General features: G+C 58.1%; 50 protein-coding genes and 9 pseudogenes. 32 read left to right on the plus strand and 27 right to left on the minus strand.

Annotation, left to right across the window (positions count from 1 at the left end):
- The first annotated feature begins 39 nt into the window (after window positions 1-39).
- Window positions 40-255, plus strand: coding sequence for a hypothetical protein (locus tag DJ73_RS19515; protein WP_141212880.1), 216 nt, complete (start codon window positions 40-42; stop codon window positions 253-255).
- Between the two features lie 680 nt (window positions 256-935).
- Here DJ73_RS19515 and DJ73_RS00460 read toward each other — a convergent pair.
- Window positions 936-1,244, minus strand: a complete 309-nt coding sequence (locus DJ73_RS00460; protein ID WP_254921545.1) for an AbrB/MazE/SpoVT family DNA-binding domain-containing protein — start codon at window positions 1,242-1,244, stop codon at window positions 936-938.
- A 357-nt stretch (window positions 1,245-1,601) separates the two neighbouring features.
- Here DJ73_RS00460 and DJ73_RS00465 point away from each other — a divergent pair, with 357 nt between their 5' ends.
- From DJ73_RS00465 to DJ73_RS00495, 7 genes are all read left to right on the plus strand, one after another.
- On the plus strand, window positions 1,602-2,687 hold the full coding sequence (locus DJ73_RS00465; protein WP_254921546.1) for a glycerophosphodiester phosphodiesterase: 1,086 nt from the start codon (window positions 1,602-1,604) through the stop codon (window positions 2,685-2,687).
- A 198-nt stretch (window positions 2,688-2,885) separates the two neighbouring features.
- Window positions 2,886-4,382, plus strand: coding sequence for an ABC transporter substrate-binding protein (locus DJ73_RS00470; protein ID WP_254921547.1), 1,497 nt, complete (start codon window positions 2,886-2,888; stop codon window positions 4,380-4,382).
- Window position 4,383: 1 nt separating this feature from the next.
- Entirely contained in the window at window positions 4,384-5,271 is an 888-nt protein-coding gene (locus DJ73_RS00475; RefSeq protein WP_094524346.1) for a carbohydrate ABC transporter permease, read from the plus strand.
- Between the two features lie 128 nt (window positions 5,272-5,399).
- Window positions 5,400-6,158 carry a carbohydrate ABC transporter permease gene (locus DJ73_RS00480; RefSeq protein ID WP_394338276.1) on the plus strand — a complete coding sequence of 253 codons (759 nt, stop codon included), beginning with the start codon at window positions 5,400-5,402 and terminating at the stop codon, window positions 6,156-6,158.
- Window positions 6,155-7,306: an ABC transporter ATP-binding protein gene (locus DJ73_RS00485; RefSeq protein WP_094524348.1), complete on the plus strand. Its 1,152-nt coding sequence runs from the start codon at window positions 6,155-6,157 to the stop codon at window positions 7,304-7,306. The genes DJ73_RS00480 and DJ73_RS00485 overlap by 4 nt, the downstream gene beginning before the upstream one ends.
- Window positions 7,303-7,974: an HAD family hydrolase gene (locus DJ73_RS00490; protein WP_094524349.1), complete on the plus strand. Its 672-nt coding sequence runs from the start codon at window positions 7,303-7,305 to the stop codon at window positions 7,972-7,974. Before DJ73_RS00485 ends, DJ73_RS00490 begins: the two co-directional genes overlap by 4 nt.
- 19 nt (window positions 7,975-7,993) lie before the next feature.
- Entirely contained in the window at window positions 7,994-8,770 is a 777-nt protein-coding gene (locus tag DJ73_RS00495; RefSeq protein ID WP_094557041.1) for a sugar phosphate isomerase/epimerase, read from the plus strand.
- A 148-nt stretch (window positions 8,771-8,918) separates the two neighbouring features.
- Here the strand turns inward: DJ73_RS00495 and DJ73_RS21275 are convergent.
- From DJ73_RS21275 to DJ73_RS20700, 4 genes and pseudogenes are all read right to left on the minus strand, one after another.
- Window positions 8,919-9,234 (minus strand): annotated as a pseudogene (locus DJ73_RS21275) (hypothetical protein); the annotation flags it as partial.
- 184 nt (window positions 9,235-9,418) lie between these two features.
- Window positions 9,419-9,655, minus strand: a complete 237-nt coding sequence (locus DJ73_RS20555) for a hypothetical protein (RefSeq protein ID WP_094524351.1) — start codon at window positions 9,653-9,655, stop codon at window positions 9,419-9,421.
- 376 nt (window positions 9,656-10,031) lie between these two features.
- Window positions 10,032-10,652, minus strand: coding sequence for a bifunctional 2-polyprenyl-6-hydroxyphenol methylase/3-demethylubiquinol 3-O-methyltransferase UbiG (locus DJ73_RS00505; RefSeq protein ID WP_094557042.1), 621 nt, complete (start codon window positions 10,650-10,652; stop codon window positions 10,032-10,034).
- 48 nt (window positions 10,653-10,700) lie between these two features.
- Window positions 10,701-11,051, minus strand: a pseudogene (locus DJ73_RS20700) (BlaI/MecI/CopY family transcriptional regulator); the annotation flags it as partial.
- A 5-nt stretch (window positions 11,052-11,056) separates the two neighbouring features.
- Between DJ73_RS20700 and DJ73_RS00515 the strand changes: the two are divergent.
- On the plus strand, window positions 11,057-11,338 hold the full coding sequence (locus tag DJ73_RS00515; protein WP_094557043.1) for a helix-turn-helix transcriptional regulator: 282 nt from the start codon (window positions 11,057-11,059) through the stop codon (window positions 11,336-11,338).
- Between the two features lie 518 nt (window positions 11,339-11,856).
- On the opposite strand, the gene DJ73_RS00525 is transcribed toward DJ73_RS00515, so the two are convergent.
- From DJ73_RS00525 to DJ73_RS19520, 7 genes are all read right to left on the minus strand, one after another.
- Complete coding sequence (locus DJ73_RS00525; RefSeq protein WP_094524355.1) at window positions 11,857-12,741, minus strand: ParA family protein; 885 nt, start codon at window positions 12,739-12,741, stop codon at window positions 11,857-11,859.
- 253 nt (window positions 12,742-12,994) lie between these two features.
- Window positions 12,995-14,296 carry a site-specific recombinase gene (locus DJ73_RS00530; protein WP_094557044.1) on the minus strand — a complete coding sequence of 434 codons (1,302 nt, stop codon included), beginning with the start codon at window positions 14,294-14,296 and terminating at the stop codon, window positions 12,995-12,997.
- A 602-nt stretch (window positions 14,297-14,898) separates the two neighbouring features.
- Entirely contained in the window at window positions 14,899-15,600 is a 702-nt protein-coding gene (locus DJ73_RS00535) for an alpha/beta fold hydrolase (protein WP_176451046.1), read from the minus strand.
- 435 nt (window positions 15,601-16,035) lie between these two features.
- Complete coding sequence (locus DJ73_RS00540; RefSeq protein WP_254921548.1) at window positions 16,036-16,530, minus strand: hypothetical protein; 495 nt, start codon at window positions 16,528-16,530, stop codon at window positions 16,036-16,038.
- Window positions 16,523-17,110, minus strand: a complete 588-nt coding sequence (locus DJ73_RS00545) for a nucleotidyltransferase domain-containing protein (protein ID WP_094557059.1) — start codon at window positions 17,108-17,110, stop codon at window positions 16,523-16,525. Before DJ73_RS00545 ends, DJ73_RS00540 begins: the two co-directional genes overlap by 8 nt.
- A 129-nt stretch (window positions 17,111-17,239) precedes the next feature.
- Window positions 17,240-18,268, minus strand: a complete 1,029-nt coding sequence (locus tag DJ73_RS00550; RefSeq protein WP_094524358.1) for a Cdc6/Cdc18 family protein — start codon at window positions 18,266-18,268, stop codon at window positions 17,240-17,242.
- A 278-nt stretch (window positions 18,269-18,546) separates the two neighbouring features.
- Entirely contained in the window at window positions 18,547-18,840 is a 294-nt protein-coding gene (locus DJ73_RS19520; protein ID WP_141212009.1) for a hypothetical protein, read from the minus strand.
- A gap of 706 nt (window positions 18,841-19,546) precedes the next feature.
- Here DJ73_RS19520 and DJ73_RS00555 point away from each other — a divergent pair.
- Complete coding sequence (locus DJ73_RS00555; RefSeq protein WP_094557060.1) at window positions 19,547-20,821, plus strand: Cdc6/Cdc18 family protein; 1,275 nt, start codon at window positions 19,547-19,549, stop codon at window positions 20,819-20,821.
- Window positions 20,822-21,231: 410 nt separating this feature from the next.
- Here DJ73_RS00555 and DJ73_RS00560 read toward each other — a convergent pair whose 3' ends face one another.
- A complete protein-coding gene (locus DJ73_RS00560; RefSeq protein ID WP_254921550.1) occupies window positions 21,232-21,861 on the minus strand; it encodes a nitrous oxide reductase accessory protein NosL in 630 nt (209 codons plus the stop codon).
- Window positions 21,862-22,049: 188 nt separating this feature from the next.
- The gene (locus DJ73_RS00565; protein ID WP_212589833.1) at window positions 22,050-22,409 is read right to left on the minus strand and encodes a hypothetical protein; all 360 of its coding nucleotides are present in this window, start codon (window positions 22,407-22,409) and stop codon (window positions 22,050-22,052) included.
- A gap of 115 nt (window positions 22,410-22,524) precedes the next feature.
- Between DJ73_RS00565 and DJ73_RS00570 the strand changes: the two genes are divergently transcribed.
- Together DJ73_RS00570 and DJ73_RS00575 are read left to right on the plus strand one after the other, a co-directional pair.
- On the plus strand, window positions 22,525-23,028 hold the full coding sequence (locus tag DJ73_RS00570) for a helix-turn-helix domain-containing protein (protein ID WP_094557046.1): 504 nt from the start codon (window positions 22,525-22,527) through the stop codon (window positions 23,026-23,028).
- A 96-nt stretch (window positions 23,029-23,124) separates the two neighbouring features.
- Window positions 23,125-23,811: an SCO family protein gene (locus tag DJ73_RS00575; RefSeq protein WP_094557047.1), complete on the plus strand. Its 687-nt coding sequence runs from the start codon at window positions 23,125-23,127 to the stop codon at window positions 23,809-23,811.
- Between the two features lie 105 nt (window positions 23,812-23,916).
- On the opposite strand, the gene DJ73_RS00580 is transcribed toward DJ73_RS00575, so the two are convergent.
- Window positions 23,917-24,717 (minus strand): sulfite exporter TauE/SafE family protein, encoded by an 801-nt coding sequence (locus tag DJ73_RS00580; RefSeq protein WP_094524363.1) that lies wholly within the window; start codon window positions 24,715-24,717, stop codon window positions 23,917-23,919.
- Between the two features lie 390 nt (window positions 24,718-25,107).
- Between DJ73_RS00580 and DJ73_RS00585 the strand changes: the two genes are divergently transcribed.
- The 3 genes and pseudogenes from DJ73_RS00585 to DJ73_RS19525 form a co-directional block, all read left to right on the plus strand.
- Window positions 25,108-25,404 carry a hypothetical protein gene (locus DJ73_RS00585; RefSeq protein WP_094524364.1) on the plus strand — a complete coding sequence of 99 codons (297 nt, stop codon included), beginning with the start codon at window positions 25,108-25,110 and terminating at the stop codon, window positions 25,402-25,404.
- Window positions 25,405-25,578: 174 nt separating this feature from the next.
- Entirely contained in the window at window positions 25,579-27,009 is a 1,431-nt protein-coding gene (gene sufB / locus DJ73_RS00590) for a Fe-S cluster assembly protein SufB (protein WP_094557048.1), read from the plus strand.
- A gap of 735 nt (window positions 27,010-27,744) precedes the next feature.
- Window positions 27,745-27,843 (plus strand): annotated as a pseudogene (locus DJ73_RS19525) (IS200/IS605 family transposase); the annotation flags it as partial.
- On the opposite strand, the gene DJ73_RS00600 reads toward DJ73_RS19525, so the two are convergent.
- Window positions 27,824-28,378 carry a response regulator gene (locus tag DJ73_RS00600; RefSeq protein WP_094524366.1) on the minus strand — a complete coding sequence of 185 codons (555 nt, stop codon included), beginning with the start codon at window positions 28,376-28,378 and terminating at the stop codon, window positions 27,824-27,826. The pseudogene DJ73_RS19525 and the gene DJ73_RS00600 overlap by 20 nt on opposite strands.
- The gene (locus tag DJ73_RS00605) at window positions 28,375-29,118 is read right to left on the minus strand and encodes an ATP-binding protein (protein WP_217900413.1); all 744 of its coding nucleotides are present in this window, start codon (window positions 29,116-29,118) and stop codon (window positions 28,375-28,377) included. Before DJ73_RS00605 ends, DJ73_RS00600 begins: the two co-directional genes overlap by 4 nt.
- Before the next feature lie 182 nt (window positions 29,119-29,300).
- Between DJ73_RS00605 and DJ73_RS00610 the strand changes: the two genes are divergently transcribed.
- The 3 genes and pseudogenes from DJ73_RS00610 to DJ73_RS00620 all read left to right on the plus strand — a co-directional run.
- Window positions 29,301-29,882: a hypothetical protein gene (locus tag DJ73_RS00610; RefSeq protein WP_094524367.1), complete on the plus strand. Its 582-nt coding sequence runs from the start codon at window positions 29,301-29,303 to the stop codon at window positions 29,880-29,882.
- 3 nt (window positions 29,883-29,885) lie between these two features.
- Window positions 29,886-30,344 (plus strand): hypothetical protein, encoded by a 459-nt coding sequence (locus DJ73_RS00615; RefSeq protein WP_094524368.1) that lies wholly within the window; start codon window positions 29,886-29,888, stop codon window positions 30,342-30,344.
- A pseudogene (locus DJ73_RS00620) lies at window positions 30,341-30,664 on the plus strand (site-specific integrase); the annotation flags it as partial. The gene DJ73_RS00615 and the pseudogene DJ73_RS00620, both read left to right, overlap by 4 nt.
- On the opposite strand, the pseudogene DJ73_RS20710 reads toward DJ73_RS00620, so the two are convergent.
- From DJ73_RS20710 to DJ73_RS00630, 3 genes and pseudogenes are all read right to left on the minus strand, one after another.
- Window positions 30,663-31,150, minus strand: a pseudogene (locus DJ73_RS20710) (RNA-guided endonuclease TnpB family protein); the annotation flags it as partial. The pseudogenes DJ73_RS00620 and DJ73_RS20710 overlap by 2 nt on opposite strands.
- Window positions 31,151-31,280: 130 nt before the next feature.
- Window positions 31,281-31,343: pseudogene (locus tag DJ73_RS21280) on the minus strand (type II toxin-antitoxin system PemK/MazF family toxin); the annotation flags it as partial.
- The gene (locus tag DJ73_RS00630; protein WP_094524369.1) at window positions 31,340-31,711 is read right to left on the minus strand and encodes a helix-turn-helix domain-containing protein; all 372 of its coding nucleotides are present in this window, start codon (window positions 31,709-31,711) and stop codon (window positions 31,340-31,342) included. The pseudogene DJ73_RS21280 and the gene DJ73_RS00630, both read right to left, overlap by 4 nt.
- A gap of 183 nt (window positions 31,712-31,894) precedes the next feature.
- Here DJ73_RS00630 and DJ73_RS00635 point away from each other — a divergent pair, with 183 nt between their 5' ends.
- A complete protein-coding gene (locus DJ73_RS00635) occupies window positions 31,895-32,905 on the plus strand; it encodes a hypothetical protein (RefSeq protein WP_094557049.1) in 1,011 nt (336 codons plus the stop codon).
- Between the two features lie 21 nt (window positions 32,906-32,926).
- On the opposite strand, the gene DJ73_RS00640 is transcribed toward DJ73_RS00635, so the two are convergent.
- The 3 genes from DJ73_RS00640 to DJ73_RS00650 form a co-directional block, all read right to left on the minus strand.
- A complete protein-coding gene (locus tag DJ73_RS00640) occupies window positions 32,927-34,504 on the minus strand; it encodes an ABC transporter permease (protein WP_094557050.1) in 1,578 nt (525 codons plus the stop codon).
- Window positions 34,501-35,370, minus strand: coding sequence for an ABC transporter ATP-binding protein (locus tag DJ73_RS00645; RefSeq protein ID WP_094557051.1), 870 nt, complete (start codon window positions 35,368-35,370; stop codon window positions 34,501-34,503). The genes DJ73_RS00640 and DJ73_RS00645 overlap by 4 nt, the downstream gene beginning before the upstream one ends.
- Window positions 35,371-35,621: 251 nt before the next feature.
- The gene (locus DJ73_RS00650; protein ID WP_254921551.1) at window positions 35,622-36,512 is read right to left on the minus strand and encodes a CPBP family intramembrane glutamic endopeptidase; all 891 of its coding nucleotides are present in this window, start codon (window positions 36,510-36,512) and stop codon (window positions 35,622-35,624) included.
- Window positions 36,513-36,740: 228 nt separating this feature from the next.
- Between DJ73_RS00650 and DJ73_RS00655 the strand changes: the two genes are divergently transcribed.
- On the plus strand, window positions 36,741-37,088 hold the full coding sequence (locus DJ73_RS00655) for a helix-turn-helix domain-containing protein (protein ID WP_394338190.1): 348 nt from the start codon (window positions 36,741-36,743) through the stop codon (window positions 37,086-37,088).
- Between the two features lies 1 nt (window position 37,089).
- Window positions 37,090-37,413: a hypothetical protein gene (locus tag DJ73_RS00660; RefSeq protein ID WP_094524375.1), complete on the plus strand. Its 324-nt coding sequence runs from the start codon at window positions 37,090-37,092 to the stop codon at window positions 37,411-37,413.
- A gap of 604 nt (window positions 37,414-38,017) precedes the next feature.
- Here DJ73_RS00660 and DJ73_RS00670 read toward each other — a convergent pair.
- A pseudogene (locus DJ73_RS00670) lies at window positions 38,018-38,655 on the minus strand (IS6 family transposase).
- A gap of 285 nt (window positions 38,656-38,940) precedes the next feature.
- A complete protein-coding gene (locus DJ73_RS20560; RefSeq protein WP_198948033.1) occupies window positions 38,941-39,453 on the minus strand; it encodes a hypothetical protein in 513 nt (170 codons plus the stop codon).
- A gap of 267 nt (window positions 39,454-39,720) precedes the next feature.
- On the opposite strand from DJ73_RS20560, the gene DJ73_RS00680 reads away from it, so the two are divergent.
- The 10 genes and pseudogenes from DJ73_RS00680 to DJ73_RS21285 all read left to right on the plus strand — a co-directional run bounded on the left by DJ73_RS00680 (window position 39,721) and on the right by DJ73_RS21285 (window position 49,605).
- Entirely contained in the window at window positions 39,721-40,731 is a 1,011-nt protein-coding gene (locus tag DJ73_RS00680; RefSeq protein ID WP_094557053.1) for a HEAT repeat domain-containing protein, read from the plus strand.
- 60 nt (window positions 40,732-40,791) lie between these two features.
- Window positions 40,792-41,979, plus strand: a complete 1,188-nt coding sequence (locus DJ73_RS00685; RefSeq protein ID WP_094557054.1) for an ABC transporter substrate-binding protein — start codon at window positions 40,792-40,794, stop codon at window positions 41,977-41,979.
- A gap of 3 nt (window positions 41,980-41,982) precedes the next feature.
- Window positions 41,983-42,741 carry an FAD-binding protein gene (locus DJ73_RS00690; protein WP_094557055.1) on the plus strand — a complete coding sequence of 253 codons (759 nt, stop codon included), beginning with the start codon at window positions 41,983-41,985 and terminating at the stop codon, window positions 42,739-42,741.
- A 71-nt stretch (window positions 42,742-42,812) separates the two neighbouring features.
- Window positions 42,813-44,057 carry an ABC transporter substrate-binding protein gene (locus tag DJ73_RS00695; RefSeq protein ID WP_094524380.1) on the plus strand — a complete coding sequence of 415 codons (1,245 nt, stop codon included), beginning with the start codon at window positions 42,813-42,815 and terminating at the stop codon, window positions 44,055-44,057.
- A gap of 3 nt (window positions 44,058-44,060) precedes the next feature.
- Complete coding sequence (locus DJ73_RS00700) at window positions 44,061-45,002, plus strand: FAD-dependent oxidoreductase (protein ID WP_141212010.1); 942 nt, start codon at window positions 44,061-44,063, stop codon at window positions 45,000-45,002.
- Between the two features lie 93 nt (window positions 45,003-45,095).
- Entirely contained in the window at window positions 45,096-46,013 is a 918-nt protein-coding gene (locus tag DJ73_RS00705; protein ID WP_094557056.1) for a hypothetical protein, read from the plus strand.
- A gap of 1 nt (window position 46,014) precedes the next feature.
- Complete coding sequence (locus tag DJ73_RS00710) at window positions 46,015-46,806, plus strand: hypothetical protein (protein ID WP_094557057.1); 792 nt, start codon at window positions 46,015-46,017, stop codon at window positions 46,804-46,806.
- A 155-nt stretch (window positions 46,807-46,961) separates the two neighbouring features.
- Window positions 46,962-47,381 carry a metal-dependent transcriptional regulator gene (locus DJ73_RS00715; RefSeq protein WP_094524383.1) on the plus strand — a complete coding sequence of 140 codons (420 nt, stop codon included), beginning with the start codon at window positions 46,962-46,964 and terminating at the stop codon, window positions 47,379-47,381.
- A 498-nt stretch (window positions 47,382-47,879) separates the two neighbouring features.
- Window positions 47,880-48,806, plus strand: a complete 927-nt coding sequence (locus tag DJ73_RS00720; protein WP_094557058.1) for a MarR family transcriptional regulator — start codon at window positions 47,880-47,882, stop codon at window positions 48,804-48,806.
- A pseudogene (locus DJ73_RS21285) lies at window positions 48,803-49,605 on the plus strand (DUF6036 family nucleotidyltransferase). The gene DJ73_RS00720 and the pseudogene DJ73_RS21285 overlap by 4 nt, the downstream one beginning before the upstream one ends.
- Window positions 49,606-49,616: 11 nt before the next feature.
- On the opposite strand, the pseudogene DJ73_RS00730 reads toward DJ73_RS21285, so the two are convergent.
- Window positions 49,617-50,309: pseudogene (locus tag DJ73_RS00730) on the minus strand (IS6 family transposase).
- Window positions 50,310-50,714: 405 nt separating this feature from the next.
- On the opposite strand from DJ73_RS00730, the gene rdfA reads away from it, so the two are divergent.
- Entirely contained in the window at window positions 50,715-51,344 is a 630-nt protein-coding gene (rdfA, locus tag DJ73_RS00735; protein WP_094524385.1) for a rod-determining factor RdfA, read from the plus strand.
- 17 nt (window positions 51,345-51,361) lie between these two features.
- Here rdfA and DJ73_RS00740 read toward each other — a convergent pair whose 3' ends face one another.
- On the minus strand, window positions 51,362-53,305 hold the full coding sequence (locus DJ73_RS00740; protein ID WP_094524386.1) for an archaea-specific SMC-related protein: 1,944 nt from the start codon (window positions 53,303-53,305) through the stop codon (window positions 51,362-51,364).
- Window positions 53,306-53,531 lie beyond the last annotated feature (226 nt).

A 53,531-nucleotide genomic window follows, 5' to 3' on the forward strand; every position in this document is an offset into this window, starting at 1 on the left:
CCCCCCCATCGACCGCACTAATAGAGGCGACACCCCCCCATGACCGATGAGGAAAGAAGATCAAGGGGGTCCCTCGCCAAACGCGAGAATGAGATCCACAACGTCGCGACGACCGTGGACCGTAGAGGAAACGACGCGAAGCCCGAGAGGAGATCGAGCGTCGACCGCGCTCGCAGCAGCAACACGATCGTCGCCGTCGACGAGAAAAGACGAGCTCGCACCGAGTATCAGAAACCGGAGAGAAACGAGACGTAGACCGTCGCGAGAGATGACGCGAAGTGACCGATCGACTGACGTCGATCGTGGAGAAGACCGCAACGCAACGCGTGTGCTCGAACCCCAGATGATGACGTGGATCGTCGCCGTCGACGACGCAGATGATGACCGCGAAGTGAACGCGAGCTCGGACTTCCGAGGATGAGGAACGCGTCGTAGTCCGCGAGACAGATCGACGCGTCGCGACCGTGGAGCCAACAACGCGCGTCGCCGTCGAACACGCCTCGACGCCGACCTTGCTTACACATAGACAGCTACAGTAACAAGCCTTACGTGGGGGTGCGCCGCTCACAGCGACTTCCCACGACGAACGACGCCCGAGATGAGACGCGAACAACAGCGCACCAGAGCGCGACCGAGTGTACCGCGTTGACCGCGAGAGACGACCGTCGATCGCGGAGTGACCGCACCGCACGCTCGCCGCGTGGACCGCAACCAGCGATCGCGGAGTGCCGCCTCAGCTACCGCGACCGAGTCGCGCTCGAACCGCACCGTCCGTCGTCGTCGCCAGCGTGGATCGTCGCCAGCGATGTGAGCGTGACCCCCGAGTGTGTGAGTCGCGAGAGTGGAGTGTGGAGTCATTTCTACGCAACTCCCGAGCAATAATCCCCACGTCGGAGAGGGGTTCCAACAGGAGAACGAGACAGCGATAAACGGATCTATTCCGGACCGCACTGATCCGAATCGCGCTTCTCACGGAGTAATTCAGTCGCAGGGGCGTCCGTCGTTGCCTCCGCGTTTCGCGCAGCAAAGCCCGCCATCTCCGACGCAGATGGAACTCGTTTGATGAATACCTCTCCAGTGTCCGACTCGTAGAATGCGACGAGTCCTGGAGGGTTAGCTCCGAGTTTATTACGGACCCGGTCTGGGATCGTCATTTCCCCCGACTCAGAGACGGAGGCTGTCTCGACCAGATCCATTTTGATACTGTCGAAACCGGTAGCCTCGGTCGATTCATCTCTGTCCATATCGCACCTGTGTGAGCAACGTACTTCAGTATACTCTCGTTCAAAACGGTCAGAAGGCATCAAGACCCTCGCATCCGGATTCCGGCGCTTTACGAGAGGGTTATCCGATGTTTATTGAGATTGCTGATAAAGGCTTCACATGAACGTAAGTGGGGCCGAAACCGTGCTATGACTCACCAACAGGCTGGTGTAGTCGGATCCCACCCATCTGCCCACATTCTGTAGTTCAGAGAACGGATGCGACATTGAGCTAAATAAGGGGGAACCACTATGGACGGACCGATGGGTATCCATAGATATAGACACCTCCGGATACCACATACCAGCCGATTTATTTGATCCCCGAGACATAATTACATGGCCCGAAATACCTGTGGGCGCTCCGCGAAGGCGGGGGAGCGGACGATGCGGCGCCGGCGACTGCTGAGAAGCACCGTCGGTGTCACCACGACGGGCACGCTGGGCGCCGTGTATACTGACGGCGGGATCGACTCTGGAGGCGGCGACGCGGCGGGCGATGATACCGCCGTACAGAGACGCGACGACGGATCTGGGCCGGTTGACGCTCGGTCACCGAGCGAGCTCACGCTCATCGCCCACCGCGGATTTGCGGGCGAAAATCCGGAGAACACCGTCACCGCGGCGCGGGTAGCCGCGAGCGAGAGCGTCCCGGCTGACGGCGGTGGGACGACGAGCCGGCGAGCCGACATCATCGAAATCGATGTCGTTCCGACGGCCGACAACGATGTAGTTGTGTTTCACGACGCCAATCTGTCCGGACGAGACGGCGGTAGCCGTGGGCTCACGGACGCGACAGGTGTCGTCTGGGAGACCGAGACTGCGACCGTCACCAGTGCGGAGGTACTCGGTAGCGGGGACACGGTCCCGCGACTATCGACGCTCCTCGATGTCGTCCCCCCGGACGTAGGCGTGAATGTCGAGTTGAAGAATCCGGGAAAATATGACCTGCGGTTCGCCGAGAAACTCTCCGACTCGGCGCTCGCGGACCGAGCGGCCGCCTGGCAGCCGTTCGTCGATCGCGTCGTTGAGGTGCTCGACGAGCACGACAACGAGTTCCTCTGCTCGTCGTTCTACGAAGGAGCGTTGGCGGCGATGCGTAACGCGTCGTCGTACGCGGTGGCACCCATTCTATGGGAGTCGGTCGGCGACGGGCTCGCCATCGCTCGGGAACACGACGCCGCGGCGGTTCACGCGCCGATGAAGCTCATCGCTGGGACGCCGTTCCACGACACCGCACTCACCGCCGGTGTCGACCTCGTCGCGGAGGCTCACGCGGACGGGCGCGACGTGAACGTGTGGACGGTCGACACGTGGTATCAGGCCGATTGGCTCGCCGCCGCCGGCGTTGACGGTATCGCCGCCGACTACTCGGGTCTGCTTCCGCGGGCAACTGACGCATCGGGCTCGGGCGGACGGCCCTGACGGTTGCACGGCAGCTACCCCTGTCAGCGGTCGTCCGCCGTCAGTCTCCGTACTGGATAGCGCTACGCGTTACGCGCGACCGAGAACCCGAATTCCTCTGAGATTGAACTGCGCGACTCACCAAAGTATATACCACACAATACGTTTCAGTGCAGTCGTATCGCTCCGTACTGGTGCGGATTTTCGCGGACCGAATGGATGTCTACTGGGCGATTCCTACCGTTCATGTCATCTATTATAAGAGCTTATTATTGCTATCACGGAGTTGCTCGTGTGGCCAACGCCAACAATGCAAGCGAGAGGCGGCGTCGATTTCTACGAACGACCGGAGCAGCCGCGGTCGGCTTCGTGTCGGCTGGGTGCCTCGGGGCGACATCCGACGGCTCCGAAGACGCTGGAGGGTCGAGCGACTCGTCGAGTTCGACCAACAGCGCAGACTCGGGAGGCAGCGGGGAGACGACGATCAACTGGTGGCACGCGATGGGGGGAAACCTCGGTGAAACGGTTGACGCGCTCGCGGCCGACTTCAACGAACAGTCCGACGGCGTGACCGTTGAAACCAGCTACAAGGGGAGTTACGACGAGACGCTCAACGCAGTTACGTCCGCGATCGGGGCGGGCGAAGCGCCGGAGCTGGCACAGATCGTGGACCTCGGAAGCCGACTCGCGATCGACAGCGGGGCGTTCGAACCGATGGAGGAGGCGCTTCCGAGCGACCGGATCGACTGGTCAGACTTCCAAGATCCGGTTATCGATTACTACTCGTTCGACGACACGGTGTACTCGATGCCGTTCAACTCGTCGAACCCGATCTTCTACTACAACAAGGATATGTTCGAAGCGGCCGGGCTCGACCCGGAGTCGCCGCCCGAGACGTTAGCGGAGGTCAGGGAGGCGAGCGAGACGATCGTCGATCAGGGGATCGCGGAGCAAGGGATTACATTCGCTAACGTCTCGTGGTTCCCCGAACAGTGGTTCGCAGAGGCGAACGTCCCGCTCGTGAACAAGGACAACGGCCGCACGACAGACCCCACGGAGGCCAACTTGGACACCGACACGGCCGACCGGATCTTCACGTGGTGGGCCGACATGCACGCAGACGGCCTGTACAACCACGCCGGCGTCGGCAACTGGGGCGCCGCACAGCAGGCGTTCCTCAACGGACAGACGGCCATGTGGATATCGTCGACGGCCGGCGTCGCCTCGGCGACCGCGGGAGCCGAAGAGAACGACTTCGAACTCGGAACGGGGTACTACCCGACGGCCGGTGAAACACGGACCGGCGTCGTCATCGGCGGCGCGTCCCTTTGGATGACCCGCGGCCTGTCCGACGAGAAGAAGCAGGGGCTCACCGACTTCCTGCTGTGGTTGGCTGAAGCGGAACAGCAGGCTTTCTGGCACCAGAACACTGGGTATTTCCCGATCAGTGACAGTGCGGTCGAATACCTCGATGAGGACGGCTGGTTCGATGAGAACCCCAACTTCCAGACCGCGTTCGACCAGCTTCAGGAAACGGAACAGACAGTAGCGACGCAGGGGTGGCAGGCCGGGCCGGCGTCGGAGGTTCGAACTATCATCCAAGACGGATACGTCAGTATGATTAACTCCGACGTGACCGTCGATGAAAAGCTCGCTAGCATGAAATCGGAGGCCGACGACGCCCTAGAAAGCTACATCCAGAGCAAAGGGAACTGACATGGGCGTTCACGAGAACACCTTCGACAGCACGTTAGGGGCGTACCTCCTCCTGCTACCGACGCTCGTCGCGATCGTCGCGTTCCTGTATTACCCGTCGTTACAGACGCTCAGGTTCAGCTTCTTCCAGACCTTCCTGTTCGGGCAGAACACACGGTTCGTCGGCCTGGCGAACTTCACCGAACTCCTGAGTTCCCAAGTGTACCTCACGAGCGTCGGGTTGACAATCGCGTTCGCAGCGATAGTCGTCGTCGGATCGCTCGCCGTCGGACTCGCTGTCGCGTTCCTGTTGTACGAGGTCAGCGACGGCAAAGCGGCATACCTGATCGCGGCGATTTGGCCGTACGCGCTGCCGACGGCGGTTGCCGGGACAGTCCTGTTGTTCCTCGCTCATCCGAGCGTCGGCATTTACACGCACTACATCGAGGCGTGGTTCGGCGTCGAGGTCGACTGGTTCACCGTCGGCTGGCAAGGGTTCGCTGTCGTGGCCATCGCGGCGATCTGGAAACAGATCGGGTACAACGTGATCTTCATGCTCGCCGCCCTGAACAACGTGCCCGAATCGCTCAACGAAGCGTGCGAACTCGACGGGATCGAGACGTGGCGACGGCTCGTCCGCGTGTACATTCCGCTCATGTCTCCCACATTAGTGTTCCTCGTCGTGATCAACACGATCTACGCGTTCTTCGGGAGCTTCGCGCTCATCGACCTGATGACGCAGGGCGGACCGACGAATGCCACCAACCTGATGATCTATCAGCTGTACCGTGACGCGTTCCAATTTAACAACCTCGGACTCGCCTCCGCTCAGTCCGTGATCCTGTTCGTGCTCGTCGCCGGGCTCACGTTCGTCCAACTGCGCGTGTCCGACCGCTACGCACACTACTGATGTCACTAGACACCGAAGACACCGCAGTCGGCACCCGAGAGGACGAACCGCTGTCAATAATCTCCGACACCCGGTTGGTCCCGGCGCAGTGGCGCGTCCACCTCGGACTCATCGGGTCGATCCTACTGATGGCCTCGCCGCTCCTGTTGGCGTTCGTCATGAGCACACAGACCGTTCCGGAGGTGTACGATATTACCAACGTCGGGATCGGAAGCGACGGACTCGCCAACTACGTCGAGGTGTTCACGACCTACGGCATGGCCTCGTACATGTTCAATTCGCTGGTGATGTCGATCGTGGTCACCGTCGCGAAAATCGCAGTGAGTCTCCTCGCCGCGGTCGCGCTCGTCTTCTACGACTTCCGATTCAAGAACGCAATCTTCTTTCTGATTCTATTTACGCTGATGTTCCCGGTTCCGGTGCGCATCGTCCCGCTGTACGAGATGATGGCCGCACTGGGATGGACGAACACGCTGTTAGCTCTCACCGGACCGTACGTCGCGAGCGCGACAGCCGTGTTCCTCCTCCGGCAGCATTTCATGTCGATCCCCGACTCACTGGTCGAGTCGGCCAAGGTCGACGGGGTCGGTCCCCTGCGCTTCCTCTGGGACGTGTTGATCCCGATGTCGCGGGGCATGATAAGCGGACTCAGCGTGATCACGTTCATCTACGCGTGGAACCAGTACCTGTGGCCGCTGATCGTCATTTCCGACCAAAACAAACAGGTCGTACAGGTCGGCATGAAATACCTTCAGTCAGTCGGGAACGCTGGCCAGACCGACTGGGGGCTCATCATGGCGGGCGCCGTGTTGACGTTGCTGCCGCCGCTGCTGGCGCTCATCGTCTTCCGCGGCCCGCTGCTGGAAACCTTCGGACTCTCAGAATGACCGGAATCACGACGACAGACTTGGTGAAACGCTTCGACGACCTCACCGCGGTCGACGGCGTCGACCTCAACGTTCGCGAGGGCGAGTTCCTCGTTTTGGTCGGCCCGTCGGGCTGTGGGAAGTCGACAACCCTGCGGTTACTCGCCGGGCTCGAATCTCCCACGGAGGGCGCCGTCGCAATCGCCGACGAGGACGTGACAACGACGTCACCGGGAGAGCGCGACGTCGCGATGGTGTTCCAAAGCTACGCGCTGTACCCGCACATGACCGCGAGGGAGAACATGACGTTCGGCCTCACGACTGCCACTCAGTTCACCGACGACGAGGTCAACGACAGGGTCGCAGAGGCGGCCGAGATACTCGATATCGAGGACCTCCTCGACCGGACGCCCTCTGCGCTCTCCGGGGGCGAGCAGCAGCGCGTCGCCATCGGCCGCGCGCTGGTTCGCGACCCGGAGGTGTTCCTGATGGACGAGCCGCTCAGTAACCTCGACGCGAAGCTCCGCGTGCAGATGCGCGCCGAGCTCGCCGAGTTACACGCCCAGCTTCAGACGACAACGTTGTACGTCACACATGACCAGGTCGAAGCGATGACGCTCGGCGACCGGGTCGCGGTCATGAACGACGGCGAGATACAGCAAGTCGCGCCACCGCAGCTGTTGTACGACGCGCCCGCGACCCGGTTCGTGGCCGAGTTCATCGGTAGCCCGGGGATGAACACGGTCGAGGGCACGATCAAGCGACGCGGCGACGCCGTCCACGTGACGTGGGAGCAAAACACCGTTCCGCTCCCGCGTCCGGTTCCCGAAGCCGTCACGTCGCGCGCAGGCGAGAGCGTCGTCCTCGGGGTTCGCCCTGAAGACCTCTCACAAGAGAAGCGCGGGCCGCTGAATATGGAGGTCACCGTCACCGAACCGCTGGGCGACTCGCTGCTTACGCGGGGCGTTGTCGGTGCCACCGAAATGGAAGTGAGCCTCCCGCCACGGTCGGCGGTCAATGTGGGTGACGTGCTGTCGCTGACCGCCGATCCCCAGCGGCTGCACCTGTTCGATGTCGAGACCGGAGCCGCGTTCTACCACTCCGCCGACGACGTCGCCTCAGAGGCGACCGACCAGACCGCCCGCGACGCGCCACGGAGCAGAACATGAATGGCGTCGAAACGCAGTACGACGCCGTCGTCTTCGACAACGACGGTGTGCTCACCTACCCGACAGACGAGTCGGTCCTGACGGAAGCGTCTCGGAGGGCGTTCGCGGGGTTCGATATCGACCCCGCTCCGAGCGATCTCCGCTCGCTCGTCGATGAGCTCTCAGTGGAGACGGTGCGAACGCTCACCGACCGGTACGAACTCGATGCGGACGAGTTCTGGCGTCGTCACGAGGCGGAACGCACTGCTCTGCAGTTGGAGGCGATCCGAGACGGTGAGAAACCGCTCTACGACGATGTCGGGACGCTTGCCGATCTCGCGGTACCGACAGCGATCGTGAGCAACAACCAGCACGCGACGGTGGAGTACATCGTCGCGGAGTACGGCCTCGAGACGATGTTCGAGGCGTACTACGGACGAAAACCGACGCTTCGAGGGCTCGAGCGTCGAAAACCGGACCCGTCGTATCTTGAGACCGCGCTCGACGCGCTGGATGTCGACTCGGCGCTTTATGTCGGTGACAGCCGCGTCGATATCGCGGCGGCACGCGCCGCCGGCGTCGACTCGGCGTTTATAAACCGTCCGCACCGGCGCGACTACCGTCTCGACATCCAACCGACCTACCAGCTCGAAACCCTCGCAGCCATCCCCGACCTCCAGCCACGGTAATCACACCCATACCTCACTTATGGATCCACGAATTGGTTTCGTCACGTCAGTAGCATCGGATCTCGAAACGCAGTTGCGATTCGCCGGCGAGCGCGAGTTCGACTACGTCGAAGTGCTCATGGACGGAAAGCATAACCACGAGCGTCTCACGCCACAGGCGACGGCTATCAGACAGATACTCGACGATCACGGACTTGACCTGCTCGTTCACCTCCCGTTCCCGACTGACATCGGGTCACCGTACGAGCCAGTCCGTACCGGAGCTATCGAGACGCAACAGACCTGTATAGATATCGCGGCCGAACTAGGGGCGGAAAAGGCCGTCCTTCATCCGGAGTCCTCCGCGTGGACAGTCGCGTGGGACCAGGAGGAACTCCGAGAGTACATCGACGGATCGGTCGCCGAACTGACCGCGTACGGCGCCTCGCGGGACGTCGAAATTTGTGCTGAGAACATCTTCGGTAGCCCGTATACCATCGAACACATAGACGAACTGCTCGCTGCCACGAACGCGTCGATGACGCTCGACACCGGTCACGCCCGGGTGACCGGATACGACGCGACGGAGACGGCCGCGTTCGTCGCTGATCATGCAGACCGAATCTCGCACGTCCATGTGAATGACACGCGCCGTCCAGCAGACGAACATCTCCCGTTCGGCGCCGGAAACCTCGACTTCGAACCCATCTTCGACGCGTTCCCGTCTGACTGGCAGGGGACACTCTCGCTCGAAGTCGGGACACAGTCACTCGACTACCTCGGTGAGTCGCGCTCGCAGTTGGACCGATACCTCTGATCCCCGGCGTCGCGGAGCCGGGGACCGTCAACCGCTGCCATTTGTTGTGAGTCGGAGTCCCTCGCCGCGAGGTGCGTAACTCGACAGTCGCCGGCCACACAGGACGGGTATCCCACACACGATACCGGACGTACTCAGGTGACGTGGGTCGGTTGAGCAATCGTCGACCGGCTGCGATCTGTGCGGGTGTCGCCGTCGCGTGTCCGTTCGTGTCGACCCAGAAGGGAGCCCCGCCGTGATGAAGGAGGTGGTCGAACACGAACGACTGCGGAATCGGGACGACGCGATCCCGTCCATGTCGAGCAGCGTGATGCCGTTGTCGAGTGATGGTCGCAGTATCTCCTCTATGGGTGGATCAGCGTGGCCAGCGAGGAACCGATTGCGAGCAGCCCCCGTGGCGGCTGATCCACTGCCAATCGGTCCGAGGTTGGGTGCTTTTCGGTCCTCGACTCGACGTCATCAATCTAGATATGCCGCGGCGTGGCGCTTCCGTGTTTTCAGAATCTAAGGGCTCTGTTGAAATCCTCAATTGGTGATATGTTCTTGGAGGCGTGCTGCATACAGGGCGCGAATGTGGCACGTCGCAGTGACGAAATCAGCATAGTTCGATTCGGTCAGTACAGGGAAATCACAAATTACTTGATAAACTTAGTTCGCTGAGTCTGGGTTCCCGTTCGGTCGAAGTACCGTATTAAAGAGAAGCACAAGTCCTGTAAGTACGACTACGCCCCCAATTGAGCGAGCAGCAGTCGATATCCCTGTCGTGTAACCACGTACCGCAACAGCGATATCACCGAGTGCCGCAACTCCAAGCCCGAGCAAAAATACAATTATGAAGAGTAGATAGCGAATCGATTCAAGTAGTTCATCTGTTTTGGAGGGCATCAAAACCAGTTCGAGTGGTGTTTGTGATAACTTTTTTGAAATCGTAAACGACTGATCAGTTCGCAGGCAAGTTCTATCGGTTGGTTCAGGATTCATTTTGAGAAAATAACGCAGTCCCCGTGCTGACTACATCCTCTGTATCTCTCACGCCGATCTTATCAGTTCTTCAGGATTTCAACAGAGCGAAATAATCCAACAAACGCCAACCCGAACTCTGCCACCGGATTTTCGTCACTGGTCGGCTGATTCCAAGACGGTTTCCGCGGTCGCCGTCACCCCGTCTTCTAGTTAACCAACAATTTGGGATAGTCCGGCAAGTTGTTGGTTAAGTTCGGCCATCATCACGGTACATACTCTCTTCTACGGAAATCAGCAGTCAGTTCGACACGCGGAAGGTCCGAGTAGTGTCTCGATTGCCGTGGACGACGTCGACCTCCACGAGATCTAACGAGGTGAAGATGTGATTCCAGTCTCGGTAGTACAGGGGAGTGCCCTCGTCGACGTAGTTCACATCTGGGTCAGACGACGATGAATCACGTATTGGAGCCTCGACCTCCGCTGTGACCAAGATGTTATTCGTCACTCGAGCTACGTCCTCGAAGGCCCACTCAACATCGGGATGGAGGTGTTGGAGCGTTTCGACCGAATACACCGCATCGAACTGTCCGTCGTCGAAGTCTCCGATGATGTCTTCTATCGGCCCGCAGTGAAACGTTCCGTCGGCGGCGAGTGTGGGGTAGGTCTTCCGCATCGTGTCGAATGCCTCGGCGTTGATGTCGACGCCAGAGAGGTTTTCGAAGCCGCCGTTGTCGAGGTGTTTGAGATGGCGGCCAGACCCACACCCGAGTTCGAGAACCGTTGCGTCACGAGGGAGGTGTCCGCTGAGAATATCGCGAATTACCGTGCTCGTCTCATTCGGACCGTAATGTGCGTAGTACGCTGGTGAGTATTCGCCCGCCCGGTCTGTCCACGTGTTTCGGACGGAATGAAGATCCACGTGTATCAACACGGGCAACGGTGTAAAACGCCGTCGGACAACGCCTGACTACAGAACGGGCGTATTCCGACCCTCACTATCGATTTGTGAGATCGGCGACGCAGCTACCGAATCGACGAGTGAGTACTCGCGGTCACGACTCGTGCCTTCTGTTTCGAGGAGGTTGTAGTCGGCCATCTTCGAAAGGTAGGTCCGAACGGTGTGCTTCGTCGGCGGGTCGTCGACCGCCTCAGTATAGCGGTCGTGGATCTCGCTTGGTCCGAGCGGGCCGTGGTCGCAAACGATATTGTAGACGACGCGCTGGTATGGGGTAAGTGAATCGAGGCTTTTCTGCTTAATTTGTGCCCGAGCGTCTTCGGCTGCATCGAGGAGGATGTCGTTGGTGATTTCCTCGTGATTAGGACATGTATGATCTTACGGGCTTTCAGCGGGACTTATTGTACGTAATCGCTGGTCTGGATGATCCACATGGGCTTGCGATCAAAGACGAGCTCGAGGACTACTACGAAAAAGAGATCCACTACGGCCGTCTCTATCCGAATCTCGACACGCTTGTTGAGAAAGGGCTCGTGGAAAAGAGTCAGCGCGATCGACGAACCAACGAGTACACGACTACTCGTCGAGGCACCAGAGAGATCGAGGCACGAGCTGAATGGGAAGCCGAGTATATCGACTACGACGGCTGAAACGTCGCTATCGAGAACAACCTGTGCCTGCTACTTTTCCAGAATTGAGTCGAGCTTACTCTTTCTCAAAGAGGCGCCGAAGGCGGCGGGTAGCAGGGTAGTTCACTCCAAGTCGTACCCCCATTCCCGGAGCGTCGCAACGATTTCATCTGTGTGTTGAAGTCCGACAAGTAGCGCAGCTTCACGCAGATCGGCCTTTTTGACTGACTCTCCGAGCTCTGACTCTAGCGTTCGTGTCGTCTCACGCTGGGTGTTGACCGTCGATTGCTGGAGATGAAGTTGGACAGTCTGCTCACGGCCGTCGGTAATACTGCTTCGGGTAAGTACCCAGGGGAGCTCTTGTCGAGACGATCGAGGCTTACTGTCTCTCGTAGTTTGTATCGCAGTATCTGATGTATCACTTTCTGTTGGTTCTGTCGTTCTGTCGGTAGGATCAGCTTCTGAGGTAGCGTCAGCCTCGTTGGTTGTCTCTGTGCTCCCCCAGTCGTCGTCAGCAGCTCCGCTTTTAAACCCCCCCATCACGCGGTCACCTCTTGTTCGTCCTCATCAAGGGCTCCTGGCTCAGGTGGATTCGGCGCCTCAATTCCCCCTTCGCCTTCGATGAATCGGCCAATACGGTCAAACTGCGCAAGCGTCTCTACTTCGTAGTCACGTCGACGATTACGGTGAGTCTGAACGTAGTTGAACGCGGAACACTGCTGACGCCAACAACCCTCCATCAACGACGTTCGGTCTCCGATGACTTCGGGGACCTCATACGGGATTGTTTCGAGCATCTCTTCCTGATCGCGTGTGCCCTTGAATCCGATCGGCACCGCACCTAACACGCCGACATCGATGTTGAGCTGGTCCGCAAAGTTCGTCGCGAGCTCTTCGAGTCCTTCGACGGCAGCTTTCCCCTTTGCCGATGGCTCAATCGGAAGCAGCAGATTCCGCGTTGCGTAAATCGCGTTATAGAGATGCGATCCTTCGGTTGCCGGTGGATCGCAGATGAGTATATCGTATTTGTCGGGTACGCCCGCTTCGCCGAGAACCCGTCGCAACTGTGCGTGGACGTTGTATGCGTCACCAAAGTCTTCGGCCTTTTCTTGTTCTCTATCGAGGTGCTGGGTGAGATCAGACAGCGAGTTATGTTCTGGAATGATGTCAATTCCTTCCGCTGTTTCGATGAGATCCTCAAATGGACCGCGTGGGCTTCCAACCATGTGACGGACTAAGCTATCCGCACTGGCGTCTGCTCGATTGGTGTCAACCCCAAGAAGGCGGCTTAAATCGCCATCTTGTGGGTCAAGAGGGACCACAAGTACGTCGAGGCCCGCTCGTTGGTGAGCAACTGCCGCATTCGCTGCGAGTGAAGTTTTACCGACCCCACCCGCTTCACTGTATACCGTATACGCGAGCATATAGCCATGATTCGGCTCTTAGCTAATGAATGTACGTCAGACACTCATCCAACTATCTAAGATAGCTTACTTAGACAACTAAGAAATCTAAGACACATATCTTAGACATGTACCTAACTTACTAATCTTAGTTATCTTAGATTGTTTTCTCAGTTCTATGTCTTAGATATCTTTGTGAGACGGCTCAGAACAATATCAAGGCCACGAACAGCAGTTCTTGACTTATTTCTGGTCTTAGTCTCACTGCATACCGCTATCGATCGTTTACCCGCTGATCCGTCTGTGAGAACGCGTCGGTCGCCATGTCGGCGCGTTCAGCGGCCTCGATGTGCTGGTACGCCTCGCGGACCTGTTCCTCACTGTTGTCGAGATATCGCGCAGCAGCGGCGTATCCGAACTGTCGAACAAGCACTTCCCCGACCCCCCGTCGACCACCATGCAGTTCGAGATAATCGCCATCGAAGGAAAGATCGAGATCCGCACGGCGCTCAGCGAGCTCATCATGCGTCCAGAGTCGTTTCATGATGGACCGTGCCCCATCCGTCGTGAGGGGCTTCGGTTCGTTGAGATCGTACTCGGCGGCGGCGATCAGGTCGGGCGTCCCACTGCGGACGCGCTCGATCGCGTCGTCGTCGAGGCCGGCGTCGGCGAGCCCCTCGATGACGTGTGAGGCGAGCGACGGCCGGTGCAGCGTCGTGAACACCGGCCACGACTTGGGCACGTCCAACACCTCGGAGTATCGCTTCAACGGCGTGATGACGGGCTGAGGGAGTGAGGCCGCCTTCCACTCGCGACTCTTCCGGAACACCGTGACGCTGCTGTCCGCAAACGAAACGTCACGCCAGCGAACCCCGTTGCGGCCCTCGTGATCCTCTTTCGGCGCGGAGAGAAACTCCGCGCCGCGGAGGCCGGTGTAGGCGACGACGTACACGAGCGCCTGCTCGCGACAGCGCTGGTATGCCTCGAACCGAGCCCGCTGTTTGGCCTGCCACGCCTCGCTCTCCGGGTCGCCCCGGTCGGCGTGGGGCACCTCGATCGCGCCGAGCGCGTCGAATGCCTCGGAGACGCGACGATCGACGAACTGCGTAATCAGGTCGCGATGGACCGACTCCCACGCCTGCTGGTCACCTGGGCGGCGTCCGTCGTTCTCGGGGAGCGGGTCTTCGGCATCGGACTCGCGGGCGTAGTGCCGCGGGATGTAGCCCTGTGCGTGTGCCCATCCGCACCAAGACGCGACGTGGGCGTAGTAAGTAAGCACGGTCCCGGCGGCGTAGCCGGCGGTCGAGAGGTAGCGCGCGTAGTCTGAGAACACTGTGGTGTCGAGATCCACGAACCGGATGGTGTCGCTGTCGACAACGCCAGCCCACGACTCGGGCGGGGAGGCGTTTACCGGGTCAGCCGTCTCACCAAGACACCAGCGCCGGAATCGATGCAGCTCGCGCTCGGCGTCGGCACGGTACGCGCCCTGCTCGCCGGCGTCACCCTTCCCCTTGTCCATGAGGTATTTCGTGAATGTGTCGTCGATCGCAGTCTCGACGGAGCGGCGACCCGTCATTGGACTTCCGGAGTGTGAGGGTTGTGTCGTCGGAACGCCGCTCCAGCAGCGGTCGGGCTGGAGCGTCCGTCAGTGGAAGCGTCGGCCATGATTCTGAATCTGCCTCGTTTGGGGCCACGGGTGAGGGTCACTAAGAACTTACTCTGTCTTACTCAACTAAGACAGGGTAAGTGATTTCGGGCACTATGTGGTTTTGTGAGAGCTAATCCGGTGGTATCGGGTACGAGAGCCATTCTTAGCGCATAGCTTCATTAGTAAATTGTATATCGCTATATGAATCTTTCGCGGTGGGAAAGTTCCGGAAGTATGCCAATGGAAACCTACAGACGAACTGTTCAATAGAGGTATGGGCGACGAGGCCGAACCACACTTCCGAAACAGTACGAACGTCCGACTCTAGTCCTGCTAGCGAATTTCGATCATACAGCGGCGTTGAATCGTACACCGGCCACTCAACCTGCGATTTTCGAGCAATCCGGCGAAAGACGGAACATCGGGTCTCACGAGTTGGTGCCACTGTGAGATGCTGAACGGAACCCGCTCAAAAACGTCCCTCTCTGTCGTGTAGTCAATCATCAGCAACAGCATCGCCGCAGTGAGTGTTATGCTTTGGACCCAGATTCGTCGGTCACATCGTCGTCACCTGCCCAGACGCGTTCGGTAGCGAACTCTCGGATGATCGCGGTGTACTTGTCGGGACGCTCGATACTACAGGTGTGTCCCGCGTCCGGAACCACGCTAGTCTCAGCCGCCGGGAGCTTCGGTTCGAGTGTTTCGGCGGCGTCGGGATTGAGGCGATCCTCTGCCCCATTGAGAAGGAGTACTGGGTCGTCGAAGCTTCGGAGCTTCGTCAGGAAGTCAAGGCCAGCCAGCGCCATCGCTCCCTGCCCGTAGCCAGCCAGCGAGATTCCACCATTGATGACGGTCGCAACGATATCTGGCGGGAGGGGCCCGTCTTCGAGGTCGGCTTTGACGCCGTCACGGAAGCGACGGTCGAGCGGGCCGATCGCCGCCCGGATCCGGTTGAGGAGTCCGGCGACCCACGTCGTCACGCCGAGTACGCCTCGGTAGTCCGCACTGGCCCCCGACAGCACCAACCCGGCGACCCAGGCCGGTCGCCTGGCAGCGTACTCGACGGCGAGGTACCCACCCAGCGACTGGCCGACGACGAGTGCCGGTTTGTCGGTCTCGTCTCCGAGGATGTCGTCGAGTGACGGCAGCAGCATCTCGTCTGCGGCTGGGTCGGCTTGATCGGCCAAGGTCCGATTGCGGTCAGCCCCCCGTGTCGGCTTGTCGGCCGCCATTTGGTTCGATGATCGGTGATTTCCCATACCCGATAACTAGTCACCCTCTCAATAAGCGACGGCGCGGCGCTTCCGGACTTCCAAAAAGAACTGTACCAGACGTCAATTTGAACTCTATCACCGGATCGTGAGGAGTAGGAGACTGTTTCCAAGACGCTTTCCGGGATGGCCGAAGCCTTTGATTATCGAATTAACCAACATTCCGGTATGTCCCGGCAGATTGTTGGTTAATTTAGCTATCCTCATTGTACTGAGCCCGTCGATGACCTCTGTCGATATGATATTCTAGAATATGATTATTCAGAATATTTTCATCAGGCACAACAGAAACCACGGCAGCTCCAACTGGAACAGTTCGTCGAAGCTGCGGCCGACACGGTTCTTAGTCTCGAAGACATTCGTCCTGATTGTTGCCCGCGACCCAGGAAACGCATCTTACCGGTCAGCCTCGACAGATACACTCGTGTGACACCGTGTCATATCGATGAGGTGGCGATGGATATCGTCGGCAAGCCGGTACATTGCCTCAGCCTGTTCCTTCGTTGCGATACCGAGTCTGTAATAGGTCTTCGTTCGGTTTCGGTTCCACAGCTCGGCAAGTTCCTCTCCGAACGCGTCGTCGTAGAGGCCTATTTCGGCACCGCGTTGGTAGAGTCGGCGGTGGCTACTGATGACCTCCGCCGCGGACATTGCCCCATCGTGAATCAACCGGAACTGGATAGTGCGCTCGATGGCGACGAACGCCGACTCGATCACGACCGTGTAGTACCCTTGGTCGAGGAGATTTGATCCCACCTCCAGCAGCCGACAGGCACGGCGAAGTTGGACCAACTCCGCGTCGTCGACATCCAATCCCTCCTCGATCGTTCCGGGACTGCCCTCGAAGGTCCGCTCGGCTTCTCCCAATTGGTCTCGGATATCGTCATTCATCGGCATACACCTCGGTTCGGAGTTCGGAGAGTTGGTCGGAGCCGACCAACGTGATCCCGTCGTCGAACTGAGGGCGAAGTTGATCGCCGATTCGTTGGACGCTGTCCGTCGATTCGACAAGCGGCTGGAACGTGTACCGATTCCCTTCGAACCGTTGGTCTTCGAGATCGCTAACAACCGTCTGGACAGTCCGGCGAGCTGCCGTTTGGTCTTCGTCGACGATCACCAATAGGTCGATGTCGCTGGCCCTATCTGCCTTTCCCCGAGCGACGCTTCCGAATAGGACGACCCCGACTAATCCATCCAACTCGTCCTGAAGTCGTTGTAGAAATGCCTGAACTGGTTGGTGGAACTCGCTCTGTGGGATCGAGAGAATTGGATCTGGTTTTGTGAGCCGTTCACGGTTGATCTGGACCTGCTGAGTCCGCCCGTCTGGTGCGAGCTCGATGACATCGAGCTCGGAAAGCAATGTCACCGCCTTTGAGATCGTTCCCTTATTTGCCCCTGTGAGGCTTGCGAGTTCGCTTATCGAGTACGTCGCATACGGCTGATCTATGAGAACGTTGAGAACGTCTTGCATTGCTTGGTATCGGAATACCCGATCCTCCGGAAACGGATAGCGTAGCTCTATTGAGATCGACTCTTTCCTATTAGGCATATGATTCCTATTAGGAAATAGTATGAAAACTCTGGTGGTGAACTGGCCAAATTACGAAACCGGCGACGCAGCCGCTGAGTCGACGAGCGAGTACTCCCGGTCCCGACTCGTCCCTTCTGCCTCAAGCAGATTGTACTGGGCCATCTTCGAAAGGTAGGTCCGGACGGTGCGCTTCGTCCGCGGATCGTCGACCGCCTCAGTATAGCGGTCGTGGATATCGCTGGGTCCGAGCGGGCCGTGGTCGCGAACAATATCGTAGACGACCCGCTGGTGTGGCGTGAGCGAGTCGAGACTCTTCTGTTTGATTTGGGCCCGAGCATCTTCAGCAGCGTCTAGGAGGATGTCGTTAGTGACCTCCTCGTGATTTTCGCGGTCAGCCGTGCTGGCTGCGCTGCGAAGCACCCCGATCGCGAGACGGGCATCACCAGCAGCGGCATCAGCGATCTGATAAAGCTGCTCGTCGGTGATGACGCCGTTTTCTAGGCCCCACTTCGTTCGAGCACTCAGAATGTCGTAGAGTTGCTCGTTGTGGTACTTGTCCATCCGGACGTGTTCGCTGGAGCGCAGCCGGCTCACAAGGCGATCGTCGACGCGGCTGAACAGCTCTTCTTCTTTGTTCGCGATACAGATTACCGCGAACTGCTCCATACTGTGGAGGTCGTAGATGAGGCTCGGGTCTTCGAGTTGGTCGACCTCGTCGAGGATGACGACGGTTCGAGGACCGTCGTACTGTTGGAGTCGCTCAATAAGCTTGTCGTGGGGTGTCGACTGGCGATGGATGTCTATCGTCGCGCCGATGTCGTCGAGGATCTGGTACAGCGTTCGGAAGCGGCTGTAGTTTCGCCAGCAGTTGACGTAGGTGGCCTCGACGTCGAGCACTTCCTCGCGGAGCCGTTCGGTAACGAACTTCGAGACACAGGTTTTACCCACACCGCTCGGGCCGGTGACGATGGCCGTGTCAGCCGGCTCGCCGTTCGCGATCGGTTCGAGAACGCTCGAGAGGTGGTTGACTTCGGCGTCGCGATGCTCGACTTCTCGAGGGACGAACCCGGCGCGGAGGACGCGAGCATCACGGATCATCGGTCGGTGGGTAGTTATTCTCAGCGTGAGTGATATAAGTGTGACCGGGGAGATTCCGGAAACGCTCTGATCGCAGTGGTATCTTCACCTCGATTGCTCCGCCGTCTCTCGATTCTGATTGTGGAACCACACTGTTTCCGGAAACGTCCAGGAACCAAGTCAACGGTGTGGAGCTCGCTCTATACTGGTCACAGTAGTTCGAGCCGGCTGGACCTCATGGAGAGCCCTGTCTGACGTGCTCATCGAGATCGCTAGGTCGCAGATACAGACAGACAACTTTAGCTCTGGTTGCCTGCGTCAAATACGGCGGCCAAGTCCTCGAGAAGCTTCTGTGGTGACCTCTCATCATCGCGAGACGGAAGTGGTGCTTCCCAGCAGTCGATCTGGAGTGTGTGTGCATTCGATACCGGCCCCGACTCAGATATCACATTAAAGATGCCGGTGCGATAGATAGCCAGTAGTCGCTGGTCATGAACACCGACATAATCGATACCTGTCCGGTCCAGAACTGTAGGAATATCGGCCGGCTCAGATAGCGAGATAGAGGCGCTTGGAGACGCCGAGTCACTCATACCATGGCTTCGTCCATCACACGGATAAAAACCAGCCTCAAGAAAGGTCCGGATACAGTATATCGGTAGCTCTCACACCCCATATTCGATATGAAATCGAAGATTGACGTAGTAGTAAGATGACTCTCACACACCGTCTTCGATATGAAATTGGTTCTTCCACAGCGAAAGTTGCTCTAAATCTAATTTGTACGGTCTAATACGGCAGTATTAGTGTTTTGCTCGAGCATTTCATCTCGAAGAACCTGCTGCCATTCCTCACGATGAAATCTCGTGGACGGGCTCGGACACAGTGTTTCTGTATTTCATTTCGATGACGGGGTGTGTGGATGGGGCCGATTTCCGGGCTAGATGGCTTCATATCGGCGGAGGGGTGCTCACTTCGAAGAATATCTACTGCGGACAGGACTCTGAGGTGGGATTTCATTTCGAAGAAGGGGTGTCTGTCTTGCTGTCTGAGATTTCATATCGATGGCGGGGTCTTCACTTCGAAGTTGGTGTGTGATGATATGAAAGAGGCAGGAAATTCATTTCGACGGAGGGGTGTTCATATCGACAACGCCCCCTTCATTTCGACTCCGCCCCCTTCATTTCGACAAAGGTTATTAGCGGTTAGATCACAATGCCCGTTATGCAAGGCGACGAACCCGACTCGGGGCAGCCAGATACCGATTCTGGTGGGTCACAAGAGTCCGGATCATCTGTCGTGGATAGTATCCTCGATGGAGACGTACAGACTGTTTTTGAAAACAAGGACCTCGTTGACTCGAGTACGATTGTCGATCAGGATCGGATCTACGGCCGGGACGAGCAACTCGCTGCCGAAGCTCGGGCGTTTCGGGACACTCTCGATGGTGAGCGACCGCCGGATCTGCTTTTGTACGGTCCCAGTGGAACAGGCAAGACCTTGACGGTGAAAGCCGTCGCGAACAAAGTCAAAGAACGAGCTCAGGAGAGCGGTATTGAGTTCGACTTTGTGGCAGCCAATTTCAAAACGATGGAGTCCCACACGCTCGACCGCGCTGTGTGGAAGCTAGGCCACCAGACGGCACGGAAAGCGGGCGTGGTTTGGGATGTCCCTCGGTCGGGTGTCTCGACCGATATGAAATACACCCGGCTCTACGAGATCGTCGACGATCACTTCGACTCACTCGTGTTCATCCTCGACGAGATCGGCGCGCTGACCGGCAGTACGGGCGCAGACGAACCGGCGTACTCCCGACTGCTGTATAGTTTAAGCCGAGTTATGTCGGAACAGCATGTTGATACACAGCTGTCAACGGTGGTTGTCACTAACTACCCGAAGTTCCGCGAGAACCTGGACAGCCGGACTGACAGCTCCTACAATCCGAACGGGATTCATTTCTCGGATTACGACGCCAACGAGCTCATCGAAATTCTCGAACGACGTCGAGATGCGTTTAAAGACGACGCCCTCGAAGACGGAGTAATCGAGATCGTGGCCGCGTACGGTGCTCAAAACGAAGGTGACGCGCGTCGCGCGATCGATCTGCTCCGTGATGCTGGAGAGATCGCGAACCGGGCGGGCGACCCGGTGGTGACGCAGGACCACGTCAGATCGGCAAACGACTCTGTGGTGAAAAATCGGGTCCTTGAGATCGTTGGTGGGATGTCTGTACAAAAGAAGCTGTCTCTGTACGCTGCCGCCCTTGTCGCGAAAGAGAATGAAGGAGCGGCTCCGAGCCCCGTGGTGTACGACATCTACAAAATTCTCTGTGAGGGAAGCGACATGGAGATATACACACAAGAAACAGTCAACAGCCACATCAATAAGGCCGGGACGTACGGTGTTCTGGAAAGCGAACGGGTCAGTGGTGGATTCAAATCGGGTGTCCACTTGGGTTTCAAGTTCACCGAGCCCGTTGGGGCTGTTCTAGATACATTGAGCGAAGACGAACGACTCCAAGAGATACCTACGAAAGAACTTGGGGAGGTCGTGAAGAGACGGTTGCGGGATTAGTAGTCCGGTCCGCACAGCCAGTTCGTACTCCTTATCAACCGGCTGTTTCAGATGCAGTGCGAAATAGTTCGAGGTCCTCATCATAGAGATATGACTCACAAGCCCGAAATCTGGCACTACTGCCGATCCTTCAGCACGAGTTCAGTGATATACGCCGACTACCGACGCGGTTATCATTCCAAAATCGGCAGCTCCAACGGTCCATTTTCGATGCGAGTGTCGCGTCGAGTGCATCCAACCGCTCTTGATACACGGTTATCGTGTCTTTCGATTCGTTTTCTGAGGTTGCCATCGCGTGGGTGATAGTTACGATTTTGCCGGCTAAAACCCTTCTAGCTCCTGATCGACCGTGTCAGATTCTTGACTAGAACCTGTGTGCTCCTCACTTTATCCACTATGAGAAGGGTCAATTAGTTCATCCCAGTCATCTGGATTCCATCAACGAGTGATCGATCGATGTCGTCGTACCCGATCGTCCGTCCGCCGTAATTATCAGCGAACGATTCAGCTTCGCTGGGTTCCGAGAACGGCATGAGATCTGGCCCCATTCCACCCATTACATCCGATTCGATGACGTATGTGAGGCCCGTCGCATCGGCGAATGTATCGGGTGCGGTCGGTGCTGGCATCTTCTTTCGCTCGGTGTCCTCAGGGATTTCCCAATCGACACGGGAATAGTCCGTGACGTAGACCGCAGTCGCCTCCGCACCGTCTGCTGCCAGATTAAAATGGTACGGGAAGAGGCCGTGTGCGAGCGTGTGAAACCAAGCAAGCTTCTCAGTACCTTCGGGGCCTTGTACGGGCCCCTGTCTGGGCTCTGGTTCTGTATCAGCGTAGAACACTTGCCCATTAGGACCCCCATGGTCTCCGATCACCATTCCACCTTGATAGTCCGTCTTTTGACCCGACAAATCCACCGGTTCAGGACTTGAGCCAGAGGATCCCCCAACGCAGCCAGCCGTTCCAATTACGACTCCCAAGCCGACTGTGTGAATAGCTTGTCGACGCGATACCAAATGCGATTCAGATTCAGATTCCATGGACATATTTCTTCGTATAGGATCAATACGGTTCTGGTACAGCTGTCGAACGCGGTTTGTCTTAGGAGAGAAACCACTCACAGAAGGCGTCTACTCCAGATCAACTAGCGCACAGAACAGTCTAGAGTGGACGATATCTGAGACCGATTAGTATGTACTGGGGCCGGGTTGCGGAGGACTCAGCCAAGCTAGTCGCTTGTGAGGCCTTCACCAAGCGAACCTAGGGCGTGGGCGTACACAGCGTATAGGATCATCGCAGCGATCAGGAAGTCGAGGCTGTGTCCGATAAAGTGGTGAACCGGCATCGGGACACCTCCCAGAACAGTCCCGGCGCCGACCAGCGACCGCAGGACTAGCACCCCAACTGCGGCGCTGATCAGCCGGTACTGGCCGGTCTGGCGGCGTCGATACGCGACGAGACTTACGAGAAACAGCGCACCGGTTCCGATCCCGGCGCACGCGATGACGGCCAGCAGCACGGGCGACCCTTGGACGGTGAGTGGCACGAGCGCCGAGAAGCCGGTCCGGGAGATGAGCGATACGATCACGACACTGGTCAGTATGCGTTCGACGTGATAAGAAGACACGGGGCGAAACGTTCCCGTGCGAGGAGAACGCCCCGACAGGTTTTATCTCTCAGCCGATCACGGGCAAATACTCACGATGGCGACGACCAGAGATCGGGTGCGACGACACGTCCGCGAGACGCCCGGCGTCCACTTCAACCAGGTGGAACGCGATCTGGACATCGCCACCGGACAGGCGCAGTATCACCTCCGACGACTGGTGAACGACGAGGAGTTGATCGTCGAGCGGATCGCTGGTCGAGCTCACTACTTCGATCCTACCTTCGACCCGTGGGAACGATGCGCGCTCGCGTTCCTTCGACGCGAGACCGCCCGCGAGATCGTACTGCGGCTCCATGCGGACGATCCTCTTCGCCCGGAAACACTAACCACAGAGTTGGACCTCGCGCGGAGCACGGTCTCGTGGCACGTCTCGACCCTCAGCGACGCTGGGATCGTCACGAAGTCCGACGACCGCCCGATGACGATCACGCTGACCTGCCCGGACCGCACGGCTGAGTTGCTTGAGGTGGTGTCGCCCTCGCTGCCAGACCGGCTCGTCGACCGGTTCATTCGGACCGTCGACAGCCTCTTCGAATAAGAAGCCGACTAGCTGGACCCGCCTGAATCGGGCGCAAGTGGCGCGTTCGAAGGTCACACCAGATACCTCAAGACCGCGGGACCGATACGCGAACGTATGGACCGACGGAGTTTCTGTAAAACGGCCGGCGTCGCGGGAGTCACCGCCGGCACTGCCGGTTGTCTTGGTGTCCTTGGTAGTAGTGGCGCCGAAGGAACCATTCTCGGACCGCCGGAGCAAGACCTCAGCGAGGCGTCATTCCCGAGCTACGGTGACAACATGCCCGAGTTCACCGTCCCCGACCCGATCCACGGCGAGGAGATATCGACGGCCCAGTTCGAGGGCGAGCGCGCGGTGCTGTGGACATCATTTTACACCAACTGTCCGGATGGGGTGTGTCCCGCACTCATTCTCCGGCTTCGTCGCGGACAGGAGGCCGCCGCTGAGGCGGGGTACGGCGACCAAGTCGCGTTTCTCCCCACCACGTTCGATCCCGAGCGTGATACCCCCGAGGCCCTCCGCGAGTACGCCGGGCAGCAGGGGGTTGACCTCGACGCGGGTAACTGGCACTTCCTCCGCCCAGAGACCTACGAGCGGGCCCAAGAGATACACGACGAGCACTTCGGTCTGAAGATCGAGAAGCAACCGGCGGATGACATCGAGAATTTAGCGTATCGCTTCCCGCACTACGGGCTCATCATCCTCGCCAATAAACAAGGGATCATCGAGCGGGCGTACTCACGGGGGCCGCGAACCGACATCGAACGGCTCGTCGACGACCTCGAACGAGTGGCCACCGCGTGACAGCTCGTGAGTTCCGGGAGGCCAGCTACCGTCGTTTTCCGCATCGTAGCCGACGAAGGGAGCCCGTCGCCTGTATCGAGCCAGCGAAATGTGGCCAGTACTCGGTCAGTGCCCCATCGCGCCCCCGAGGGGCTGGTAATGCGGGAACATCGGATGTGGGAGGTGAACACCGAGCGCCATCAGCCCGTGCGCGAGCAGCACGTACCCCAGCACGACGAACACCACACCGAGTAGCCGATGAACGCGTCGCCGGTGGGCAACGTCGATCGACTGGATAATCGTCCCATAGAGGAAGACGGCCGGAATCGTCCCAATGCCGAGGGCACCGAGAGCGATTCCCCCGGTGGTCGGGGAGCCGCTCGCGAAGGCGAACAGATACGCGGGATACAGCATCGGGCAGGGAAGAAACGCGTGGACGGCGCCGAGCCCGACAATACTCGGGCTGTTCACGTGTCGGTGAACCCTCGTTGCGAGCCACGACGTGACGCGCTGGACGCCCGGGATACGAATATCGCCTCCGCTTCCACCGATGACGTACCGAACGCCCGTCGCCACAATGAACCCCCCTACCGCGAGACCGACAGCACCTCGCAGGAGGTCGGCGATCGGTGTCAGCTGATCAGCGGTGACGAACACGACGCTCCCGAGCGCGCCGAAGAGGGCACCGAGAACTGCGTACGTTGTCGCTCGTCCGACGTTGAACAGGAAGTGCTGGCGAACCTCGTAGGTCGTGAGATGACCGGCACGCCCGTCGTTGGCTGTCACCGTCCCGCCGTCTGGCTGCGGGTTCATTTGCTTCGAGTACATCGTCACTAACGGCCCACACATCCCGATACAGTGTGCGCCGCCGAGCACGCCGATGAGAACGAAGAGGACGACGTCAATCCGGAGGAGCGACTCGATCATAGTCGTTCTCGGTTGCGCACGGATTTGTGTCGTCTGGTGTGTCTCTCGAACAAGCCCGGACAGATACCGAGGACGTGCTACTGTGACATCCTCCTCGCCGTAAAAGTAGTTGCCGAATCAGCTTGTATCGCCCATCGATCTGGTGTGAACAACGGTCTTCATTTATATAAGTAATAAAGAGAGATATAAATGGAATGTGCCGAGTTTGATGATCAGTATCCTCAATATGCGGCGTGTTGAGAGGTTCGGCAACTACTGTAAACGCCGGGATTCTCTCCTCGTAGAAAGATAGGCTAACAAGAGGTCGCACTCGGCTGGAGACGTTCGCAAGCACCTGGAGTGTAGCTCTTGGCGGAACAATTCTTCACAGTAGGCGCCAATGCACAGACGATGACGGACGAAATCGACATCCCAACCGAGCCGCGGGCTGCGGCCGACGCACTGGCGGCCCATCTGACTGCGACCGCAGATCGCCCAGTCCCGCCAGCGACGAACCGATGGCTCGGAGAGGCTGAAGCCGTCGCCCGCGATGCGACCAGTGACGATCTTGACACGCAAACCAGACGGAAACGGGTTCGGCAAGTTGCTACACTGCTTGAGTCGGCTGACGAAACAGGCGATGTGGTCGCCGACCGCCACATCGAAGCAGCAGTTGAGTGCTGTCAAGTCATTCTCGCTAACGAGTGACGATGACCCTGTTTCTACGGAATAGCCCTCTCGTTACATATTAAATTCTACTAAGTAGAGAAACCGAATTAAATCACACAAAGTTATTCATTTTCGTTAAAGAAACCAATATAAGTTACTAAAGAGTGTTCCAGCGCACCACACTTATATTCGTAGTCTCTAAAGAATACTTTGATGAGTTCAAAACAAGACGATCTCAAAGAGACAGACACCGAGGCTCGTTTCGAGTTCAAGAAGGAGGAGAACTCCGCCTTCAAAAGCGAAAAGGGCCTCACCGAGGAGACGGTCCGCGTCATCTCGGAGGACAAGGACGAGCCGGAGTGGATGTTGGAGCGCCGCCTGCGCGCACTCGAACAGTTCCAGGAGATGCCGATGCCGACCGACTGGCCCGGCCAGCCGGACCTGAGCGAGGTCGACGTCGACGAGATCATCCCGTACATCCGGCCGGACGTCGACGTCCGCGCCGGCGTGGACGACTGGACCGAGCTCCCGGACGACATCAAAGACACCTTCGACAAGCTGGGCATCCCGGAGGCCGAGAAGAACGCGCTCTCCGGCGTCGGCGCCCAGTACGAGTCGGAGGTCGTCTACCAGAACATGCAGGAGCGGTGGGAAGAGAAGGGCGTCATCTTCTGTAACATGGACGAGGCCGTCCAGGAGCACGAAGAGCTCGTCCGCGAGCACTTCATGACGAAGTGCGTCCCCCCGAGCGACAACAAGTTCGCGGCGCTTCACGGCGCCATCTGGTCCGGCGGCTCGTTCGTCTACGTGCCGGAGAACACCACCGTCGACATGCCCGTGCAGGCGTACTTCCGGATGAACTCCGAGGGGATGGGCCAGTTCGAGCACACGCTCATCATCGCCGAAGAGGGCTCGGAAGTCCACTACATCGAGGGCTGTTCCGCGCCGAAGTACTCGAAGTTCAATCTCCACTGCGGCGGCGTGGAAGTGTTCGTCGACGAGGACGCCCACGTCCAGTACTCGACCGTGCAGAACTGGTCGAAGAACACGTACAACCTGAACACGAAGCGCGCCATCGCCGAGAAGGGCGGGCGCATGGAGTGGATTTCGGGCTCGATGGGGTCGAAGGCGACGATGCTGTACCCCTCGACGATCCTGAAGGGCCGCGGCGCCTCCGACAACCACATCACCATCGCCTTCGCGGGCGAGGGTCAGGACATCGACACCGGCGCGAAGGTGTACCACAACGCGCCGGACACGAAGTCCACCGTCGAGTCGAAGTCGATCGCGAAAGATGGCGGCCGCACGAACTACCGCGGCCTCGTCCACATCGCCGACGGCGCCGAGAACTCCTCTACCGCCGTCGAGTGCGACGCGCTGATGTTCGACAACGAGTCGACGTCGGACACGATGCCGTACATGGAGATCAACGAGTCGAAGGTCGACGTCGCCCACGAGGCGACCGTCGGGAAGATCGGCGACGAGGACATCTTCTACCTGCAGTCGCGCGGTCTCGACGACGACGACGCGAAACAGATGATCGTCTCGGGCTTCATCGAGCCCATCACGGAAGAGCTGCCGATCGAGTACGCCGTCGAGCTCAACCGGCTCGTCGAACTCGAAATGGAGGGCTCGCTGGGGTAATCCGATGCCTGAGTGCGCCCACTGCGGAGCACACGTCTCACAACAATTTGTGACCGTGTTCGGGTTAGACGGTGGTGACGTAGTTGCCTGTCCAGCGTGTTCCGGTCGGGCACACATCGCAGAGACGATCGTGGACCGATACTAGTCACAGACCATGGAACACTGCTTTGCGTGTGAGACCGACTACGGGTACCTCGGAACGGCCCCGCACGAAGGGTCCTGTCCAGCCTGTGGCTCGACTGCTGTCACTCCCGCAGGCGATCTCAGCGTCGTCGACACGACAACATGGGAGAGCGCGAACGGGCTCTCAACGGTCCACGTGACAGCGACTGACAACCTATCACGCCAGTTTGAATTTGTTATTGCGGCGCGGCGGGGACAAGGGAAACTCGTCTGTCTAGCGATCGATGAGGTAACCGTGCCCACTGAGACAGTGTGGTCAGTTCCATCTGCCGTTGCTACGAGAGTTACCGCGCATGGTATCAGGATCAGCGACTCAGCGCCGGCTCAGAGCTCACAATGAACAGTACTGGCCAGATACACAGTAGAACGCGTCTGTCCTGTCCCAGTCACGAGAGGTGATTTCCTCGTGATACAGACACGAGCGCATACCCCCGTCTTTAGGCGGGGGTCAAGCGGGCAATAGCCTACACATCCACCGACGACGCCACGTCTGGATTTCCCACGGTTCATCAGGAGTATTAACATGACGACGGAGCATAATGTACAGCACGGATGAAGACCACACGGCACGCGAGCTACGACCTCAACTAGCACATAGTGTGGTTGCCGAAGTACCGTCAGTCGGTACTCGTCAACGTGGTAAGTCATCGTCCGGGAGTTCAGTCAACAGTGACTCGACGTCCCTCTGCACCGCCACGAGGCGGTCGGTAAGCGAGCGGTACTCCTCGCTGGTCTCGAGTTCGGCCGGGCTTTTCACTGCTTCGAGCGTGTCCTGTCGCTCGATCTGCGAGAACAACTCCTGGAGCTTCTCGTCGTACTCGGCGCGGGCCAGCATCCGGTCGACCGTCTCGTGCAGCGCTGTGGCATCGACCGGTTTCTCGAGGTAGGCGTCGAATCCCATCTGGACGACGTCGAGGTCGGGGGTGACAGCCGAAACCATCGCGACCCGAGGGTTGACATCGGCATCCCGGATCGCCTCGAGAACTTCGCCCCCCGCGAGCCCGGGCATCATCCGATCTAGCAACACCACGTCCACGGTCTCGTCCAGCTGTTCGAGGGCTTCGGTCCCATCGTAGGCAGTCTCGACGTCGTAGCACCCCTCGAGCCACTCGGTATACAGGTCGGCCACGCTCCGGTCGTCCTCGACGACGAGGACGACTGCCCGGTTCGACTGCCCAGGTGTCATCTCGGCGTCTCGACAGACAGTTCGCTACCCACTGTTCGGCTGGCCGGCACCCGTAAACACACCTCCGTTCCGTCATCTGTCGTCTCGACCGACGCGTCACCGCCGGCCCCAGTCACGATCATCCGAACCATCCACAGACCGAGCCCCTGCCCGTGATTGAGCGGCGTCTCTTCGCCAGTCTCGATGCGCGTCAGAAAATCATAGGGGAGGTCAAAGTAGTCCCTGCTGGCTTCCAGAAGTTCCGAGAGTTTCTCCTCGAAGGTCAGTTCCGAGTCGGTCGTCGTCTCGTAAATCTCTCCGAGGAGGTCTTTCCTCGCTTCGAACTGTCTCTCGCGCTCCTTGCGTTCCGTGACGTCCTGCTGTATACCGATGTAGTTCTGTAGGACGTCGTCCTCGTCTCTCACCGGCGTGATCGAAATGCGATTCCAGTAGGCCGTTCCATCGCGCCGCTCGTTCCGGAGTTCGAGTGACGTCGGCTCCTCGGCGTCAATCGCCGCACGGAGTTGCGCCACCTGTTCGGAGTCGGTGTCTTCTCCCTGGAGGAATCGCGGATTGCGCCCGATCGCTTCCTCGCGAGTGTAGCCAGTCATCCGCTCGAACCCGTCGTTGACGTAGACCAGCGGATTATCCGCCTTCGTGGGATCGGTGATCTGGATCCCGACGTTGGCTTCGTCCATCGCCCGTTCTTTGAGTTCGAGTTCGCGCTCGCGGGCCTTCCGTGCTGAGATGTCCCTGATCACACAGATAATCACGACCACTTTTGAAGTACCCCGCCGCCGTCGGTGAAGCAGGAATGCTGCAATCGCCTCAGGACGGCGCTTCCACCAAGGGTAGAGCCACCAAGACCGGGCTCCGAGTTTGCTCTGGCTACCCTTAGCTGAGGTCGAGGCGATGGCGAAGAATAGAATTCGGTATAAGACTAATGACCTCAATCTATATTAAGACAAAGCCCGAACGGTGTTGTATGACCGAAGACGAATCGAACTCCGAGGGCCTGATTGAACGCCAGACCACGGGTGAGGACCGCGTGAGGATGACCGCCCGGCAACTGTCGGAGCCGCGGACAGTCAACTGGATCGCTTCCGAAGCGAGCTGGTCACACGAGCCGACCAAACGCGTCCTCGAACGGCTCGTCGACGATGGCATCCTCCACCGTGACGAAAGCGGTACTCACACGACGTACTACCCCGATTACCGGCGTCAGACGATGCAGGAGGCGATGCGCCTCCGGGACAGTGGACACACTGTCGAGGAGCTCACGGACCGTCTCGCCGACATGAAGGCGCAGATCCGCGACTTGGAGGACGAATTCGGCGTCGAGTCGCCGAACCAGCTTCGCGGCACGCTCGCTGAGGAGTCCCTCGATGCCGACGAAGAGGACCGTCGCCGTGAGATCGCCCGCGAGTGGGAGCATCTTCAACGGCGTATCCAGATCGTCGGCTTCGCCATCCGCGAATGGGACTTCCTCGCGCCGACGACAGAGCCCGCTGAGGCCAGCAGCTAACGAATGTCGGTTCCACATCCAGGTGGTGATCCGAACGCGAACCTCTACGCCCAGCTGAAGCGAGACGTCCTCGACCGTGTTCCACAGGTCACGGCCGTCGAGTACGTTCCTGACGATATCGAGGCAAAGCAGCTGCGGGCGATCTTCGATCCGGCCCGCCTGGATCCCCCGACAGGCCCCGATTCGCCGGAACTGACCGTCAAGTGGTATCGACAGGACCCACACGATTGGTTCCGTATCAATTACACCGACCCGAACACGAGCTTTCACGCCGACTGGCACCAGGACGAAGACCATCCCGATCTGGGACGGACGCACTTCCAGTACTCAGTCGCCGATACGGAGGACCGCTGGGGGATCACATTCGAACACGAGACTCCCTCTCTGATTCTCTGGGAAATGGTCGAAGAGCTCCTTGAGGACATTCGTCCGACCTACCAGTACGCTAACGAGGAACCATGACACCCCGAGAACGCGCTGATCAGTCACTCACGGGTTCCTTCGAGCGCTACCTCCAAGACAAGGGGAAAGGCCGCGGCGGCGACGGTGGGAACTATCGACGTAACGCTGCACGCGAGCTCGACCGGTTCGCCGAGTGGGCCGCCGGCGACCGCGGCGCCGACGACTGGACCGGGATCGTCCCCGACGACGTCGACCGCGAGCCGACCTTCGACGATCTCGACGAACGCGTCTTCCGGGAGTACGCCCGACATCTCGGCGGAGATCGGGGACTCAAGCAGAACACGATACAAACCTATTACCGCTATATCTCTGCGTGGTGTCACGAGCGGTGAGTGTGCTTTCCGTGACGCTCCAGTGGTTGGAGTCGAGATACTGTCGTTGGTAGCCATCCCCGGCTACAGGAAGCGCAAGTTCACATCGGACGCGACTCTCCGTCGTGGAGAGTGACACTGTATCGTCAGCGAACAGCGTCATCGTTCGAGTGTTGTACGTTACCGTGGGTGCGGTAAACGTGGGCTTGCTGACCTGCTTGCCGTTCGAGCGGCGTTCGAGGCAGCCGGAGATGGCTTGTGCGGCTTGGTGGGTGGCGAGGATCGCGTGCTGACTCCGAGGTCGGTGTGTTCGCGCACGTCGTCGTAGGCGAGGGGTTGTACGTCGCTCTTGGCGCTACATTTCCCCCACGCCATGTCCGTGGCGAGTTGGCACCCACGCTTCCACTCGGAGATGGTTTCCTCAAGCAACTCGCGTTGCTCGCCATCTACCGAGAGGTGAGTGATTGCCGTCCGACGCACGTAGTCGTCTGCCACGTATTCAATGTGAACAAGTGGCTATTTATATGCTATTGTTTGTGACAGATACGAACGCGCTCCTCCCCTCCCTACTCCGCTCCCTTCGGTCGCTCCTTGAGGAAGGGAACTCCGCGCTACCGCTTCAGTTGAACGGATCATCTCCGTAGACGACGTCGCCGCGTTCGAAAATCGGTCTCTCTTCGTCGGTCACTGTTCGTCCTCGACGCTCGGATGCGGTTCCTCGGGTGCGTGTTCGCGCCGAGACTCCTTGTCCTCAGTACCGAGTTGCTGGTTGAACAGGGCGGTCGCTCGTTCGTACCCGCTGTAGCCGTCGAGTCGCTCTGTGTCGTCGGTTATCGCCCAATACGTCGCTTTATGTTCGACGAGATCGCGGTCCTTCAGTCTCGAGAGCGCAGTGCTGACCGCGCCCTCATCGAGACCGATCTGAGAGGCGATTTCGCGGGCCTTAAACGCGCGATCATCGTTGGCGGCGAGAAATCCGAGGACCTGATCCGGGACGGAAAGTTCCTCGAGTTCGTCCTCGCTCGCCTTCTCGAAGGTATCTCGGTCGATGGACATCGTTGAGCAGAAATACGGTGTCAACCGTAATGAGTGTTAGGTGTGAAAGCCCCGAAAATTCTAAATGCCGGGATTCCCTGCTTGTAGAAAGACGGCTCGAGGAAGTTCCCATGTCCGCCCGTCGATGAGGTGTAGACATCAACCACAAAGAATTTGTTTTGAGGATTGTATTTTTGCCCGAACATGTATTGTTCCCGCCGCCGCGCCCTCCAACTGCTCGGCGCTTCCGCAGTTACGACCTCAACTGCCGGTTGTTTGAATTCAGGTAGTCTCGATGAGTACGCGCTTATTGCAGACGAACTGGACCTTTCGTCGGTCGGTCGGCCGTATCTAAAGCCCGACCTGACGGAGATCGAAGCTGTGACGCGAGTCGATTTTTCTGCCGAAATGAAAGCGCAGTACGTTTCGGAACTGTTTGATCAGGGCAGTGTTACTATCAAACAGTGGCCACTCGTAGGACGGGACGAGTGGGGAAGAGAGGCGAAGCCGTACCCGACATTCTGCCAGCGAAACAATAGCTTCTATCACGTCCGGATTGCTGACGAACGGCGGCTTGAGCGTGAACGATGGCATTTTGCAGTCGAGCGGACCGATGAAACGCCACCTGACGACGCGACAATTGAAACTCGTCCGTTCGATCTGTCAACACAAGACGAACGAGTGCTTGACGCAGCACTTGACGCGGTCTATGCTGGAAACGATGGATTCCTCGGTGATCCTGAATTCGACGAGTTGCAAACCGTGGAGTTCCATCACGGCCTCGATCCCGACGCTAGTGATCTTATCCCGTCGGCTCCGTTTGATTTTGTCGAGGTTAATGAAGCGTACTTCCGGCCAGTTACGGAGCAACGAAGGGTTCAGGTTCCAAAGTGGACGTATACCGTCACCGAGATCACACAGTCACGCAGCGAATTCGACGAGTACGCGAGAACCGAAATCGTCGAACACGACCTGAGGTCCAGCGGTCTCTCCGAGTCCTCACGGAGTGTAATTGACGACGCGATCAGCGAAGACCCGCGACGGTACGAGGAGGGAGCACCGCCCTCAGACGGTCTCTCCGAAGTCTTAGAGGCACTCAATATCGCCAGCGATCTTGAACCAATAGATAGCTACGAGGATCGAGTTGATTTTCGAAACGTCGTCGCCGAGTACCAAGACACAATCTATCGGTTTGACCTGATCGTGACGCCGTGACGCAGCGCGCACCCAATTCGATTACGCGAGTTGCCGGCGTCTACCAATCGAAGCGATAACGAGTGCGATCACTGCGGCGGTCAAGTACCCGATCTGAATCGCAATAGATCCGGGGGCTTGCGTGGCACCGACGTAGTCGAGCAGCCCGAGTCCGTTCATCGGCCCGAGATACCACGCTACCAGATATCCGATCTCGAACAGGCTTGGGCGACCCGACCAGACGCCCGCGGCGAGAGCGGCCGCCGGGAGGAACAGCACCGCTGTGACCGCACCGACCAGCCCGATTGAACTCCCGACGAGAGCGTACCGAACGAGCGCGGGGCTGATCACGGCCGTTCCGACACTGACACCGGCAAGATACGAGACTGCCAACAGTCGAAGCGGGTTACTGGTGGCAAAAATCAGCTCCTGAGTCCTGTGTATCTGTTCGCGTGCTCCTGATTGTGACCACACTGGGAGCGGCAACAGCAACGCGATCGGAACCACGGTTGGTCGGAGAGATCCGAGAGGGGCGACAGGCGTACCAACGAGAGCGGCGATACAACCGACATACCAGAGTCGTCGCCGGCCCCGAAGTGCCATTTTCAGCTCAGCTATGAATGCCCGCTGCAGACGAAATCCGCTAGCCGTGACAGACGCGAGCGAGGGACCGCTGTCAGAACTTGAACGAGACATCTCGGTCAACTGAGTAGACGGCAGCTCGGCTGTTGCTTCAGCGTCTGATGATCCATGATCAAACAGCCCAAACGACCACGCTTGCGTATCGTCGAACCGGTCAAACGATAAGACACTCACGACGAGCAAGCCACCGATAATGACAAAGATTGGTAGACGCGAGACCAGAGCGGGGCCCACCGAAAGTCCGGCCCATCGGAACATCTCCATGCCGGTCGCAGTATCTGTGTACGCGAATGAACCGATTGGGCCCTCAAAACCCGGATACTGGCCAGCGATCGACGACGCCATACTCTGGCGCAACGCCACGAGGCCGGTCAGATCAACCGGGGACTCAGGTGGGATGCTACCGATAACGCCTGCAATCGCGAGCAAAAAGTAGAGGGCGGTCCCGCCAGTGCCTCGGAGAGGACCTAGCGTTTCGAAACAGACACCAGCGGCAGCCACGACTGCCATCGTCGGAAGTGTCAGTAAAATGAATGGGAGAGCCATATCGACCAGATTGAACGGGCCGGTTCCTTGGAGCAGAAATGACACGGCGGTCGCGCCGAACAGAAGCGTCGTGACCACAGCCAGGAGTGTGAAGTTACTCAGCCACTTTCCGACGAGGTAGCTACTGTTTGACAACGGTGCAGACGCTACGAATTCAGCGACATTCGTGGTACGATCATAGGCGATGCTGCCGTGAACGAGCGGATAGCCGAACAACAGCAACACCGTCGTCCCGATACCTGCGACCAACCCGCCGTACCACGCGGCTGTCGGAACACCGGTGTACGTATTGCCGACGACAAGCGTCGAATCGACGGTGACTAGCTTTGCAAAGTACGCCAACACGACCGGAATGACGACAAGCTTCGACGTGCGGGAGCGTTCTCGAAAATCTGCGAGTGCGACAGCGGCTGCATCACGAGACCAGCTCATGGCCGGGGGTGTCCTCCGACCGCATGCAGATAGGCATCTTCTAACGTTGGCGCAACGCTCTCGGCTTCGGGTGCTGGCGCTGTCTCACTGACCACGCGGACGCGAACGCCGTCTCTGCCGCGGGTGGCACTACTGATCGTGTAGTCGGCTCTGATGGCCTCGGTGCGCGACTGAGGAACGACCCACTCCCAGACCACACCATCGGCATCCGCAAGGAGGTCGGCCGGTTGGTCGTGAGCGAGGATTTCACCGCCATACAGCAGCGCGATGTCGCTGGCTGTCGCTTCGATATCAGAGACGACGTGGGTAGAAAGAATGACAATCCGCTCGTCCGCGAGATCGGCCAAGACGTTACGGAATCGCACGCGTTCTTCGGGGTCAAGTCCAACTGTTGGTTCGTCTACGACGAGCAGATCCGGATCGGCTAGGAGCGCCTGTGCAATTCCAACGCGCTGGCGCATACCGCCAGAGAACTCACCGAGGCGTTGCTCTCGGGCCCCAGAGAGGTTAACCAGTTCCAGCAAGTCGTCGATACGGGCTTCAGCGTTACCGACTCCGCGAATCGCAGCGAGATACGAGAGGAACTCACTGGCAGTCAAATTCGGATACACGCCGAACGACTGCGGGAGGTACCCGACAATGCTGCGAATTGCCTGTGGAACCTTTGTTGTATCCGTGTCGTTCCAGTAGACTGCACCTTCTGTAGGCTCAATAACGGTCGTAATGAGCCGCATGAGTGTCGACTTTCCTGCACCGTTCGGTCCGAGTAGTCCGATAACTCCGGGTTCAAACGTGAGATCTATCCCGTGGACGGCCCAGGTGTCTCCGTAGCGCTTCCCCAAGTTCTCGACAGAAAGCGTGTTCATTTGTATGCCAAAACCGTGAGTTCTGTCTCGGAATTTGTGCTTGTGGAATCACTACTGAAGCTTAGACATCCCGTTAAGCCAGTGGTCCCACCGATGAATCTACCCGCAAGCAACCGCCGATACGGGTGGACGGAATTAATCATACGAAGGCTTCGTCACAATCATGCAAAGTGGTTCTCGAAGCTCAAAGATGCGTTTGAGTGAATCCCCTGGTGGAGTAGCATTCTTTAGACTATGCACGTTCAATGATTTCACTCCTGATCAGTTTGCGAGTGAGTGTTTTCAGCACCGGCTTCTCGCCCCCCCACGGAGTTTTCAGCTCTCGGTGTCCACTGCGTAATACGGTGATCGATATCAAGAGAGCCATCCCGCCAACGGATGTAGCCTACAAGCAATAGCCCACCGACGGCTGCGAAAAGCATCCTGAGGATCCCCTCTTCGCCGATCCAGACTGTCGGCCCGCTAACATTGAGAACAAAAACTTCGGGAGTCCGCTGTGAGACTCCGAGACCGAATACGGCACTCATACTGAAATTATAGAACACGTGAAATCCCATCGGAAGAGCGAGGTCCCCTGTTAGAACATACACACAGCCGAAAATAAGCCCAGCCAGCAAGTAATAGCTGTAGCCACCGGGTCCAGTAACCTTGCCGCTGTGCATGAACGCGAAGATGCCAGTGCTGATGAGGAGGGCGATGCCGACGGCAACCCATCGTGGAACGTATCCATCGGCACCTTCGGCGAGGTTTTTCAGCATCGCTCCTCGGAAAATGAACTCTTCCCACGATGCCAGGACGCCGGTATATGCGAGCACCAAAAGCATCGCTGACAGGAACGGGAGGGAATCGGACCCTTGAAAGAATCCGGTTACGGTTGCCCATCCGACAGCAATCGCGATGAGCAACGTTCCGGCATTGATTACAATCCCGATGAACCCACCAACGGCGAACGATCGTAGCCATTCGCTGTCTAACGCTAGCCCGTACTCTGCTGCCGGTCGACGGTCAAACAGTCGTGCTCCGAGTAGCACAGCTGCGACGAGGACCACGGCCATCAGGCTGAATTCGAGCACCTCTCGTAGTGGGTGTTCGAACCGACCTCGGACGACTGTCACAACAACTCCGAAGGCGAGAAACGTCATCACGAGTGGCAGCAGCGCACGTAGCGGTGCGCGGAGCCGTTTCGAATCGTGATTCCAAACTGGGCTGGTGAGAATTCGCCACCCCTGTTGCAGTCGATTCGGTACCGTTCGATCAAGTGTCGTTTGTAACGACATATTCACACCAAGGGGCACAGTAGACGTATCACCACAGGCACGGCTTCCAACTCAGAAGTCGTAGCAGGCTTTTTACTATTACCCGGATCTGGGATGTGTATGGATGAGGACGAGGATGCCGTCTTGGCGGTACTCGACGACGAGTACGCGCGAGCGATCCTCGCTCACCTCACAATTGAACCGATGTCAGCCGATGAACTCTGTGCAGCCTGTGACATGTCTGATGCGACGGCGTACCGCCGTCTCAACCGGTTACAAGAAGCAGAGCTGGTGGCTGAACAGCAGGAACTTGACCCCGACGGACATCACTACAAGCGGTATACAGCTACGGTTGAGACAGTCACGGTCACGTTCGCTGATGGGAGCTGCGAAGTAGCAGTGACGCGCTCGGCAACCGACCCTGCCGACCGCTTCACAGATCTATTCGAGGGGTTGTCCTGATATGCCCCTCTTACAGTTGGAGGCAGCTGGAACAGACCCGTTCATCGCACTCGGTGTACTCGTTCTTTCTGTGGTCTCTGTAGTGCTGTCACTGACTATTACCGTCGTTCTAATTCGTGGTTACCGTCAAGGACCGGCTCACCGCGGAATGCTCTGGCTCGCGGTGGGACTCATCTTCCTGATTACGGTGCCCGAGGTGCTCCGTGTCGGGTTGCCCACGGCGACCGATATTGGGACCGTCGGTCGGTCGATACTCGTCAGTGGCTGTGAGCTATTTGGATTAGGTACGATCCTGTGGATCGTGTACAGAGGTGAGATGCGGTGATCGTAGCGAGTGTGCTAGCAATGGAACCGTTCAGTGTGGTGTCGATCACCCGTAGCGTGACTGCTCTCGTTGGATTGTTTGTCGCTACGCTGGCCTATCGGGGATACCAACGAAACAGTTCTCCAAAGATGCGGGCGTTAGCCATCGGTATCGGTCTGCTAACGGCAGGGGTGTACGTGGCTGTTATGCTGGCTGACCTGACTGGCGGGGCGAATGGGATTGTCTTGCTCGTACGGGGTCTCGTGACGGTTATCGGCCTGAGTGTCGTACTGTACGCGATTACCGTGGCATAGCGACTCTGTAGAATGCGATAATCCAGATATTCACTCGTCCAGCTCTGCTGAGATCCTCAGAGGTGGCTCTGTTGAAATGTTTAAGTTCTTATATGATCGCCGTGCGAGATACAGAGGTTGCATGCAGCAGTTGATCGTTATTTGTTTCACCTCGTCAGCGTCAAAATAACCGTCAGATGAATGTGCGAACTGAACACCCGAAGAGATTTTTCCGGGGGAAGGGACGATACAAGTATGAATGTAACTAAGCGACAGGTCGCTGTGATCCCGTTCGTCCTTTTTTCAGCTGTTGTCGGTGCTGTACATCGTGTTCAGATGAGCTGATTCCATGCGAAGCTGAACGAACTGAGCCAGTCGTTCGGCGTTTTCTGCTTCGGCGTTGCTGAAACGGTTTGAGAAACAGATAGTTCGGCGTTTTATTTCTCTGAAGATACGTTCGACAGCGTTCCGATTTCCATGTTTCTCGTATCTGAAATCGAAGCCGTGGCGGTGACGCGCAGCTTGTAACGAGTGCGATCCATCGACGAGAAACACGGCGTCGGAGACGTCGTGTTTCTCGGAAAGTTCCGTGAGAAACGAATGAGCGAGAACCTTCGTTGTCGTCGGTTCAAGCTTTGTATGGAGTAATTCGTTTGTCTCGGGATCGACGGCAGCATACAGCCAATATTGCTCATCGTTGAGTCGGATCACAGTCTCGTCAACCGCAACGTGATCCGGACACCGACCAGCTTCGGGCTGTAAATCAGCCTTGTGAACCCCAATTATGAACGGTTGACCGAGCACGTTTGACACCGAATATCCCAAGAATAGAGACTGTATTTGAAAGTGATAGGCCAGCAAGATGAAACTGAATACCGAGTTTCATGAGCAATCTCGGTGTCGCTTGCCGTTCCACAAAACCTAATTCGATCTGGTCGATACTACCAGTGAGGCGTGTGTTTTCGGGCATGAACCACTCAGAAAACACACCGCCTCACTATTCATCTTTATCTGAACACCACCCCGAAATAGGGGATAGTCGTGATGTCGACCGCACGGTAACCGGCCGACGGAACGATGCTTCGGATTCGATGACCGCGAGCAGCCGATCGGCCACTGTATCGAATCCATCGATCAGCTCCCCTGGCGTGAACTGTTTGATCGTTCTAAGATGCGTATCGCCGTGTGGACTGCTGTCCGAACCGTGTCGATACTGAAACCGAGCCGCTCCTTGCGGTGTCCCGCAGTTGACCATTCACATGAACGTCTGTAATTCGAAGAACTGCGTGTCTTCGTAGGTCGTGTTCGCAGCGCGACCGGAATCAAACTCATCGAAGCCGTGATCACGAGTGAGTCGAGTCGTCCGGTAGATTTGCTTGTCGGAGAATTCACAGCCAGCCGTCTCATCATCAGTGGAGAGGTCCACTTCGTCGACGATCTCTGCTTTCGACCGGACAGCGGGAGCTGAAAACTCGCGGTCGTGAGATTGTTTGATGACGAAGTGCGCAGCAACCTGGACGAACTCCCGAACGCCGTCGTCGAAGCGTTTCCGCCACGTACGGGACAACACGGATTCATCGGGGATGTGTTCCAAATCGAGTGGTTCGGCAAGTTCTTGATACCGAGCCAGCGCTCGATAGCTCTCACCTGTTGCCTCTCGGTAGATGGGGAGCCGAACCATTCCGAGAAAGGAGTGTGGAGCAGGGTGCCACTCTGGATAGCTATCGCTGAGGTATTCCGTCTGGATTGAACTATCTACAACGCTCAATAGCAGGGAGTCACCGTCTCGCAGCCGTTCAGTGATTTCGATTCCTGTGTTTTAGGCGTCGGTCATCCGGCAGGCACGGTCCGAGAGCGGGTCCAGCGTCTCCGACATTGATGCGCGCTTGTGTCGGCAGCATAGAGGTGGTCGCAGTCTCGCCTGCCCAGCACCTTTCCTCAATAGAGACGCTCAGTATAGGCTTCGCAGGGCAGCGCAGAACCACCGGATTGAAGCGATTGGTCGTGAAAGCCAGTAACATATCCGAACAGATCAATGAGTGACCCAGATCAGCCGCCACCGCCTGACCGCCTGACTACTCTTCTCGAGGAACAAGATCATAAAGGGACAGTGGGGTGTCTCGACCGACTCGGCGCAGCTGATACTGAGACCCGTAAGCGTGCGTTGAGAGCGGTTCGGGACGCCGCTGAAGACCTGCCACTCTCCTTTGAAGAGCTCACTAACCCGCTTTCCACCTTCCTGACCGATGATGATCGAGCAGTCAGATTGACGACCGCGAAGCTGTTCGTCACGCTCGCGCAGTCCGAACCGGCAGCCGTCCTGCCTGCCGTCGACGCACTCGCCGAGCGGTTGGCCGACGACGAGGAGTTCTACTATGTCCGTGCTAGGAGTGCCGAAGCACTCGGCTACGTCGCAGTCGAGTCACTCGAGGAAGTCACTGATCCAGAGACGCTGGCCGACCTCCGCATCGGACTGGAGTTCGACGAACCCGAGGTCAAAGAGAAACTCGCGAAGGCGCTGGCGTACGTCGCGCTCGGCGATCCGGCTCGACTCCGCCACCAGGTCGACTCGCTGGCCGAGCACCTCGGCGATGAAAACGAACTCGTCCGGTATCACCTCTGTACGGCATTGGTGGTCGTCGGGTGTGAGTATCCAGAAAAGCTTGCCGAGGCGGCGGAACCGCTCCAAGGGCGACTCGGTGATGAGGACCCGTACGTGCAGGGGCGGGCGGCCGAAGCGCTTGGACTACTCGCAGCGTCAGAGCCCGGAGTCGAGTCGGGGCCTGACCTCGATGATGTCGAGGCCAAGCACGAGGACCCACCGACCTTCCTGACCGACCGGCTAGAGTTCTGTCGGCGGCAGTTAGCCACCGAAAGATCTGGCGGGACTCCCGATGGAGTCGGCACGATCGAGTCGATTCGAGACGGGACGGACGAAGTAGTCGAAGAAATGAACGCCCTTGACGGCGACGCATGTCCGCACTGCGGACTCGATCTGCCGAAGAGTGGGCCGCCGATGTGTCCGCGGTGCGGTACTCCTCGCTGACATTTTTTCGCCGGCCTAAAATTCGGAACGTTTTTCAATGTTTAGGTGGGCCTAAAAAATATGACAGACGATTCCAGCGGTCACGAGGCACCGACACGGCGTGACTACATGAAGTACGGCGGCGCAGTCATTGGCGGCGGACTACTCGCCGGGTGTGCGGGCCAGTCCGATTCCGACTCGACGCCGAACGAGACGAGCGCGGACGATCAGTCGACGACGGAGACATCGACAGAGACAGACAGCTCATATACTGTCGAGATGGCTCCGGTCGGGGAGGTGCAGTTCGAGGAGCCGCCAGAGCGGGTCACACACTACTTCCCTGACTACGCCGACATGGCCGTCGCGCTCGGCCACGGCGATTCGATCCTCTCGATGGGACTGCCATCGCGGTTCCACACCAGTCATTACGACGAACTCGACGGTGTGAGCGTCGACGCGGAGTCGCTGACGCGACTGAGCGACAGCGGCGTCGACAAGGAGCTCTTCTACGAGCTGGACGGCGATATCCATCTCATCGATCCGCAGTGGCTCATCAACAACGGCTCGTTCAAGCTTGAGGAGTCCGACGTCGAGGAAGTCAGTAGCAACGTCGCGCCGTTCGTCGGCAACACGATATTCCGCCGAACCGACGAGTGGCACGACTATCGGTACTACACGCTGTACGAGGCCTTCGAAAAAACCGCCCATATCTACCAAGAAGAAGAGAAGTTCACCCGGATTAAACAGCTCCACGACGAATTCATCGCTCGGGTACAAGCCGATCTTCCTCCAGCAGACGATCGACCGAACGCGCTATTGACGTTCGCTGCGGGCAACGAGCCGGAGGCGTTCTACCCCTACCGGCTGAGCGACCAAGGGGCGAACAAGAAGCATTTCCGCGATCTCGGCCTTAGCGACGCCCTCGCAGACACGGGAGTCGAGGGGCTCTCGACGACCGATCGGGGTCAGATCGACTACGAGACGATGCTCGAAGTCGACCCAGACTCCATTCTCGTCCGGGGACACGAAAACAAGAGCCACGGGGAGTTCGAAGACACTGTCTTGGCGTTCATGAAAGACCACGAGGCGGCTTCGGAACTCGCTGCTGTCCAGAACGACATGGTGTTCCGTGGTGGGCCGATTTACTCCGGGCCGTTACATAACCTGTTCCTGACTGAGCGCTACGCGAGGCTGTACTTCCCCGAGGTCTACACGGGCGAACTGTTCGACCGTCAGCGGGTCGCGGACATCATCAACGGCGACATCTGACCAATGAGCACGACCAGCCCACCTGAAGTCGTCGTCATCGGCGGCGGTGTTGCCGGCCTGTCGACAGCCGTCTTCACCGCCCGACACGGGCTGGATACGCTCGTCGTTGCCGCCGGCGAGTCGATCCTCCGACGGAACGCCCACCTCGAGAACTCCCCCGGCTTCCCCGCCGGCGTCAACGGCCGCCAGCTACTCGATCTCCTCGAAAAACAAGTGGCCGGAGCAGGCTGCGAGCAGGTGACCGCGACCGTCGCAAGTGTCGAAGATACCGACGAGGGATTCGCCGTCGAGACCGACGCCGTCGACCGCTACCGTACGGAGTACGTCGTCGCGGCGACGAAGAACGCGGTCGGCTATCTGGCCGACGTCGACGGCGTCGGCATCAGCGACCGCGGGAAAGCGTTCCTCGACACGGACGAGCGCGGGCGCACCGGCGTCGACGGCCTCTACTCGGCCGGTCGGCTCGCCGAGAAGCCACACCAAGCAGCGGTCTGTGCCGGCCACGGCGCCGAGGTCGGCGTGACGATCCTCGAAGACGACGAGCGGCCGTTCTACCACGACTGGGTCGCGCCCGAGGGCTACTTTACAGACCGTGGGCGGGACTTGCCGCCCGGTTGTGACGAGATCGACGAGGCGGAGCGGGCGGACCGCGAAGCGCGCTCACTCGACGTAATGGGTGAGCGTTTTGCCGAGCCCCACCCGGACGAACAAGAAACGCACCCGCGTCTCGAAAACGAGGGGAACCATTCGGACGGAGGGTAGAGGCGACGCGAAGGGTCTCTCAGTAGAGCCCCATCGATAGTTTTTTTAATTTTTAGGCTGGCCTAAAACGTATGACTGCTCACGACAGCAGTGATACCGGATCGACACGTAGAGGCTATCTGAAGTACGGGAGTACGCTACTGGGTACGAGTTTCTTGGCTGGCTGTACGGGGGGTGACGGTAGCGGGGCCACAGAGGAGCCAACGACCACCGGCGAGAGTGGGACCGATTCCGAAACCGGCGAGACCGAGACGGAGTCGACCGAGACCGATACCGGATACACCGCTTCCATCGTCCCCGCGGGAGAGGTCCACTTCGATGCCGTTCCCGAGACGTGGACGGTCTACAACGGCGGCTGGGCCGACATGGCGTTCGCGCTGGGGCAGCGAGAGGGGTTCCTCACCGCGGGCAATATGATTCCGGGGTTCTTTTTCGATCCGTTCGACATCGACGTCCCGGACCAGGACGCGCTCCCCTCGATGTGGTCCGAGGGCGGTTGGGACAAGGAGAGTTTCTACGAACTCGACCCGGACGTGTTCCTGATGGATCCGAACTACCTCCACGGGACCGGCTGGGACGACTCCTGGAGCAAGGACGACACGCAGGAGATCATCGAGAACGTCGCGCCGTTCTTCGGGAACAACTGCCGCCGCCGACGCGAGTTCCACGATTACAAACTGTACAGTCTCTACGGCGCGTTCGAGCAGCTCTCTCACGCCTTCCAAGAACAGGAGCGATACGAAGCGTTCGCCACGCTACACGACGAGGTGCAGTCAGAGATCGCTTCTCGTACGCCCGACGAACAGCCGACGATCGGCCTCGTCAACGGCGGCTCGGAACCCTCGAAGGGGAAATTCTTCCCGTTGAATACACAGGACGATGGGTACGAGATGAAGCCGTATCGGGATCTGAACGTCGCGAGTGCGTTCCCCCAGGAGATGGAAGACGGCGGGCAGATCGATTACGAAACGCTTCTCGAGGTGGACCCGGAGATTATCGTCGTCCACTGGGGTATCGGTACCACCGGCGACACGGATAGCTTCTCCGCCGAGGCATTTCGGGAGCAGTACGTCACTCCGATGGAGGAAGACTCCGTGGGACAGGAACTGACGGCCGTTCAGCAAGGCCGCGTGTTTCCGGGCCAGTACGGCGAGCAGGGCCCCATCGTGAACCTCCTGCAAACCGAGATGGTCGCACAGCAGCTCTATCCCGACGAGTTCGGTGCGTTCGACCCGGAGTCATTCCCGGAGGTCCCTGAGGAGAATCAGCTCTTCGACCGCGGGCGCGTCAAGGACATTATCGCGGGCGACATCTGAGGCATGGCACGCACAGACACTATCGGACCGACGGGAGCCGACTCCCCGGACTCCACACTCGATCACGACGTACTGGTCGTCGGGGGCGGAGCGGCCGGGCTGTCCGCAGCGACGTTTCTCGCACGCTACGGACTGAACACGCTCGTCCTCGCTCGTGGGAAGTCAGCCATCCAGCAATGTGCCGTCCTCGAGAATTTCCTTGGATTTCCGGTCGGTATCACGCCCGACCGATTTCTCGAACTGGGGCGAACACAAGTCGAGTACGAGGGTGGGACCGTCCGTGAGGAGACTGTCGAGCGCGTCGAGCGGGTCGACATCGAGGAGCCACCGACAGATGCAGGCGGTGAGCCGCTGGATTCGAATGGGTTCGAGATAGAGAGTGACGACGGCGACTATCGCGTCCGGTACGTCCTCGCCGCGACCGCGTACGACGGGGAGATGTTCGAGCCGTTCATCGAGGAGATAGAGACCGACGAGGCGTTCGGGATGGTCGACAGCGAGAACGGGCGCACGCCGGTCGACGGGCTGTACGCGGCCGGATGGATGACGACCGAAACGGTACATCAAGCCATCGTCAGTGCGGGCCACGGTGCGCACGCAGCGCTCTCGCTGATCCGGGACGATATCGCCGCCCGCTACTGGCCTGCCGTTGCGGACCACTACGTCGACTGGGTCGTCCACGACGGGCGATACGCCGGCGATGAAGCGTGGGACGACCACACCCGCGAGTGGTTCGAAAACGAGATTCTCGTTGACGACGTGGACTCCGGTTTGGCAGATGCGGCCCTCGAACATCTAAAATCCGAGTTCCTGGACCGACAGATCGGCACCGACGAGCGGGCGCGTCGGGATCGTGACGGACAGCGGGCACTGCTCGAGACGATGGACGACGATGTCGTCTCCGAATACGCTGCGAGCCTCGACACCACCGATGACAGAAACTGAGCGCCATCTCGTGGCTTTGACCGCTGGATTCGGGAGTCGCCACGCTGACTCTCCCCCACTCGATCAACACAGCGCGTAAGACACCAAACCACCATGGTCGGCCCAACACTCATCGACATCAGGGAACACATCGAAGCCCTCGCGACCGAGGACGGTCAGTACTACCTCCGTTGTGGGCGGATGGGCGACCGGCCAGTCCCAGCGGCCGGTACCCGGTTCCCGGATCGGGTCACCGCGCGAGCTGCCGCTCGCGCCACCGAGCAGTACCGCTCGGCACTACAACGCTACGACCCGCAAGTCCCATTCTACGACCTAATCGTCTGTGAGGAGACGGCCCAAGACACGACAGTAGCGCACGAACGTAACTCAGAGACAGGCAGCCCACCAGACAGGCTCTCCGAGCCCGATCTCACCGACAGCGCCACGCCCGAGCGGCACGACCTCGTCGAGTTCTGTCACCGCGTCGCCGGCGCGGTCTTCGAGACGCTCTCCGAAGCGGGATACGACAGTGTCGAGGGCGCCGTCATGGACACGTACTTCGAGCTCGCCGAGACCGTCGGTGATCCCGACGAACTCTGTCTGTGTCTCCTCGAGAGCATGGCCAGCGAACTCGACGAGCGCCTGTTTCCTGCTGACCAGGCCGAAGTTCTCGCCGACGCTGCGACACGACTAGAGTCACCCAGCGAAGACGGTGATTCACTCGAGCGGAGCCTGACCGCGCTCCAGCAACGAGGTGTCATCGAGAGCTACACGCGCTCGCCGTACTCCGTTGACCTCGATGGGGGTTCAGGAGTCGTTGTCGTACAGATCTCTGGCTACGCGCTTTCAGCGCAGGACGGCCGACTCCCTGTGCTACCGTTGACGCTTGAACTCTGTCGACATCACGCGGAGCAGTCCCCACAGTCTGTTCAGGTGACCGCCGTGGACGGCGACTGGCAACTCACGTTCGGCCTCGCGGACACGGGAGAGCAGAACGGCCTCGTGAGTGCTCCAATCGAGGGAGAGGTGTGAGATGACCGTCGACACCTATATCCAGCAAGCGCGAACGCGCGCTCGATCCGAGCGGGAGCCCATCGACGAGATGCTGGACGCCTACGACACGTTCATCCGTCGGGTACAGAAGCTACAGCCCGAGCAGACACCATCATCGGTCGCCAGCCTCTCGACAGCCGGTGGGGTCACCCACCTCTCCGCAGACGCGTCCAGTACCGATGGCTGTCGGCCTGTCCGAACGGTGTTCACCGAGACGATTCGCCCTCACAGCGTTGCCGACATCGACGAGACTGAGTCTTTGCTGAAAACGATCCGCGAGGAATTCACTGACGCAATCGCAGTCGCACTCGCTCCGACGACAGAGGCCTCATTCACTCCCGACCTCAAACGGATGGTTCTCGCCGAAGCACAATCTCGGCGGGCGGAAGCGACGGCGCTACAGAAAGCGCTCGAACGCGAGGAAGCGCACCTCGACGAGGCGGATGCAGCGGTCGACGACATCATCGCCTGGATCGTCGACGCGAACGAGACGCCGTTGACTGACCTCGGCTTCGATGCGCTACAACAACGTCACGAGACGTTGGCCAGCCATCGTGACTACTGTGAGGAGGTGGCTCGCGACCGGCAGGAATTCCTCCAGAAGACGACGAACAACGGTGTTGACGCCGGCATCCGTCACAGAAGCCTCATCCCGTACCTGTATCAGGATTTTTCGGTCGACCATCCGGTGCTCGCAACGGTCGCGACGCTCGATGAGACGTGTGAAGATTGCCAACGAACCGTGCGAGACCACTTGGTCCGGAGGGCATGACCGATGGGTGAGGGACCTCGTCGACAGCGTGCAAAGGCGTGGGCGTGGGTGTACGCTGCACTGTTCGGCCCCGATGACTGTTCTGATGCTGACACAGAAGACTGTGGCGAGGATTCGGCGAACAGCACTCTCTCACGAGACCAGCCGGACGAACGATGAGTAGAGCCGCACAGCATCTACTGGCCGTGTATATCCTCGGTCATCAGGACGATCCACCGATCCCGACGAATGCGGTGGCCGAGACGCTGGACCGCTCGCCGGCGACCGTCACTGAAACGTTCCAGCGACTCGAGGAAGATGGGCTCGTTGAGTACGAGGCGTACAACGGAGTGACTCTAACAGACGCAGGGCGCGAGCGTGCTGGAGAACTACACGAAACCTACGTGACCATCTCGTGGTTCTTCCGGAGCCTCTTGGAGTTAGACGACTACGAGAAGGAGGCGATGGAACTGGCCGGACTCGTGAGTCCGACCGTTGCCGAGCGCCTGGCGAACACATTGCCCATTGAGACGGACGCCCCATCACATTCCGACGGAGCAAACTCGTCGGCAGCGACCGATTACGAGAGTTCTTGACTACAACCGATATCGATGAGCGATGCTTCCTGACCCCGATATCGGTCAGCACAAGCAAGCGGTAGTGGGCGCCGTACGGTAGCGTGAGACCAAGTCGTATGACCAGCAGTGGTCCAGTCCCAAGTTCAGGCGATGCGAAAAATTGATACATTCCATTAATGATGCACCCATAGTCTCGGAATTTTGGCTACAAAGGCGCTGTAAGAGATATTTTTAGTCCCACGTAATACTAAGATTTATGATACTATGGTTCCAGCGTGAGAGTGTAATGAGCGCAGAAGGCTCCGGGCTCGACTCGTTGAGCGTGTTGACGATCTCCGTCGGGAGGTTCGCCGGTGGGGTCGGGGGTTCGTAGGACATCGGCTACTCTCGTGTTAACCAACACGGCCCATGAACCCATAGTTTTGTTGGTTAAGACGATGGGGGCGGTTCTCGCGATTGCTGGATGTAACACTACTCGAAACTTCTTTATATACAAGTTTCGTACTATGTTACACCGTGCTCCGGCGCATCGAACTCGAGGTCCTCGCCACGGTTGACCGCGGCGACACGATCTCCGAGCTCGCGACGAAGCTCGACCACAGCGAGAGTTACCTCTCTCGTGCCGTCGCCGAACTCGTCGAGAAGGGGCTCGTCTACACGGAACGCGATGGCCGGCGAAAACGAGTCGTCCCGTCGGATGCTCGCGCCGTCCAACTCTTTCGGAACCTCGTCCGCCAGCACTCCCACATCGACCTCCCCGAACTGCTGACCGGGAAGGCACTCGAAGTGCTGTACTACCTCGACCAGCCGCGAACCGTCTCCGAGATCGCTGACCGGAGCGACAACTACCGCAACACGGTCAACCGGGCCCTCAAGCGGTTTCGCGACCGTGGGCTTGTCGGGACCGTCGACGGCCGCTACGAGTTCAACGCCGACTTTGACCGCCTACACGAGTTCGCCCGTGAACTCGCCCATCATTTCCACCGCCAACGCCTCAAAGCCGTTACCTCGAAGGGCACGATTCTCTGGGAAGACTACGACGAATTTCTTGCTCAAACCGAGACGGAGATAGACGCAGACGGATTCCACGAAACCGGCCTCCCTCGGTTCTCGATGTTTGATCTCCAGTTCCTACTCACCGGCCACCGCTACTACGTCTACTCCGAGGAACTCGACGCAGTCTCGCCGGCGGAGCTGTGTTGTCACACGCTGCTGATCGACGACGGCAGCCGCCACCGCTCGTACTGTCTCCTCCTGCTCAGCCACGTCGACGTCGACGAGGAGGATCTCCGAAAGCAGGCGGCGAAGTATGGCCTCGAAGACGAAATCGACGCCTTGCTCCGCTACCTCGAGACGCACGGCGAGGTCGACGACGACCGACTCCCGGAGTGGGACGAGTTCCAGGAGTTGGCGGCTGACTACGAGGTGCCACTACCACAATGAGACCAACATTCGGCCGCGAGTACATCGAGAACGAATTCCAGCGAATCGGGGACGGGCTATCTGAACCGCTCACGGTCTACCTGATCGGTGGTGGCGCGATGTCGCTGCGCGACCTCAAGGGGGCGACCAAAGATATCGACCTGGTCGTCCCAGATGGCGACGTGTACGGCCAGCTGTGGGCCGTTCTGATGGACCTCGGGTATACGGAGGTCAATCGCTGGATCCAGATTACCGGGCGCTGGGGGCGACGAGCTGCGTCGAGAACGACGATGGGTGTCGCCTCGATATCTTCAACCAGCAGGTCGCGAACAAGCTCGTGCTCACCGACGGTATGCAAGAGCGCAGTGAGCCGTTCCTCAACCTGGATCGACTGACGGTCCGGCTGGTTAGCAACGAGGATATCTTCCTGTTCAAGGCGATCGCAGGCCGCGACGACGACATCGAGGACATGAATATGCTCGTGCAGGCCGGCCTCGATTACGACGTCGTCCGGCATGAACTCGAAGCCCAGATCGAACGCCTGGGGGACGATCAGTTCGCCACGTTCGCGAACGGGGCTCTAGTTGAACTTGAGGAGCGGTACGGGGTGACCACGCCGATTGAGGCCCGCGTCTAGGAGCTCACGAATAGGTACTACCGGGGGATCGAAGTCCTCCAGGCACTCGATGAGCCGATGACCGTCGACGAACTGGCCGCCGAACTGGAGCGGGATACTGACGAGGTTCACGACCGGCTCGCGTATCTCTCAACGTTCGACCGGGTCCGTCGGATTGGCGACACAGTCCGTCCCATGGAGTAGTCCGGTCACGACTACGGGGAGGGAAGGCACCCATCAGGTCGTGGGACCCGCCCCTGCTTGATTTCGTAATCGACTCGTCGGAGGTGTTTACAGCCGGCCTCGGGCGCTCGCTGCTGCCAATCCGGACAAGTACACGACTCGCTGATCACGTCGACTTCGTACCAGTTTCCGGACGCCGATCGGACCTCATAGCGGCCACCCTTTTCGAGCAGCGAGACGGCCACCGATTTGTCGACGGCATTCCGATTTCCATGTGTGACATGTTGGAATCGTAGCCCGTGGCGATGGCAGGCCGCTTGTAACCATGGAGCACCGTCGACCAGAAAGATCGCGTTGTCAACCTGATGTTTCTCACGAAGTTCTGAGAGAAACATCGAAGAGATTGCGTTAGTTCTCGTCGGATAGAGCCGAACATGGAGCAGACGGTTTGTGTCGGAATCGACGGCAGCGTACAGCCAATATTGCTCACTATTGAGCTGAATCACGGTTTCATCGACCGCGACGTGATTCGGACAGGTACCGTCTGTCGGCTGTAGATCGGCCTTCTGTGTCCACCGATGGACGGTAGTTCGATGCCGATCGACACCCAAAATATCAAGAATCGAGATAGAATCAGAACATGACTGTCTAGCTAAATAAAGCCGGATACCGAGCTTTTTCCCCGGCTCAGGTGTCACCTCTTGCTATAGAAAATCTAACTCGATACAACCCTTATCCCCGTTAAGGCGGTCGAACGAGAGCCTAGACCGCTCGACTTTTTGACCGCCTTATCTTTCGATCTTATATCAACACCGCCATGAGATACATTATTGCTGTTATAAACAGAACTCCGGCTAATAATACAATATACTCTGTTTTTAAATATGAATAGAACGCACAATTTGACATATATCAGGAATTGATGTCTTTATAAAGTTTGTTAACCCGTTCTCTATGAATTTCATATAAATAATATTAGTATGATAATAATCTTATGAAAATTTAATTTTTCGACTGTATGATCTCAGTTTTATCGCATCGGCTGGTATCAATATTCCCCAGAGGAGACCGTGAGGATACTCGATTGAACAGCACCGCTATTATATATGTTGCCACCGCTATTTGGGAATATGCCGGAAGAAACCAGTGGACAATCAAGAAAGTCGAATAAGGTTGCGAGACTGATCGCTGAATATCATCTCGCTGAATCTCTCGGCGATAAACTTGAACGGCTCTGGACTGCCGAGGACCAACAACGTAAGAGTCTCCGAGATCTTGCAGATCTCTTCAATCAGCGATTGCTCGAAAGTGCGATGGCCTCTGCAGGAATTTCTACAGTAGACGGAGAAATCTCCAATCTTTATCGTCTCCTCACCGCTGATGACGTGAGTAGTGGTATGCGAACCGAGGCTCGAAATCGTCTTGAACGGGATGGCGTCGATGTCAAGCAACTCGAACGCGATTTCGTCTCGTATCAGGCAATTCGGTCGTACCTCACTAAATATCGGAATGCTTCCTACGAATCCCCCTCCGACAGCGAGCAAGTGGAGAGCGTTCTTGATTCCATCCGACGTCTCCAGTCCCGCCTACGGTCACTCACCGAGGGCAGCTTGGATCGACTCCGATCAACAGAGCGAATCACGCTCGGCGAGTTTCGCTTGTTTATCGATGTTGACGTTCTCTGCGAGGACTGTGGCGAACAGTACAGCGTTATTGACCTGCTGGAACGTGGCGGTTGTGATTGCGAGGACGGAACATAGCCGCTTCTGGCCGGGTCCTATATTTCAGTGATGAGGGTATAATCGTCGTCGAGAGCCTGTGCGTCTTCGGGGAGCAGAGCGACAACCAAGAACTCCGGATAGTCGGCCATATAATTGATCAGCGATGCGATTCGCTGTGAATCGATGGCCTCCAAGGAGTCCAGAATCATGAACGGAACCCGTTCGTACACCTCGTGAACGAGATAGCCCGCAAGAGCAAACACCAGTCCAGTGACTTCTCGTTCGCTTTCGCTAAGATGATCGACGGTGTCCTCGTACGCCGCTCCGGTGTCGGTACTCCGGACGACGTGTAGTTCGAACTGAGTTTTTTCCACCTTTCTTCGTCCGTCTCGTACCTCGCGCTCGACTCTTTCGATCCAGATGCGCTCGATGTTCTCATAGCCGAGAGTCTCGAGGACTGCATCCATATGCTCGTTGAATTGCTCGACAGCGTTCTCTTCGATCTGATCGATTCGCGTCCGGAGATCCGTCAGTTCAGTACTGATCTCTTCTCGCTGCGAATTCAACCGTGTCTCCTCAGCAAGGCGCTCTTCGATAGAGCCGATCTGTTCCGTCACATCCTCCAGCTCAGATTCAAGCCGTTCGAGATCGAATTCCAACTGATTTGCCTCCTTGTGAAGATCCAGAATTTCACTGAAGTCTGCAGATTCTAACGTTTCGATCTCCGATTCAAGATCCTCGACTCCCTCGTTGAGATGTTCTCGCTCGTCTCGCAAGTCATCCAATCGCTCTTCGCGTTCCACGATTTCACTCTCGATGCCAGTGAGTTTTCTCTCAATCGACTCTCTTCGCTGCTGTTGTTCCCGATATTCCTGCTGTTTGCCTTTCAGCTGAGACAATTCCGATTCGAGGTCCCGGACCGTTTCCAGTTTCTCTTGACGGATATCCCGAAGTTGATCAAGCGTCTGTGTGATATTCTCCTCTTCGACTTCGGATCCACAGGTCCAACAGACAACCATGTCGTCGACAAGTGCATCCGTCACTGTGCTGTCAGTCTCTTGAGCGCTCAGAACGGAGGTGACAGTTCCTTCGCTCTCTTCCAGCCGTTCTTCATTGAACTGAATCACGTTCTGGAGGTTGCTCACCTCGCTTTCGAGACTCTCTTTCCGGTCTCGAAGTCTGGAAATTTCGTTTTTGAGCTCGTCATGCTCCCCCATCGGTGTGTCGGGAAGCTCATCGAGCTCCGACTCGAGGTCTCTCCGTTCGGTTGTCAGTGCTTCAATGCTCTCTTGTTCGACTTCGATGTCGGATCGAACCCGATCTAATTCGGCGCGTTTCTCGCGGAGTTCGTCGAGGCAGGCCTCGAGTTCTTGTTTCTCTTCCCGCGTTTCGTCGACGTCGGCATCGAGGGTCTCAATCTCTTCTTCCTTTGCTACTAGTTCCTCTTTTTTCGCTTCGATCTCGTCTTTGAGCTGGCTCCGGTCCTCTTCCAACTTTGGCATTTCACCCTTCAGCTCGTTGAGTTCATCGAGTTCATCGTCGATCTGCGACCGTTCCCGTTCGAGCTGTTGGATTTCTGATTGGATCGATTCGGTATCGACTGGTCGCATGATGAGCTCGTGAAGATCGGCACCGCTGATGACGGATCGACGGGCTTCGTTGGTTTCCAAGAGAAATGCGAACAGGTCGGCAAGCTCTGGCTCATCAAGATAGGGGTTGCCTCCAGCCGTGACGGAGCCATTTGTGCGAGTGAACGTTCGCACATAGGTTTCCTCATCAACGTCGAGCGCAACTCGTCCTTCATCCGCGTCTGCTTTCAGGGACGCATTATCGCTTCCCATAACTGCCATGATAGACCGGAGTAGCGACGTTCGATTCGTCGCGTTTCTTCCCTCCAATACCGTGATCCCGGGAGAAAAGTCTACAGATGCTTTGTCGATACCCCCCATATTTTCTACCTCAAGTTTGGCGGCTTGATCGAGTATATTTGCCCGGTTCATATCCTTGTATAGAATCTTTATAATAAAAGAGTTGTGGCATTGACTCACTTCCACCTTCAGGATCGAGCATCTCAAAACCTCATAACAAAATTAGTATTGTTATTCTAATGCGATGTAGATAAGGCACTATGACTATTATTCCAAAGTGATTAATTTATTATTTTGAATTTATTTCAGATATCAGGACAGAATATATTTTTTATTGAATAGTTGTACTGTCCCATCC

It is taken from the genome of Halorubrum sp. Ea1, assembly GCF_002252965.1.
Lineage (GTDB): Archaea > Halobacteriota > Halobacteria > Halobacteriales > Haloferacaceae > Halorubrum.

Bases quoted from the DNA above. Each gene is read 5' to 3' on its own strand.
- DJ73_RS00585 (WP_094524364.1), top strand. From the start codon at position 25,108: ATGACGGACGAAATCGACATCCCAACCGAGCCGCGGGCTGCGGCCGAC.
- DJ73_RS00645 (WP_094557051.1), bottom strand. From the start codon at position 35,370: ATGAACACGCTTTCTGTCGAGAACTTGGGGAAGCGCTACGGAGACACC.
- DJ73_RS00525 (WP_094524355.1), bottom strand. From the start codon at position 12,741: ATGCTCGCGTATACGGTATACAGTGAAGCGGGTGGGGTCGGTAAAACT.
- DJ73_RS00550 (WP_094524358.1), bottom strand. From the start codon at position 18,268: ATGATCCGTGATGCTCGCGTCCTCCGCGCCGGGTTCGTCCCTCGAGAA.
- DJ73_RS00530 (WP_094557044.1), bottom strand. From the start codon at position 14,296: ATGACGGGTCGCCGCTCCGTCGAGACTGCGATCGACGACACATTCACG.
- DJ73_RS00490 (WP_094524349.1), top strand. From the start codon at position 7,303: ATGAATGGCGTCGAAACGCAGTACGACGCCGTCGTCTTCGACAACGAC.
- DJ73_RS00515 (WP_094557043.1), top strand. From the start codon at position 11,057: ATGTATGATCTTACGGGCTTTCAGCGGGACTTATTGTACGTAATCGCT.
- DJ73_RS00560 (WP_254921550.1), bottom strand. From the start codon at position 21,861: ATGGAATCTGAATCTGAATCGCATTTGGTATCGCGTCGACAAGCTATT.
- DJ73_RS00460 (WP_254921545.1), bottom strand. From the start codon at position 1,244: ATGGACAGAGATGAATCGACCGAGGCTACCGGTTTCGACAGTATCAAA.
- DJ73_RS00635 (WP_094557049.1), top strand. From the start codon at position 31,895: ATGTATTGTTCCCGCCGCCGCGCCCTCCAACTGCTCGGCGCTTCCGCA.
- DJ73_RS00680 (WP_094557053.1), top strand. From the start codon at position 39,721: ATGAGTGACCCAGATCAGCCGCCACCGCCTGACCGCCTGACTACTCTT.
- DJ73_RS00705 (WP_094557056.1), top strand. From the start codon at position 45,096: ATGGTCGGCCCAACACTCATCGACATCAGGGAACACATCGAAGCCCTC.
- DJ73_RS00610 (WP_094524367.1), top strand. From the start codon at position 29,301: ATGACCTCAATCTATATTAAGACAAAGCCCGAACGGTGTTGTATGACC.
- DJ73_RS00700 (WP_141212010.1), top strand. From the start codon at position 44,061: ATGGCACGCACAGACACTATCGGACCGACGGGAGCCGACTCCCCGGAC.
- DJ73_RS00685 (WP_094557054.1), top strand. From the start codon at position 40,792: ATGACAGACGATTCCAGCGGTCACGAGGCACCGACACGGCGTGACTAC.
- DJ73_RS00545 (WP_094557059.1), bottom strand. From the start codon at position 17,110: ATGCAAGACGTTCTCAACGTTCTCATAGATCAGCCGTATGCGACGTAC.
- DJ73_RS00715 (WP_094524383.1), top strand. From the start codon at position 46,962: ATGAGTAGAGCCGCACAGCATCTACTGGCCGTGTATATCCTCGGTCAT.
- DJ73_RS00630 (WP_094524369.1), bottom strand. From the start codon at position 31,711: ATGTCCATCGACCGAGATACCTTCGAGAAGGCGAGCGAGGACGAACTC.
- DJ73_RS00535 (WP_176451046.1), bottom strand. From the start codon at position 15,600: ATGGCGGCCGACAAGCCGACACGGGGGGCTGACCGCAATCGGACCTTG.
- DJ73_RS00615 (WP_094524368.1), top strand. From the start codon at position 29,886: ATGTCGGTTCCACATCCAGGTGGTGATCCGAACGCGAACCTCTACGCC.
- DJ73_RS00470 (WP_254921547.1), top strand. From the start codon at position 2,886: ATGTCTACTGGGCGATTCCTACCGTTCATGTCATCTATTATAAGAGCT.
- DJ73_RS00580 (WP_094524363.1), bottom strand. From the start codon at position 24,717: ATGATCGAGTCGCTCCTCCGGATTGACGTCGTCCTCTTCGTTCTCATC.
- DJ73_RS00650 (WP_254921551.1), bottom strand. From the start codon at position 36,512: ATGACGTTTCTCGCCTTCGGAGTTGTTGTGACAGTCGTCCGAGGTCGG.
- DJ73_RS00660 (WP_094524375.1), top strand. From the start codon at position 37,090: ATGCCCCTCTTACAGTTGGAGGCAGCTGGAACAGACCCGTTCATCGCA.
- DJ73_RS00655 (WP_394338190.1), top strand. From the start codon at position 36,741: ATGTGTATGGATGAGGACGAGGATGCCGTCTTGGCGGTACTCGACGAC.
- sufB (WP_094557048.1), top strand. From the start codon at position 25,579: ATGAGTTCAAAACAAGACGATCTCAAAGAGACAGACACCGAGGCTCGT.
- DJ73_RS00740 (WP_094524386.1), bottom strand. From the start codon at position 53,305: ATGAACCGGGCAAATATACTCGATCAAGCCGCCAAACTTGAGGTAGAA.
- rdfA (WP_094524385.1), top strand. From the start codon at position 50,715: ATGCCGGAAGAAACCAGTGGACAATCAAGAAAGTCGAATAAGGTTGCG.
- DJ73_RS00600 (WP_094524366.1), bottom strand. From the start codon at position 28,378: ATGACACCTGGGCAGTCGAACCGGGCAGTCGTCCTCGTCGTCGAGGAC.
- DJ73_RS00710 (WP_094557057.1), top strand. From the start codon at position 46,015: ATGACCGTCGACACCTATATCCAGCAAGCGCGAACGCGCGCTCGATCC.
- DJ73_RS00465 (WP_254921546.1), top strand. From the start codon at position 1,602: ATGGCCCGAAATACCTGTGGGCGCTCCGCGAAGGCGGGGGAGCGGACG.
- DJ73_RS19520 (WP_141212009.1), bottom strand. From the start codon at position 18,840: ATGAGTGACTCGGCGTCTCCAAGCGCCTCTATCTCGCTATCTGAGCCG.
- DJ73_RS20555 (WP_094524351.1), bottom strand. From the start codon at position 9,655: ATGCCCTCCAAAACAGATGAACTACTTGAATCGATTCGCTATCTACTC.
- DJ73_RS00495 (WP_094557041.1), top strand. From the start codon at position 7,994: ATGGATCCACGAATTGGTTTCGTCACGTCAGTAGCATCGGATCTCGAA.
- DJ73_RS00480 (WP_394338276.1), top strand. From the start codon at position 5,400: ATGGCCTCGCCGCTCCTGTTGGCGTTCGTCATGAGCACACAGACCGTT.
- DJ73_RS00690 (WP_094557055.1), top strand. From the start codon at position 41,983: ATGAGCACGACCAGCCCACCTGAAGTCGTCGTCATCGGCGGCGGTGTT.
- DJ73_RS00570 (WP_094557046.1), top strand. From the start codon at position 22,525: ATGGCGACGACCAGAGATCGGGTGCGACGACACGTCCGCGAGACGCCC.
- DJ73_RS00475 (WP_094524346.1), top strand. From the start codon at position 4,384: ATGGGCGTTCACGAGAACACCTTCGACAGCACGTTAGGGGCGTACCTC.
- DJ73_RS00485 (WP_094524348.1), top strand. From the start codon at position 6,155: ATGACCGGAATCACGACGACAGACTTGGTGAAACGCTTCGACGACCTC.
- DJ73_RS00640 (WP_094557050.1), bottom strand. From the start codon at position 34,504: ATGAGCTGGTCTCGTGATGCAGCCGCTGTCGCACTCGCAGATTTTCGA.
- DJ73_RS00695 (WP_094524380.1), top strand. From the start codon at position 42,813: ATGACTGCTCACGACAGCAGTGATACCGGATCGACACGTAGAGGCTAT.
- DJ73_RS00575 (WP_094557047.1), top strand. From the start codon at position 23,125: ATGGACCGACGGAGTTTCTGTAAAACGGCCGGCGTCGCGGGAGTCACC.
- DJ73_RS19515 (WP_141212880.1), top strand. From the start codon at position 40: ATGACCGATGAGGAAAGAAGATCAAGGGGGTCCCTCGCCAAACGCGAG.
- DJ73_RS00540 (WP_254921548.1), bottom strand. From the start codon at position 16,530: ATGAATGACGATATCCGAGACCAATTGGGAGAAGCCGAGCGGACCTTC.